At 60.8% G+C, this 54,809-nt stretch carries 57 protein-coding genes and 1 tRNA gene (2 of these 58 running past the window's edge); 33 read left to right on the forward strand and 25 right to left on the reverse strand.

Going from position 1 to position 54,809, the window contains the following annotated elements; all coding sequences use genetic code 11:
- Positions 1-1,766, forward strand: the 3' portion of a protein-coding gene (locus AB4Z25_RS07550; protein WP_112385259.1) for an NADP-dependent malic enzyme. It extends 520 nt beyond the left edge of the window; the window shows 1,766 of its 2,286 coding nt (coding positions 521-2,286); its start codon lies beyond the left edge, outside the window; its stop codon occupies positions 1,764-1,766.
- Between the two features lie 59 nt (positions 1,767-1,825).
- On the opposite strand, the gene AB4Z25_RS07555 is transcribed toward AB4Z25_RS07550, so the two are convergent.
- From AB4Z25_RS07555 to AB4Z25_RS07580, 6 genes are all read right to left on the reverse strand, one after another.
- A complete protein-coding gene (locus AB4Z25_RS07555; RefSeq protein ID WP_442207996.1) occupies positions 1,826-2,461 on the reverse strand; it encodes a bleomycin resistance protein in 636 nt (211 codons plus the stop codon).
- Between the two features lie 131 nt (positions 2,462-2,592).
- Positions 2,593-3,468 (reverse strand): GNAT family N-acetyltransferase, encoded by an 876-nt coding sequence (locus AB4Z25_RS07560; protein ID WP_112514095.1) that lies wholly within the window; start codon positions 3,466-3,468, stop codon positions 2,593-2,595.
- A 104-nt stretch (positions 3,469-3,572) separates the two neighbouring features.
- Complete coding sequence (locus AB4Z25_RS07565; RefSeq protein ID WP_112538430.1) at positions 3,573-5,834, reverse strand: ATP-binding protein; 2,262 nt, start codon at positions 5,832-5,834, stop codon at positions 3,573-3,575.
- Between the two features lie 55 nt (positions 5,835-5,889).
- Entirely contained in the window at positions 5,890-6,393 is a 504-nt protein-coding gene (gene lspA, locus AB4Z25_RS07570; RefSeq protein ID WP_112538431.1) for a signal peptidase II, read from the reverse strand.
- Positions 6,390-7,247: a TrmH family RNA methyltransferase gene (locus AB4Z25_RS07575; RefSeq protein WP_112538432.1), complete on the reverse strand. Its 858-nt coding sequence runs from the start codon at positions 7,245-7,247 to the stop codon at positions 6,390-6,392. The genes lspA and AB4Z25_RS07575 overlap by 4 nt, the downstream gene beginning before the upstream one ends.
- Positions 7,244-8,341 carry a class I SAM-dependent rRNA methyltransferase gene (locus tag AB4Z25_RS07580; RefSeq protein ID WP_112538433.1) on the reverse strand — a complete coding sequence of 366 codons (1,098 nt, stop codon included), beginning with the start codon at positions 8,339-8,341 and terminating at the stop codon, positions 7,244-7,246. The genes AB4Z25_RS07575 and AB4Z25_RS07580 overlap by 4 nt, the downstream gene beginning before the upstream one ends.
- Positions 8,342-8,457: 116 nt before the next feature.
- Here AB4Z25_RS07580 and AB4Z25_RS07585 point away from each other — a divergent pair, with 116 nt between their 5' ends.
- Together AB4Z25_RS07585 and AB4Z25_RS07590 are read left to right on the forward strand one after the other, a co-directional pair.
- Positions 8,458-8,910, forward strand: a complete 453-nt coding sequence (locus tag AB4Z25_RS07585; RefSeq protein ID WP_112385265.1) for an SRPBCC family protein — start codon at positions 8,458-8,460, stop codon at positions 8,908-8,910.
- Between the two features lie 46 nt (positions 8,911-8,956).
- Complete coding sequence (locus tag AB4Z25_RS07590) at positions 8,957-9,394, forward strand: GNAT family N-acetyltransferase (protein WP_112538434.1); 438 nt, start codon at positions 8,957-8,959, stop codon at positions 9,392-9,394.
- Here the strand turns inward: AB4Z25_RS07590 and AB4Z25_RS07595 are convergent, their stop codons facing one another.
- The 3 genes from AB4Z25_RS07595 to sppA all read right to left on the reverse strand — a co-directional run bounded on the left by AB4Z25_RS07595 (position 9,395) and on the right by sppA (position 11,117).
- A complete protein-coding gene (locus AB4Z25_RS07595) occupies positions 9,395-9,727 on the reverse strand; it encodes a LapA family protein (RefSeq protein WP_112538435.1) in 333 nt (110 codons plus the stop codon).
- Between the two features lie 110 nt (positions 9,728-9,837).
- Positions 9,838-10,137, reverse strand: coding sequence for an integration host factor subunit beta (locus tag AB4Z25_RS07600; RefSeq protein WP_018898213.1), 300 nt, complete (start codon positions 10,135-10,137; stop codon positions 9,838-9,840).
- Between the two features lie 29 nt (positions 10,138-10,166).
- A complete protein-coding gene (gene sppA, locus AB4Z25_RS07605) occupies positions 10,167-11,117 on the reverse strand; it encodes a signal peptide peptidase SppA (protein WP_112538436.1) in 951 nt (316 codons plus the stop codon).
- A gap of 214 nt (positions 11,118-11,331) precedes the next feature.
- Here sppA and lptC point away from each other — a divergent pair, with 214 nt between their 5' ends.
- The 6 genes from lptC to ptsN all read left to right on the forward strand — a co-directional run bounded on the left by lptC (position 11,332) and on the right by ptsN (position 16,471).
- Entirely contained in the window at positions 11,332-11,997 is a 666-nt protein-coding gene (gene lptC / locus AB4Z25_RS07610; RefSeq protein WP_112385269.1) for an LPS export ABC transporter periplasmic protein LptC, read from the forward strand.
- Between the two features lie 15 nt (positions 11,998-12,012).
- Positions 12,013-12,627: an LptA/OstA family protein gene (locus AB4Z25_RS07615; protein ID WP_112538437.1), complete on the forward strand. Its 615-nt coding sequence runs from the start codon at positions 12,013-12,015 to the stop codon at positions 12,625-12,627.
- A gap of 36 nt (positions 12,628-12,663) precedes the next feature.
- Positions 12,664-13,446, forward strand: a complete 783-nt coding sequence (gene lptB, locus AB4Z25_RS07620) for an LPS export ABC transporter ATP-binding protein (protein ID WP_112385271.1) — start codon at positions 12,664-12,666, stop codon at positions 13,444-13,446.
- A gap of 156 nt (positions 13,447-13,602) precedes the next feature.
- On the forward strand, positions 13,603-15,141 hold the full coding sequence (gene rpoN, locus AB4Z25_RS07625) for an RNA polymerase factor sigma-54 (protein ID WP_112538438.1): 1,539 nt from the start codon (positions 13,603-13,605) through the stop codon (positions 15,139-15,141).
- 219 nt (positions 15,142-15,360) lie between these two features.
- Positions 15,361-15,936: a ribosome hibernation-promoting factor, HPF/YfiA family gene (gene hpf, locus AB4Z25_RS07630; RefSeq protein ID WP_112385273.1), complete on the forward strand. Its 576-nt coding sequence runs from the start codon at positions 15,361-15,363 to the stop codon at positions 15,934-15,936.
- 70 nt (positions 15,937-16,006) lie between these two features.
- On the forward strand, positions 16,007-16,471 hold the full coding sequence (ptsN, locus tag AB4Z25_RS07635) for a PTS IIA-like nitrogen regulatory protein PtsN (RefSeq protein WP_112385274.1): 465 nt from the start codon (positions 16,007-16,009) through the stop codon (positions 16,469-16,471).
- A gap of 74 nt (positions 16,472-16,545) precedes the next feature.
- Here the strand turns inward: ptsN and AB4Z25_RS07640 are convergent, their stop codons facing one another.
- The 3 genes from AB4Z25_RS07640 to AB4Z25_RS07650 form a co-directional block, all read right to left on the reverse strand.
- The gene (locus tag AB4Z25_RS07640; protein WP_112538439.1) at positions 16,546-18,879 is read right to left on the reverse strand and encodes a methyl-accepting chemotaxis protein; all 2,334 of its coding nucleotides are present in this window, start codon (positions 18,877-18,879) and stop codon (positions 16,546-16,548) included.
- Between the two features lie 231 nt (positions 18,880-19,110).
- Entirely contained in the window at positions 19,111-20,010 is a 900-nt protein-coding gene (locus tag AB4Z25_RS07645) for a ribokinase (protein WP_112538440.1), read from the reverse strand.
- 45 nt (positions 20,011-20,055) lie between these two features.
- Positions 20,056-21,282: a DNA recombination protein RmuC gene (locus AB4Z25_RS07650; RefSeq protein WP_112385277.1), complete on the reverse strand. Its 1,227-nt coding sequence runs from the start codon at positions 21,280-21,282 to the stop codon at positions 20,056-20,058.
- Positions 21,283-21,487: 205 nt separating this feature from the next.
- Between AB4Z25_RS07650 and AB4Z25_RS07655 the strand changes: the two genes are divergently transcribed.
- The 7 genes from AB4Z25_RS07655 to arsC all read left to right on the forward strand — a co-directional run bounded on the left by AB4Z25_RS07655 (position 21,488) and on the right by arsC (position 26,519).
- Positions 21,488-22,984: a globin-coupled sensor protein gene (locus AB4Z25_RS07655; protein ID WP_112538441.1), complete on the forward strand. Its 1,497-nt coding sequence runs from the start codon at positions 21,488-21,490 to the stop codon at positions 22,982-22,984.
- Between the two features lie 97 nt (positions 22,985-23,081).
- Complete coding sequence (def, locus tag AB4Z25_RS07660) at positions 23,082-23,597, forward strand: peptide deformylase (RefSeq protein ID WP_112538442.1); 516 nt, start codon at positions 23,082-23,084, stop codon at positions 23,595-23,597.
- 66 nt (positions 23,598-23,663) lie between these two features.
- Positions 23,664-23,951, forward strand: coding sequence for a FitA-like ribbon-helix-helix domain-containing protein (locus AB4Z25_RS07665; protein ID WP_112538443.1), 288 nt, complete (start codon positions 23,664-23,666; stop codon positions 23,949-23,951).
- The gene (locus AB4Z25_RS07670; protein ID WP_112538444.1) at positions 23,948-24,367 is read left to right on the forward strand and encodes a type II toxin-antitoxin system VapC family toxin; all 420 of its coding nucleotides are present in this window, start codon (positions 23,948-23,950) and stop codon (positions 24,365-24,367) included. The genes AB4Z25_RS07665 and AB4Z25_RS07670 overlap by 4 nt, the downstream gene beginning before the upstream one ends.
- A gap of 19 nt (positions 24,368-24,386) precedes the next feature.
- Positions 24,387-25,322 (forward strand): methionyl-tRNA formyltransferase, encoded by a 936-nt coding sequence (gene fmt, locus AB4Z25_RS07675; RefSeq protein WP_112538445.1) that lies wholly within the window; start codon positions 24,387-24,389, stop codon positions 25,320-25,322.
- Positions 25,322-26,125: a tRNA pseudouridine(38-40) synthase TruA gene (truA, locus tag AB4Z25_RS07680; protein ID WP_112538446.1), complete on the forward strand. Its 804-nt coding sequence runs from the start codon at positions 25,322-25,324 to the stop codon at positions 26,123-26,125. The genes fmt and truA overlap by 1 nt, the downstream gene beginning before the upstream one ends.
- Entirely contained in the window at positions 26,103-26,519 is a 417-nt protein-coding gene (gene arsC, locus AB4Z25_RS07685) for an arsenate reductase (glutaredoxin) (RefSeq protein ID WP_112538447.1), read from the forward strand. The genes truA and arsC overlap by 23 nt, the downstream gene beginning before the upstream one ends.
- Here arsC and AB4Z25_RS07690 read toward each other — a convergent pair.
- The 3 genes from AB4Z25_RS07690 to dapD form a co-directional block, all read right to left on the reverse strand.
- Entirely contained in the window at positions 26,507-27,103 is a 597-nt protein-coding gene (locus tag AB4Z25_RS07690) for a hypothetical protein (protein WP_112385285.1), read from the reverse strand. The two genes, arsC and AB4Z25_RS07690, sit on opposite strands and share 13 nt — an antisense overlap.
- The gene (gene dapE / locus AB4Z25_RS07695; RefSeq protein WP_112538448.1) at positions 27,090-28,283 is read right to left on the reverse strand and encodes a succinyl-diaminopimelate desuccinylase; all 1,194 of its coding nucleotides are present in this window, start codon (positions 28,281-28,283) and stop codon (positions 27,090-27,092) included. Before dapE ends, AB4Z25_RS07690 begins: the two co-directional genes overlap by 14 nt.
- 112 nt (positions 28,284-28,395) lie before the next feature.
- A complete protein-coding gene (dapD, locus tag AB4Z25_RS07700; protein ID WP_112538449.1) occupies positions 28,396-29,256 on the reverse strand; it encodes a 2,3,4,5-tetrahydropyridine-2,6-dicarboxylate N-succinyltransferase in 861 nt (286 codons plus the stop codon).
- 181 nt (positions 29,257-29,437) lie between these two features.
- Here dapD and AB4Z25_RS07705 point away from each other — a divergent pair, with 181 nt between their 5' ends.
- A complete protein-coding gene (locus AB4Z25_RS07705) occupies positions 29,438-30,304 on the forward strand; it encodes an LOG family protein (protein WP_112385288.1) in 867 nt (288 codons plus the stop codon).
- A 42-nt stretch (positions 30,305-30,346) separates the two neighbouring features.
- Here the strand turns inward: AB4Z25_RS07705 and AB4Z25_RS07710 are convergent, their stop codons facing one another.
- Positions 30,347-30,958, reverse strand: coding sequence for a calcium-binding protein (locus AB4Z25_RS07710; protein ID WP_442207922.1), 612 nt, complete (start codon positions 30,956-30,958; stop codon positions 30,347-30,349).
- Between the two features lie 101 nt (positions 30,959-31,059).
- Entirely contained in the window at positions 31,060-31,767 is a 708-nt protein-coding gene (locus tag AB4Z25_RS07715) for a pyrimidine 5'-nucleotidase (RefSeq protein ID WP_112538633.1), read from the reverse strand.
- A 96-nt stretch (positions 31,768-31,863) separates the two neighbouring features.
- On the opposite strand from AB4Z25_RS07715, the gene AB4Z25_RS07720 reads away from it, so the two are divergent.
- Together AB4Z25_RS07720 and AB4Z25_RS07725 are read left to right on the forward strand one after the other, a co-directional pair.
- A complete protein-coding gene (locus AB4Z25_RS07720; RefSeq protein ID WP_112538451.1) occupies positions 31,864-32,943 on the forward strand; it encodes a trifunctional transcriptional activator/DNA repair protein Ada/methylated-DNA--[protein]-cysteine S-methyltransferase in 1,080 nt (359 codons plus the stop codon).
- Positions 32,940-33,713 carry an isocitrate lyase/PEP mutase family protein gene (locus AB4Z25_RS07725; protein ID WP_112538452.1) on the forward strand — a complete coding sequence of 258 codons (774 nt, stop codon included), beginning with the start codon at positions 32,940-32,942 and terminating at the stop codon, positions 33,711-33,713. The genes AB4Z25_RS07720 and AB4Z25_RS07725 overlap by 4 nt, the downstream gene beginning before the upstream one ends.
- 7 nt (positions 33,714-33,720) lie before the next feature.
- Here AB4Z25_RS07725 and argB read toward each other — a convergent pair whose 3' ends face one another.
- On the reverse strand, positions 33,721-34,608 hold the full coding sequence (gene argB, locus AB4Z25_RS07730) for an acetylglutamate kinase (protein WP_112514072.1): 888 nt from the start codon (positions 34,606-34,608) through the stop codon (positions 33,721-33,723).
- A 145-nt stretch (positions 34,609-34,753) separates the two neighbouring features.
- On the opposite strand from argB, the gene AB4Z25_RS07735 reads away from it, so the two are divergent.
- The 3 genes from AB4Z25_RS07735 to AB4Z25_RS07745 all read left to right on the forward strand — a co-directional run bounded on the left by AB4Z25_RS07735 (position 34,754) and on the right by AB4Z25_RS07745 (position 36,677).
- Positions 34,754-35,293: a sigma-70 family RNA polymerase sigma factor gene (locus AB4Z25_RS07735; RefSeq protein WP_112538453.1), complete on the forward strand. Its 540-nt coding sequence runs from the start codon at positions 34,754-34,756 to the stop codon at positions 35,291-35,293.
- The gene (locus AB4Z25_RS07740) at positions 35,290-36,009 is read left to right on the forward strand and encodes an anti-sigma factor domain-containing protein (RefSeq protein ID WP_112538454.1); all 720 of its coding nucleotides are present in this window, start codon (positions 35,290-35,292) and stop codon (positions 36,007-36,009) included. The genes AB4Z25_RS07735 and AB4Z25_RS07740 overlap by 4 nt, the downstream gene beginning before the upstream one ends.
- A 110-nt stretch (positions 36,010-36,119) precedes the next feature.
- Complete coding sequence (locus AB4Z25_RS07745) at positions 36,120-36,677, forward strand: fasciclin domain-containing protein (protein WP_112444477.1); 558 nt, start codon at positions 36,120-36,122, stop codon at positions 36,675-36,677.
- A 49-nt stretch (positions 36,678-36,726) separates the two neighbouring features.
- On the opposite strand, the gene yihA is transcribed toward AB4Z25_RS07745, so the two are convergent.
- The 4 genes from yihA to rpmH all read right to left on the reverse strand — a co-directional run bounded on the left by yihA (position 36,727) and on the right by rpmH (position 39,806).
- A complete protein-coding gene (gene yihA, locus AB4Z25_RS07750) occupies positions 36,727-37,383 on the reverse strand; it encodes a ribosome biogenesis GTP-binding protein YihA/YsxC (RefSeq protein WP_112538455.1) in 657 nt (218 codons plus the stop codon).
- A 65-nt stretch (positions 37,384-37,448) separates the two neighbouring features.
- The gene (gene yidC / locus AB4Z25_RS07755) at positions 37,449-39,242 is read right to left on the reverse strand and encodes a membrane protein insertase YidC (protein WP_112538634.1); all 1,794 of its coding nucleotides are present in this window, start codon (positions 39,240-39,242) and stop codon (positions 37,449-37,451) included.
- The gene (gene rnpA, locus AB4Z25_RS07760) at positions 39,242-39,649 is read right to left on the reverse strand and encodes a ribonuclease P protein component (RefSeq protein WP_112538456.1); all 408 of its coding nucleotides are present in this window, start codon (positions 39,647-39,649) and stop codon (positions 39,242-39,244) included. The genes yidC and rnpA overlap by 1 nt, the downstream gene beginning before the upstream one ends.
- 22 nt (positions 39,650-39,671) lie before the next feature.
- Positions 39,672-39,806 (reverse strand): 50S ribosomal protein L34, encoded by a 135-nt coding sequence (gene rpmH / locus AB4Z25_RS07765; RefSeq protein WP_112385299.1) that lies wholly within the window; start codon positions 39,804-39,806, stop codon positions 39,672-39,674.
- Positions 39,807-40,276: 470 nt separating this feature from the next.
- On the opposite strand from rpmH, the gene AB4Z25_RS07770 reads away from it, so the two are divergent.
- From AB4Z25_RS07770 to AB4Z25_RS07790, 5 genes are all read left to right on the forward strand, one after another.
- Positions 40,277-42,274, forward strand: coding sequence for a methyl-accepting chemotaxis protein (locus AB4Z25_RS07770; protein WP_442207923.1), 1,998 nt, complete (start codon positions 40,277-40,279; stop codon positions 42,272-42,274).
- Between the two features lie 156 nt (positions 42,275-42,430).
- Complete coding sequence (locus AB4Z25_RS07775; protein ID WP_112538458.1) at positions 42,431-43,933, forward strand: sensor histidine kinase; 1,503 nt, start codon at positions 42,431-42,433, stop codon at positions 43,931-43,933.
- A 120-nt stretch (positions 43,934-44,053) separates the two neighbouring features.
- Positions 44,054-44,130, forward strand: a tRNA-Arg gene (locus AB4Z25_RS07780).
- Positions 44,131-44,237: 107 nt separating this feature from the next.
- Positions 44,238-44,552 carry a hypothetical protein gene (locus AB4Z25_RS07785; protein WP_112538459.1) on the forward strand — a complete coding sequence of 105 codons (315 nt, stop codon included), beginning with the start codon at positions 44,238-44,240 and terminating at the stop codon, positions 44,550-44,552.
- A gap of 255 nt (positions 44,553-44,807) precedes the next feature.
- Positions 44,808-45,689, forward strand: a complete 882-nt coding sequence (locus AB4Z25_RS07790; protein ID WP_112538460.1) for an aldo/keto reductase — start codon at positions 44,808-44,810, stop codon at positions 45,687-45,689.
- A gap of 338 nt (positions 45,690-46,027) precedes the next feature.
- Here AB4Z25_RS07790 and AB4Z25_RS07795 read toward each other — a convergent pair whose 3' ends face one another.
- The gene (locus tag AB4Z25_RS07795) at positions 46,028-46,411 is read right to left on the reverse strand and encodes a hypothetical protein (RefSeq protein WP_112385395.1); all 384 of its coding nucleotides are present in this window, start codon (positions 46,409-46,411) and stop codon (positions 46,028-46,030) included.
- Positions 46,412-46,588: 177 nt separating this feature from the next.
- On the opposite strand from AB4Z25_RS07795, the gene AB4Z25_RS07800 reads away from it, so the two are divergent.
- The 3 genes from AB4Z25_RS07800 (at position 46,589) to AB4Z25_RS07810 (ending at position 50,261) form a co-directional block, all read left to right on the forward strand.
- Positions 46,589-47,842, forward strand: coding sequence for an alpha/beta hydrolase (locus tag AB4Z25_RS07800; RefSeq protein WP_405049581.1), 1,254 nt, complete (start codon positions 46,589-46,591; stop codon positions 47,840-47,842).
- A gap of 85 nt (positions 47,843-47,927) precedes the next feature.
- Entirely contained in the window at positions 47,928-49,178 is a 1,251-nt protein-coding gene (locus tag AB4Z25_RS07805; RefSeq protein ID WP_112538462.1) for an FAD-dependent oxidoreductase, read from the forward strand.
- Between the two features lie 45 nt (positions 49,179-49,223).
- Complete coding sequence (locus AB4Z25_RS07810; RefSeq protein ID WP_112538463.1) at positions 49,224-50,261, forward strand: proline racemase family protein; 1,038 nt, start codon at positions 49,224-49,226, stop codon at positions 50,259-50,261.
- Positions 50,262-50,263: 2 nt separating this feature from the next.
- Here the strand turns inward: AB4Z25_RS07810 and AB4Z25_RS07815 are convergent, their stop codons facing one another.
- A complete protein-coding gene (locus AB4Z25_RS07815) occupies positions 50,264-50,740 on the reverse strand; it encodes an RbsD/FucU domain-containing protein (protein WP_112538464.1) in 477 nt (158 codons plus the stop codon).
- On the reverse strand, positions 50,724-51,971 hold the full coding sequence (locus AB4Z25_RS07820; RefSeq protein ID WP_112538465.1) for an ROK family transcriptional regulator: 1,248 nt from the start codon (positions 51,969-51,971) through the stop codon (positions 50,724-50,726). The genes AB4Z25_RS07815 and AB4Z25_RS07820 overlap by 17 nt, the downstream gene beginning before the upstream one ends.
- Before the next feature lie 239 nt (positions 51,972-52,210).
- Between AB4Z25_RS07820 and AB4Z25_RS07825 the strand changes: the two genes are divergently transcribed.
- From AB4Z25_RS07825 to AB4Z25_RS07835, 3 genes are all read left to right on the forward strand, one after another.
- The gene (locus tag AB4Z25_RS07825; RefSeq protein WP_112385308.1) at positions 52,211-53,230 is read left to right on the forward strand and encodes a sugar ABC transporter substrate-binding protein; all 1,020 of its coding nucleotides are present in this window, start codon (positions 52,211-52,213) and stop codon (positions 53,228-53,230) included.
- 157 nt (positions 53,231-53,387) lie between these two features.
- Positions 53,388-54,467 carry an ABC transporter permease gene (locus AB4Z25_RS07830; protein ID WP_112385309.1) on the forward strand — a complete coding sequence of 360 codons (1,080 nt, stop codon included), beginning with the start codon at positions 53,388-53,390 and terminating at the stop codon, positions 54,465-54,467.
- Positions 54,467-54,809: the beginning of an ATP-binding cassette domain-containing protein gene (locus AB4Z25_RS07835; RefSeq protein WP_112385310.1), read on the forward strand. The gene runs 440 nt beyond the window's last position; 343 of the gene's 783 nt are visible here — the first part of the coding sequence; it begins with the start codon at positions 54,467-54,469; the stop codon falls past the right edge of the window. The genes AB4Z25_RS07830 and AB4Z25_RS07835 overlap by 1 nt, the downstream gene beginning before the upstream one ends.

A 54,809-nucleotide genomic window follows, 5' to 3' on the forward strand; every position in this document is an offset into this window, starting at 1 on the left:
ACGGCACCGCAATCATCGCCGCAGCCGGTCTGATCAATGCGCTGGAGCTCACGGGCCGTGACCTGAAGACGACGAAGCTCGTCTGCAACGGGGCCGGAGCCGCGGCGATCGCCTGCGTCGAGCTGATCAAGGCGATGGGTTTCGCGTCGGAAAACATCGTGCTCTGCGACACCAAGGGCGTGATCTACCAAGGCCGCACCGAGGGCATGAACCAGTGGAAGTCAGCCCACGCCGTCAAGACCAAGGCCCGCACGCTGAAAGAAGCGATGAAGGGTGCCGACGTCGTCTTCGGCCTGTCGCAGAAGGGCGCCTTCTCGGAAGACATGATCCGCTCGATGGCAGACCGGCCGATCATTTTCGCGATGGCGAACCCGGATCCTGAAATCACGCCTGAAGAAGTCGCCCGCATCCGCGACGACGCAATCATGGCGACCGGCCGCTCGGACTATCCGAACCAGGTCAACAACGTCCTCGGCTTCCCCTACATCTTCCGCGGCGCGCTCGATGTTCGCGCCACGACGATCAACGACGACATGAAGATTGCCGCCGTCAAGGCGCTCGCCAGTCTCGCCCGCGAAGATGTGCCCGACGATGTCGTTGCCGCCTATCAGGGCAATCGCCCGCGCTTCGGCGCGCAGTACATCATCCCGGTACCCTTCGATCCGCGGCTGATCTCGGCGATCCCGGCCGCAGTCGCGGAAGCTGCGATTGAGAGCGGCGTGGCCCGCAAGGTTATCACCGATATGGACGGCTATCGCCGCGAGCTCTCCGCCCGCCGCGATCCGATCGCCTCGACGCTGGCGAGCCTCTACGAGCGCGTCCGCCGACGTCCGAAGCGTGTCGTCTTTGCCGAGGCGGAAGAAGAGCAGGTGATGCGCGCCGCACTCTCCTACGCCAACCAGCAGCTCGGCACGGCAATCCTGCTTGGCCGCGAGGATCTGATCAAGGCGACGGCCGAGCGTGCCGGCATCGATCTCAACCGTCCCGGTCTGGAGATCGTCAATGCCCGCATCTCCACCCGCGTCGAGGCCTATATCGATTATCTCTATGCCCGCCTGCAGCGGAAGGGCTATCTGCATCGCGATGCCCAGCGCCTGATCCACAACGACCGCAACCATTTCGCGGCCACCATGGTAGCGCTCGGCGATGCCGACGGCATGGTGACCGGGATTACGCGCAACTACTCGACGGCGCTGGAAGACGTCCGCCGCTGTATCGACGAGAAGCCGGGCCACCGGGTTATCGGTGTATCTCTGGTGCTTGCCCGTGGCCGCACTGTCTTCGTTGCCGATACCGCCGTCCATGACATGCCGACAGCGGAAGAGCTGGCCGATATCGCCGAGGAAGCCGCCGGTCTCGCCCGCCGCATGGGCTACCAACCGCGCGTCGCCATGCTCGCCTACTCCACCTTCGGCCACCCCTCGGGTGAGCGCTCCGAGCGCGTCCGCGAAGCGGTGAAGATCCTCGACAAGCGCCGCGTCGATTTCGAGTATGACGGCGAAATGTCGGCGGATGTGGCGCTGAACCGCAAGGCGATGGAACAGTATCCGTTCTGCCGCCTCTCCGGCCCGGCCAATGTCCTCGTCATGCCAGCCTTCCACTCGGCCTCCATCAGCACCAAGATGCTGCAGGAACTCGGCGGCTCCACCGTCATCGGCCCGATCCTCGTCGGCCTCGACAAGGCCGTCCAGATCACCTCGATGGGCGCCAAGGACAGCGACATCGTCAACATGGCGGCAATCGCCGCCTATGCGGCCGGGTCGTAAAGCGAACAGTAATGACAAAGCGGAATGGGCGACACATCCGCTTTGTCATCAGTCTGTCCTCAACCCGCGAACATGATCAGGTTGCCATCGGGATCGCGCACGATGAATGTGCGCGCGCCCCAAGGTTCCGTTTTCAGGCTCTGATAGAATGGAACACCGGCCGCCGTATATTCCAGAAATAATGCCTTCACGTCGTCGACAGTGATCGTTGCCGAGAGCGCATCGATTTCCTGGCGCCGAAATTCAATGCTGAAGGCTGGGCTATCGACGTGCCTGATATTCAGCTTCGCAGCGTCACGGGCGACCTGGGCATAGAAGGGCGGATTACCGTAGGCGAAGGTCGTTTCGAATTTCAGCTTCTGGGCATAAAATGAGAGAGATGAATCGATGTCGCTCACGAACAGCTGAGGCTGTGAATCGATCATTCGAGGCGTTGATGGGGATTGCTGCTTGGCTGATGAACTCATGTCGCTAAGTCCCTCTTTCAGCGCGGCCCAGCTTGTAAAGCCCTCCATAGCGGCAACCAGCTCTTGAGCATCAACCAGCTTGAACTCGGCGTTGAGGATAGCCTTGTCGTCAAGGTTCCTGAAGCGCGGGAGCCAATATCCAATTTCCGCAGCGACAGGATAATAGCGATCCTGATGCCAGCGTTTGAAATGCTTGGCTTTTTTCTTGAGGTTTTCGAAATTGGGCATGGCGCAACGTTGAAGATCGTAGGCGGGCATAGCCCAGCCGGCACCATGCCGATGCGCCCTACTGAAACGCTGACTTCAGGATGAATGTCCAACCGGGCGCCGTCAAGAGTGACGGCGCCTGCCCACTGTTATCAGCTCGCAAAACGTCCGGCGTCGGCGCCGTAGTAATTCAGGTAGCGGTCCGAGATGCTGGAGATCGGCAGGACGATCAGCACGTCGGTGGTGTTGAAGGCGTGGTCGACGACGGCTGTGGAGCCGACCATGGCGCCGAGGCGCAGGTAACCCTTGATCAGCGGCGGAAGCGCCATCAGCGCCTTCTTCGGGTTCACCGCTTCCGGCGGCATCAGGTCCATGGCGCGTGCCATATGCGGCAGTGCATCGACAGCCCACTCGTCCTTGGCAACGACCGTGTGGTGCAGGAAGGAAAGCGCCAGCGCATGGCTTTCCGGATGAACGCCTGGAAACGATGCGCAACCGAACATCGCGCTGACGCCATGCTTCAGGGCGTAGGCCCAATTGCCCTGCCAGAGAAGCTCGACCGTACGCTTGGTGCGGTAGGCGGGCAGCACACAGGAGCGGCCGAGTTCCATGAACTTCTTGTCGGGGTGCCGGGCGAGCAGCTCGCCGATGGCGAATTCGGAAGCCGAGTAAAAGCCGCCATTCGCCATTGCGACGTCCTGCCGCAGCAGGCGGTAGGTGCCGACAATCTGGTCTTCGCTGTCGCCCTCGATCGAGCGGTCGAGAACGAGCAGGTGGTCGCAGAAGGCGTCATAGGCATCGACATCGCGCTCACGGCGCATCGTCTCCGCCGGAAGCTGCGCGCCCATTTCCTCGACGAAAACGCGGTAGCGCACATGCTGCGAAGCATCGATTTCGCTTGCAGTGCGGGCCAGCCGGGTTTCGAGGTTGCCGATGCGGCCGAGAACGTCGCTTTCCTTCGGCGGGGCCGAAGTTGCTGGCCGTGTCGCCTCCACCAATGTCTCACGATTCAAGGTGTCGATGTCCATTGACGATTCTCCCGTTGCCGGCTTATGAGCTGCCATAAAACACTAATGTGCGACAGGAAAGTGACATCAATGTTACGGAAAAATGCAGCTGGTGTCACTCATCATCAGAGCGCTTCGGCGCGTCTTGCGGAGAGCGCGGCGACGGCCTGAACCTCGGTCAGTAGCCGGATGGGGTCGATCGGCTTGATCATGACGCGGTTGGCCCCGGCGAGCAGAACTGCGCGGCGCGACTCGTCCCGCTTGTCGGCCGTCAGCACGATGACGGGCACCGGCAGCAGATCGAGCCGGCGCTCGTGACCGCGCAGGCGGCCGATCATGTCGACACCTTCGCCGCCCGGCATGGTCAGGTCGCTGATGATGATATCAGGCCTGCTGCCGTTCTCGGACAGGGCGCCATCGAGCAGCGCTTCGAAGTCCTCGACATGGCGGACGGTGTGGCCGCCCTTCTCCAGCATCGCACGCACAAGCATCGCGTTGATCGGATCGTCTTCGCCAAGCAAGATATTCAGTCCGTGCTGCTGGCTGGCTTCCGGGATCGAGGCGCTGAAGCCTGGCTGATTGTCGTTCAGAGCGTCGCGCTTTTCCATGCCGCGCATGCGGCCGCGCAGTACGTCGATCAACGACTGCTCGCGCAGCGGCCGGATCAGCCAGGCGTCAAAGAGATCGAGCGCATGGGAATTGCGTTCTTCCGGATTGACGAGCAGGATCTTGCGCAGGCCGAGCGCTGCAATGTCGGCGCGATCGGCAAGGTGGCTGGAGAACTCGGCCGATAGCCGATGATCGATGATGATGTCGGTCGGGCGTTGTCCGCGACCGGCCATGTAAAGCAGCGTCTCGCGGGCCGTCTCGCCGTCTTCGACGAGGTGGCAATCGCCGCCGAGTGCCGTCACCGTCTCAGCTATCGCGGCCCGCGCCGCACCGGCCGGTGCGAGCAAAAGGACCGTGTTTCCCGCCAGCAGCCCTTTGCGCCGTCCGCGGCTTTCGTCGGTCATGCCTGCCGGGAAGCGGATGGTGAATTCACTGCCTTTGCCCTTTTCGCTGGCAACCGTCAGCGAGCCGCCGAATTCGCGCATGATGCGGGCGGAGATCGTCAGCCCAAGCCCGGTGCCGCCGCTCTTTTCCATCATCGTTCCTCCCTGTTCGAATTCGGCAAAGATCCGCGACTGCTCCTCCGCCGTCATGCCGGGTCCGGTGTCGGTCACGGTGATGACGAGTTCGTCGTCCGTCAGGGCGGCGCGGATGAAGACGCCGCCGGCCTGGGTGAATTTCACGGCGTTGCCGATGACGTTGAACAGCACCTGGCGAAGCCGGGCCGGATCGAAGCTCATGAATTCCGGAACATCCGAAGACACTGTCGCGCCGATCTCGATATCCTTCTCATGGGCGCGATGCGCCAGCATCTCGACGACGCTTTCCAGCAACTGCCGGAGCGATTCCGATCGCGGCCGCAGCTGGAAACGGCCGACTTCGATGGTCGAGAAATCGAGCAGGTCTTCAACCAGTTGCGTCAGCGCATGGCCGGACTGGCGGATGCCGCCGATATAGTTCTGCTGCTCCTGCGTCATCTGAGCCTGGGTCAGCAGATGCGTCATGCCGAGAATGCCGGACAGCGGCGTGCGGATTTCATGGCTGACGGTGGCAAGCAGACGCGACTTTGCCGCGCTGTTGTATTCGGCCTTCTGCCGCGCCTCTTCACGCGCCTGTGCCGTCAGGCGCTCGGCGGTCACGTCGCGCGCGACGCTCTGGATCAGCAGATTGCCGTTCGTGGGATCGCGGGTGACGACGTCGTTCCAGACAAAGATGCGCTGTCCCTCCGGCGTCGAGATTTCGACGTCGAAGCGGTGCGGCTCGGCGCCGGGGCGGAAGGCGATGCCGATTTCCTCGCAGGTCTGGCCTTCCGGCTTCAACCGCCCGGTGAGACGCCGGAACGTCGCGTTGGCGCCAAGGATTCGCCGGTCGATGCTGCGGGTAACGGTGATATCGCCAAGTACGTCGTGGACATTGGCAAAAAGATCTGCTGCCTCGCTGGCCGGTACGCGCTCATGTCCGGTCTTCGCGGCCAGACGGGAATTCGTCTTGCGGCTCGACGCGGCGGCATAGGCGATCAGCACGACAGCAATGAAGGCAAGTCCGGCGGATAGAAACAGAATGCCGCCTGCCTGTCCGAGAAAAATGAGGAGGCAGGCCGCAATCAGACCGGCGCCACCGAGCCAATATGACACAATGCTGCGAAGCGGCCGCTTCCGGTGCTCGGGCAGCGCGTCAGCCTTGGATTGCAGGTTATCATCCGCCGTCCGCATTGCCTGCGGTTTGGCGGGACCGAATGCCGCGGTCAATCTTTCCTGCAGTTGAGCCAAGCTTTGCATGACTTCTGGCTAACATAGGCGCTCTTCCGAATGCCTTCAGGAAAAAGCTAAAATTTTAGCTTTCGGCCTTTTTCGGTTGCAGCAACTCGTCAAGAATCACGCATCCCGCGCCGACGGTGATAAAACTATCGGCAAGATTGAAAACCGCGAACGACCATGTTTCGGTATGAAACAGGATATAATCGATCACGTGCCCGTAGAGAAAGCGGTCGAAGAGGTTGCCGAGCGCGCCGGCAATGATCAGCGCGAAGCCGGTATGCGCGATCCAGCGGTCCTTCGCTGTGCGGTGCCACATCCAGATCACGAAGACGACAATGATCAGGCGCATTCCCACGATGAACCAGCCATCCATACCTGAGAGCATCGAGAAGGCGACGCCGAGATTGTAGGTTCTATAGAGCGCCAGCATCGGGATGACCGGAACCATCTCCTGCAGCGGCAGATAGTGATCGACGGCGATCTTCACGGCCTGATCGAGGATCACCGCCACCACGATGAACAGGAGGATCGGCAGCGGGCGCGAAAAGAGGGCCGGGCGCGGGAGCGTCTGTTCGGTCATTTTGCCTCGGACAATGAGAGAAGGTGGCGCCTGGCCTCGAAGAGCATGACGGCGCTGGCGACGGCAAGATTGAGCGAGTCGGCAAGGCCCTGCTGCGGAATGCGGGCGAGAGCATCGGCTTGGCTGGCAAGCTGATCGGGGAGGCCGGACTGCTCGTTGCCCATCAGGATAACGACGGGCTTCTTCTTGTAGTCGATCGTGCGGTAGTCCACCGATCCGGCAAGATGCGTTGCGACCACCGAAACACCGGCTGCCTTCTTCCAGGCAATGAAGTCCTCGGGAGAAGCGCGGGTGACCGGCACGGCAAAGACCGAGCCCATGGTGGCGCGCACGGTCTCCAGCGAGAAAGGATCCGTCGTTTCACCGACAAGGATGACGCCGGAGGCGCCTGCTGCATCGGCGGTACGAATGATCGTGCCGAGATTGCCGGGATCGCGGACGCGGTCGAGTGCGATCCAGGTTTCGCCCTGCTGGGGATGGATGTCACGCAGCGGTTTCCAGCGGGTCTCGAAGATGCCGACGACCATTTGCGGATTGTCGCGGCGCGTGACCGAGGAAAGCACTTTCTCGCTCACTTCGAGCACCAGCCCGCCCGAGGCGACGGTCTTCGCCGCCATCTGCTCGACCAGCGGCTTGCCCTTCGCGGCCTTGGCATAGACTAGGGTGCGGATCGTCCAGCCGAGCTCGATCGCGTCGATTACGAGCTTCAGGCCCTCGGCCATGAAGGTGCCACTTTGCTCGCGGGTCTTCTTGTCGCTGAGCGCCTTGATGTCCTTGATAATCGGATTGGCAAGCGAGGTGACTTCCTTCACCTGGCCGACCCGGCGGGGTCCGCGGTCGTGATATTCGTTCATTTCGGCACCCAGCGGGAGAAGAGAGACGTAGAAAGGGCGCGGCCCGGCGTCTTGCCGTCGAGACCGCCTTCGCGGATCACCAGCTCGCCGGATTCGACAACGCCACCGGCGCCGCGCATCGTTTCGCGCATCAGTTCGTGGATCGAATAGAAGCTGGCGCGGATCGAGTAGGCGGTCAGCACCAGGCCGACGGCCTTGGGCGACAGGATGCCGCGGCAGATGTCAAGCATCAGAGGCAGATGCTCGAAGAGGTGCCAGACCTCGCCATTCGGCCCGCGGCCGAATTTCGGCGGATCCGTCAGGATGATGTCATAGGTGTTGCCGCGGCGTTCCTCGCGCAGGATGAACTTCATCGCGTCTTCGCAGATCCAGCGGATCGGCAGCTTTTCCATCCGTCCGAGCGCCTGGTTCTCACGCGCCCAGCCGATTGCCTTCTTCGAGGCATCGACATGGGTCACTTCGGCACCGGCTGCAGCTGCGACCAGCGAGGCGACACCGGTATAGCCAAAGAGGTTCAGCACCTTGAGCGGCCTCCCTGCACGTTCGACCTGTTCCTTCATCCAGGCCCAATGGACGATCTGCTCCGGAAATACGCCGACATGCCGGAACGACGTGAAGCGGCCGAAGAAATCGACGCCGAGCAGATGGAGCGGCCAGGTTTCGCCGAGCGCATCCTTCGGGAAGCGCCAGCGGCCGGTGCCCTCTTCATCGACGTCACCGGTGAAGGCGGCATCGACCTTTTCCCAGACATGCGTCGGAAGTGACGGTTGCCACAGCGCCTGTCCCTCGGGGCGGATGATGCGATAGGGCCCGTATTGTTCGAGCTTCTGGCCGTTGCCGCTGTCGATCAGATGGAAATCGCCGGCACCCAGCGATTCCAGGATGACAGGCACGCGCTCAGCTGGCCGGTCGCCCGTCCGCGTCTGCAATGGCCGTTCGATAGCAAGGCTGGCGGCGGCTTCGCGCACCGCCTCGCGGGCAGCCGCAGGTTTCGCCGCGGGCTTTGCCGGGCGGTTGGGGCGCTCGTCGTTGCGGCGGTGGCCGGAGGAGCCGGAAGGCGTCTTTGCGCCCGGCCGGCGTTCTTTTTGTTTCAACGTGGTGTTCCGCGTCTTCAATTCGATAGAGCCCGTGCAAATAGCATTCCGTTTCACCTTGGCAAAGCGCTTTCCCGCTGTGATAAGTTTAGCGATCCGAAGTGGGAGGATTTCGAATGGATATGACCGGAGAGGAACGCATCAATGCTCCGCGCGATGCCGTATGGGCCGCGCTCAATGATCCAGACATCCTCAAGCGCTGCATTCCGGGCTGTCAGGTGCTGGAGATGACCTCGCCGACCGAGTTGGCGGCGACGGTCAAGATCAAGATCGGCCCGGTCTCGGCCACCTTCAACGGCGAGGTGACGCTGTCCAATATCAACGCGCCTGAAAGCTACACGATCTCCGGCGAAGGCAAGGGCGGCATCGCGGGCTTTGCCAAAGGCGGCGCCGATGTCGTGTTGAAGGAAGACGGCAGCGAAACCATCCTGCAATATGCGGCAAAAGCGCAGGTCGGCGGAAAGCTTGCGCAACTTGGCGCCCGGCTGGTGGACTCCACCTCGCAGAAATTGGCGCAGCAGTTCTTCGCCGATTTCAATGCGGCAGTCTCGGAAAAGGCAGCGATCTGAGCTTCGGGCCATTGGCGGCTTGCGATGTCTAAGCTAAGCCTGAAGCATGAACGTGACGATCAGGACCCCGCAGCATTCGGATCGCGAAGAGCTGGCCGACATTTATCTCCAGGTTCGCCGCCAGACCTTCACCTGGGTCGATCCCCACAAGTTCCGGCACGAGGATTTTGCGGCTCACACGCAAGGCGAACTCGTCTGGCTCGCAGAGGCGGACGATGGCACGATCGCCGGTTTCATGACGCTCTGGGCAGCCGACGATTTCGTTCACATGCTCTATATCCGCAAGGAATGGCGGGGCAGGGGCGTCGGCACAGCGCTGCTTGCCGCACTTCCGGACTGGCCACGGCATAAATACCGGCTGAAATGCCTGGTCAACAATGCCCGGGCAAAAGCCTTCTATCTATCCAGGGGCTTCGCCGTTACCAGCGGAGGGATGTCGTCGGAAGGCGAGTATGAGGAGCTGACCTTCGATCCGCCGCGCTGATTATCGCGATGGAAGCTGGCCTGCGATCTCTTCGGCGCGCGCCTTGTGGCGATCCGCCTCGCTCTGCCAGCGCACGGCCTCCTTCGCTTCGTTGCGCGCCCGCTTGCGGTGCTTGCCCTGGCTGAACCAGGTGGCGGCAGAGCCTGCGAACATGCCGATGATCAGCGCGATGAAGATGAAGACGAAGAATGGCGCTGATAGTGACAGGACCTGATCTTCGGGCCGGAAGGGATTGAAGGCCAGCGTCACGATCTGCCGGTTGGCGACGCAGAAGATGATCAGGATGATGCCTAGCGGCAGCAAAATCAAAAGGTTGGTGATCTTCTTCGCCATGGATGGCCTCCGCGCATTATCAGCGCCGCGTTCAAACGGCGCTTTCAGACTTTATGCAGAATAGGAATCGGCGGGCGAAGTTCAAGCGCGGTTTCGCCGCAGGGCAGGTCTCAGTCGTCCTGATCGGCCTGGCCGGGGTTCAGCCGTTCGCGCAGTTCCTTGCCGGTCTTGAAGAACGGAACCCACTTCTCTTCGACGAACACGGTGTCGCCGGTACGGGGGTTCCGGCCGGAGCGCGACGGGCGGTTCTTGACAGAAAAGGCGCCGAAGCCGCGCAGTTCGACGCGGTTGCCCGCTGCCAGTGCATCGGTGATCTCGTCGAGAACGGCATTGACGATATTCTCGACGTCGCGGTGATAGAGATGCGGGTTGCGCGCGGCAACTATCTGCACCAGTTCCGACTTGATCACGGTCGCCCCCTTAAATTATTGATTTCTTATCAATCGCGGCCAAACTGCCAAACTGAAACGAGCCCGTCAAGGAGCAACTTTTGTGGCAGAATGCCCTCAAGCGCTTGGCTTTTGACGAGGTCGCCGTAACCAAGAAGCGTCGCGACCTTGGAAAGCGCACCGGCAAGCAGGAAAGGCGTGTTGCTCTTCTTGTCCCAATCCACCACCGGCAGGTCCTTGCTTACATCCCGCTTGGCAAGATAGTCGCGAATTTCGGGGTCGCCACCGAGCTGATCGACAAGCTTGATCTTCAGCGCCTGGCGGCCTGTATAGATCGTCCCATCGGCAAGCTTAAGTACTTCATCGCGTGGCATTTTCCGGCGATCGGCAACGAGATCGACGAACCAGGCATAGCTGTCCTGGACCATGCTGTTGATCATTGCCTTGGCTTCCTCGCTGGTGTTGTGGAAGGGCGAGGGCTCGGCCTTCAAAGGCGAGGACTTGATCTCTTGCAGCGAGACGCCGAGCTTGTCGAGTAGCGGCTGGATCTGGGGGTACTGGAAGATGACGCCGATCGATCCGGTGATCGAACTCTCACCGGCGACGATCGTATCGCCTGCCGTGGCAATCATATAGCCGGCCGAAGCGGCCAGTGTTCTGACATCAGAAACGACAGGCTTCTTGGCTGAAATTGCCCTGATCGCCTTGAAGATCTTTTCGCCGCCATAGGTCGTGCCGCCTGGTGAGGAGATCGAGATGATCACGCCCTTGACCTGATCATTCTCCTCGATTTTCTTGAGCCGCTCCAGCAGCTCATCGTCGTCGGTAATCAGTCCTGAAATCGTCACATGGGCGATCTGCGGCCGGCTCTGCTCGATATCAGCACGGAAGAACTGGTATAGAGAGAAGCCGAGTGCGACGAGAAGCAGCGCTGCGGCGATGCGCCAGAAGCCGAGGCGCCGGCGAAGTTTGCGGCGGTCGGCGATCGTCGAGCTGTCCATAAGTCCTCCAGGGCCGGCGGCGGCCTCATTCACTGCGGCATGAGATAAGGCGGCATAGTGTTGTGAAAATGCCGGTTTACCTCGTTTTTATCCGTTTGTTGCTTGTTGCAGAAAAAAATCCATATTGGCAAGCTAATGTAATAATGCGAAACGATCTGTGATCGACGGTAGTAGTTCCTATATAGGAAGCCGATCAACAGACACGGACAGACCGATGCTCAACACCATCAACAGCGGCGGGGGGGCTGCAATTGCCAGACCCGAGCGCAACGCCTATGGCGCTGCGTTGCATCACTCCGCGCGCGTCCGCCGCCTGAAAGTGCTACTGCCGGTCACCGCCGTCATCATCTCGCTGATCTTCATCGCCGTCTCTATGATCCGGGCCTATCTGCCGGAGAATATCAAGATCGAAGGCGCCAAGATCGAGAACGGCAAGGTCGTCATGGCGAAGCCTGCGATCTCAGGCCGCAATTCCGACGGCATCAATTACTCCATGCTCGCCGAGCGCGCGCTGCAGGATATCAAGAACCCCAGCCTCATCACGCTTGAGACGATCAAGGCAGCCGTTCCCGTCAGTGACGGCCTGGTCGCCAGCGTCGAGGCCTCTTCCGCAGATTATGACCGCGCGACGGACAAGCTGGCGCTGACTTCGCCATTCACCGTTATCATGAGCAATGGACTGAAAGCCGATTTCAAGTCTGCAAAGCTCGATATCAAGGGCGGCAGCATGTCGACTGATGATCCCGTTACCATCACGAAAGAGGGAACTTCGGTTGTTGCGAACTCCCTCAAGATGGCGGATAAGGGTCGCGTGATCACGTTCGAGGGGAAAGTTCGTATGAACGTTGATCCATCCGCCATCCGCAAACAGGGCACCTAACAGCCGGGTTATTTAATGACAAAAGATTGTCACTCTTCAGTACGTAAGTTTGGCGCAGCAGCAACCGGCGGCGCTCTGGCACTTCTGATGATCACGGGAGCCGCGTTTGCGCAGGCTACCACCAGCCAGATGGATGGCCTCAAGCTCGACAAGAACGAGCCGATCCAGATCGAGAGCGACAAGCTCGAAATTCATGACCAGGAACACAAGGCCGATTTCACCGGCAACGTGAAGGTCGTGCAGGGCAAGACGACCCTGCAGGCCGGGCACATGACGGTGTTCTACAAGCCCAAGGCGGCAGCAGACGGACAGGCGACCGATGCAAAGGCGAAGCCCGATGCAGGTGCCGCGTCGATCTCCTCCGGCAATGCCGATATCGACCACATTCTGGTCAGCGACAAGGTGTTCGTCAGCTCCGGAACGCAGACGGCGACGGCCGATAACGGCGCGTTCGACATGGCGGCACAGACCTTCGTTCTGAAGGGCGACAAAGTCGTTCTCTCCGATGGCCCGAATGTCTTCACCGGCTGCCAGCTTACCGTTCACATGGAGACCGGGCAGGCGCAACTGGATAGCTGCGGGGGCCGCGTCCAGATCCAGCTTGATCCGAAGTCCCAGAAGAAGAACTGATCCGGCCCTCTCGTGAAACTTTTCTCGCTTCCCAAAATGTTCGGCCAGTCCGCGCCGCAGGCCGCGGACGGTTCCGCCGGAGACAAGAGCCGTTACCAGGGCACGCTGATTGCGCGCGGTCTGACCAAGACCTATAGCACGCGGCGCGTTGTCAACGGCGTGTCGCTGGTGGTTCGCCGCGGCGAGGCTGTGGGTCTTCTCGGGCCGAACGGCGCCGGCAAGACGACCTGCTTTTACATGATCACCGGCTTGGTGCCTGTCGACGAAGGTACGATCGAGATCGACGGCAACGACGTCACGACGATGCCGATGTATCGCCGTTCGCGCCTGGGTGTCGGCTACCTGCCGCAGGAAGCCTCGATTTTTCGCGGCCTGACGGTCGAGGAAAATATCCGCGCGGTTCTCGAAGTGCACGAGAAGAACAAGGCAGCGCGCGAAAAGAAGCTCGACGAGCTGCTGGAAGAATTCCATATCTCCAAGCTCCGCAAGGCTGCAGCTGTTTCGCTGTCCGGCGGTGAGCGCCGCCGCCTGGAAATCGCCCGCGCGCTGGCGACCGACCCGACCTTCATGCTGCTCGACGAGCCCTTCGCCGGCGTCGATCCGATCTCGGTTTCCGATATTCAGAACCTCGTGCATCATCTGACGGCTCGCGGCATCGGTGTGCTGATCACCGACCACAATGTTCGCGAAACGCTGGGCCTGATCGACCGCGCCTATATCATCCATGCCGGTGAAGTGCTGACGCATGGCCGCGCGAATGACATCGTCAACAATCCCGAGGTTCGCCGCCTCTATCTTGGCGACAATTTCAGCCTTTGATTGGATTGAAGCCGGCGGAAATTCACCTTCCGCCATACTTGCGCTTGACCAAATAGAATAAAAAAGCAATTTTTGGGCCAACTGGATATCCGCGGCCCGAAATTCTTGTTTCGACGCGGTTTCCCGGAGGAAATGAACGGGAGTTTCGCGTCCGCCATGGCCCTGTCAGCCAATCTTTTCCTGCGACAGAACCAATCCCTCGTCATGACGCCGCAGCTGATGCAGTCCATTCAGTTGCTGCAGATGACGCATTTCGAACTCGTCCAGTTCATCGCCCAGGAAGTCGAAAAGAACCCGCTGCTGGAATTTCCGTCAAATGACGCGGAAACGGGCAGCGACCGCGACAGCGAAGATGAGGGGCACGCGCAGCATCAGGCCGAAGACGGCGATAGCGGCGACGCGCTCTCCGGCGACTGGTACGACAATGGCAGCGAAGGCCGTGTTAGCCATCTCGGCGACGAACTCGACGCCAATTATTCCAATGTCTTTCAGGATGACGGCGCGCCGCAGCGCGCCGATGCGCCGGAGCTTCTCAGCCAATGGAAATCGATGCCGGGCGGCTCTGAGGGCGAGGGCTATGATCTCGACGACTTCGTCGCTGGTCAGGTCTCGCTACGGGATCACCTCATCCAGCAGATTCCCTTCATTCTGACTGACGCTGCAGACCGGCTGATCGGTCAGCATCTTCTCGATCAGCTGGATGAGGCCGGTTATTTTCAGGGTGATATTGCCGAAGCCGCCGAACGCCTCGGCGCTGCAATGGCCGACGCCGAACGGGTGCTGGCCGAACTGCAGACGCTCGATCCCCCCGGCGTTTTCGCCCGCAATCTTGCGGAATGCCTGGCAATTCAGCTTCGCCAGAAAGACCGCTTCGATCCGGCGATGGAAGCCTTCGTCTCCAATCTCGAGCTTCTCGCGCGCCGCGATTTTGCGACCCTGAAGCGTCTTTGTGGCGTCGATGAGGAAGATCTCCTCGACATGCTGACAGAGATCCGCCAGCTGAACCCAAAGCCGGGCAGCGGCTTTGAGGCGGGCGTTTCAGAAGCGATCATGCCGGACGTCGTCGTGCGGCCATCGTCCGATGGTAGCTGGCTAGTGGAGCTCAATCCGGACACGCTGCCCCGCGTGCTTGTCAGCCAGGCCTATTTTGCGAATGTCACCAAGAATGGTGACGATCACGCCTTCCTCTCGGAATGTCTGCAGAATGCCAATTGGCTGACACGCAGCCTCGACCAGCGCGCCAAGACCATCATGAAGGTCGCGACCGAGATCGTCCGTCAGCAGGACGCCTTCCTGCTCCACGGGGTCGATCATCTGCGCCCGCTCAACCTGAAGACCATCGCCGACGCCATCAAGATGCATGAATCGACCGTCAGCCGCGTGACGTCGAACAAGTACATGCTGACGCCGCGCGGTCTCTTCGAGCTCAAATATTTCTTCACGGTGTCGATCAGCGCAGTGGAGGGCGGCGATGGCCATTCGGCCGAGGCGGTACGTCACAAGATCCGCGCGCTGATCATGCAGGAAAGCCCGGAAGCAGTGCTTTCCGATGACGATATCGTCGATATGCTGAAAAAAGGCGGCGTCGATCTGGCCCGCCGCACGGTCGCCAAGTACCGCGAAGCGATGAATATCGCCTCTTCGGTTCAGCGCCGGCGCGAAAAGCGTGCGCTGGCAAAGGTTGCAGGCTTCTAGGCGGACTCCCGCGGTTGGCGTTGACTTTTTGGTAACCTGCCTTTATTAGCCCGCCGCAATTGGCGCTGTGAAACAGCGTTCAGACTTATCCCCATCATCCTCAGGGCGCTTGAAGCACGAGACTTAAGCCGATCTTGCTTGAGTTTGCGTGAAGTGCTTGGATGAGAGGTAGGCTTGGCGTAAACTGGTACCGCAAACCACTATAAGAAGGGAAACTCCATGAGTGTGCGTGTATCCGGTAAACATATGGAAATTGGTGACTCGTTCCGTCAAAAGATCGAGGAGCAAATGGCCATGGCCGTCACGAAATACTTCGACGGGGGATATTCTGGTCAGGTGATCGTTGAGAAGTCGAGCTCGCGCTTCTCTGCGGATTGCAAGCTTCATCTCGATAGCGGGGTGGTGCTGCATGCTGCAGGAGAAGCAATGGATCCGCAGGTCGCATTCGATGCCGCCTCGGAACGCATCGAGAAGCGCCTTCGCCGCTACAAGCGGAAGCTGAAAGATCATCATGCCGGAAATCATCTGAACGGTTTTGCGGAAGTCGCCTATACGGTCATGGACGGCGTTCCTGACCACGAAGAAGAGGTTCCCGACGATTTTGCCCCGGCTATCGTAGCCGAGAGCACGAAGCAGCTGAAGACCATGTCCGTTGCGACCGCCGTGATGGCGCTCGACATGACGGACGAGCCGCTGCTTCTGTTCCGCAGCCCGGGCAAGGAACAGTTAAACATCGTTTACCGCAGGCATGACGGTAATATTGGCTGGATCGACGCAGCCAATATCAAGAGCTGAGATCGGGCGATGAGCGGCGCGTTGCGCCGCTCTTCCAATCACCCGGCTTTGGCGACAGAAGGAAAAAGAAATGGCATTGGCAGACCTGCTGCACCAAGATGCGATTATTCCCGCCCTCAAGGTAAATTCCAAGAAACAGCTGCTTCAGGAATTGGCGGCAAAGGCCAGCAAGATTACCGGCCTTTCCGAACGGGAAATCTTCGACGTCGTATTGCAGCGTGAGCGCCTGGGCTCGACGGGCGTCGGCAACGGCATTGCAATCCCGCATGGGAAAATTGCCAGCGTCCGCTCGATCGTCGGTGTCTTCGCAAGGCTCGAAAGCCCGGTCGATTTCGAAGCGCTGGACGATCAGCCCGTCGATCTCGTCTTCCTGCTGCTCGCTCCCGAAGGCGCGGGCGCCGACCATCTGAAGGCGCTGTCGCGTATCGCCCGTGTGCTGCGGGACCAGGATCTGGTCGCCAAGCTTCGCGCGACGGACTCTGCCTCGGCGATCTATGCCTTCCTCAACGAAGAGCAGGCCTCGAACGCCGCCTGAGATTTTCAAGTGCAGAAATGAAAGAGGCGCCCGGGATGACCGGGCGCCTCTTCTCGTTTGAGATGGGATAGCTCTCAGAACTCTTCCCAATTGTCCTGTGCGACTGCAGCCGAGCCATGGGCGACTGCGGCACGGCGCGGCGCCGGAGCGCGATAGGCCGGGGCAGGGGCCGCGGGAGCACGCATATGCTGGGCCGTTGCCCTGAGTGCCGCACTGTTTGCCTGGCCGGAGACGCGGAAGCGCAGTACGAGCGCCTTCAGTGTCTGTGCCTCGTCGTTGAGCGTGACGCTGGCTGCGGTCGCTTCTTCCACCATCGCGGCGTTCTGCTGGGTCACCTGGTCCATCTGGTTCATGGCCTGGTTGACCTCCTTCAGTCCGATCGCCTGCTCGCTGGCGGAGGCGGAAATCTGGCGGATCAGTTCGTTGATGCTCATCACCTGATCGGCGATCTTGTGCAGCGTGCCACCGGCACGGCCGACGAGATCGACGCCTTCCTTGACCTGGACGGCCGAGGTATTGATGAGCGTCTTGATTTCCTTCGCAGCACTCGCTGAGCGCTGCGCCAGTTCGCGGACTTCCTGCGCGACGACTGCAAAACCCTTGCCGGCCTCACCTGCACGAGCAGCTTCGACGCCGGCGTTCAGAGCAAGCAGGTTGGTCTGGAAGGCGATCTCGTCGATGACGCCGATGATGCGCGACACTTCGGTCGAAGACTGCTCGATGCCCTGCATCGAAGCGATTGCCTTCTGCACGACTTCACCAGACCTCTCTGCGTCCTCGCAGGCCAGGTTCACGTTCTCGGCAGCAGTCCGGGCGTTCTCAGCGCTCGAATTGACCTGTGCGGTCAGCTCGTTCAGCGCAGCTGCGGTCTCTTCCAGGCTTGCTGCCTGCTGTTCTGTACGCTTGGCAAGATCGGAGGCACTGTTGCTGATCTCGCTGGTGCCCGAGCCGATGTTGCCGACACTGAGGTTCATCGTGTTGATCGTTTCTTCGAGGCTGGCGAGTGCAGCGTTGAAGTCCTGCTTCAGCTTTGCATATTCGCCAGGGAACTCGTCGTTGATCCGGTGGCCGAGATTGCCCTGCGACAATTCGGAGAGACCGGCACCGACGATGGCAACGATCTGGCGCTGGAGCGCGACCGACTGCTGGCGCTCGCTTTCGGAGCGGCTGCGTTCGGACTCAGCGGCACTGCGCTGGCTGTCGGCCTCGGATTCGAGGCGGCGCGTATCGGCAAGCGCAAATCGGAAGCCCTCGAGTGCCTTGGCGACCGAACCGATTTCATCGGCACGCTCCTGACCGGCTACGGGCTGCTCGTATTGGCCATCGCTGAGCTTCTTGACGCCGGCGACCAGCTGGCCGAGCGGCTTCTGCACGAGAGAGCGGACGGCGAAATAGAGGGCCAGCATCACGGCGCCGAGCACCACGATGCCGCCGATGATCATCATGAAGGTCTGATCCTGCACCGGAGCATTGATGGCGCTGTGGGGCACGTCCACGAGTACGACCCAGGTGGCGTTGAGATCGGGAACGGCGAAGGGATAGACGACGCGATCGAAGGGCTCATAGCCGTCGAGCGAAAGATTCTTGACAACGCCAGGCGTCATCGAGCTCAGGGCGGACTTGACCTGGGCCGAACCCTCAGCATCGCCGTAGGGCTTCGACATCAGCTCCTTCGTCGGCGCGACGATCCAGTTGCCGTTCTGGGCAACCAGCGTCACACGGCCGGAGCCGAAAGGATGCAGGGCCTGCAGCTTGTCGGTCAGCGACTTCAGCGAGATATCGACGCCTTCGACACCGATCATCTTGCCGCCGGAAACGACGGGATAAGCGATCGAGGTCAGCAGCGTCGGGACATCCGTGCCTTCAGCAAGGTAAGGCGTGGTGATGGCACCCTTGCCGCTTTCGGCAGCGAGCTTCCACCATTCGGCCGTATAGTCGTTGTCGAAGGTCGAGAACTGGATCGCGCCATCCTTGGTCTTCGACCAGTAAGGCGTGAAAGCGCCAGCCTTGTTCGTGCCCTCGTCGAGCTTGTCGGCAATCTCGGTGGTCTTGCCGTCGAAGGCGCCGAGCTGTTCGCAGAACCAGCTACCGAACGCGAAGGCGTTCTTTTCGAGATTGGCCTTCAGGATATTGATGATGCCCTTGCGGTCGAAGTTGCCACCCTCGTGGCCACGGCCGACAACGCCGGACATGGAGCGCGCAGCACTCGCCAGTTCGCCGACATTGGCGGCGATTTCGTTGGCGATAGCTTTTGCCTCAAGATTCGCCTGGTCCATCGTCAGCGTCTGCACGCGGCTGCGCGTCTGATCGATGAGGAAAAAGTTTGATACAAAAAGGACGAGCGCGATGGCGACGCCGGTGATGACAATGAGTTTTGCGGCAAGCGACTTCATGCGGAAGATGAACATGGTGCCTCGGCGGGGCGACTTGCCGGACGAACATTTCCGGCACAGGCGAGGGTGAGCCGCACCGTCATGGAGCAGCCGTGCAAAAGTCCAGGCGCCGTTAAAATTGAAGCCTGACGATCGCCGGAAAGATCGCCAGAAATCTCTTAAATTTGAATGAAACTGTACGAATTGAACCCCTGAATTGCCTTGGCGGCGGAGGGTTTTCGTAGAGCGTATCGGAAACAGAAAAGTCTATAGCTTGTTTGCGACTTCGGCGCTGAGCGGGATCGACGGCTGGGCTCCCGCCTTGAGGCAGGCAAGGGATCCGGCAACGGCGGCGCGGCGCAGTGACGTCTCGAAATCGAGACCGTCGTTGAGGCTTGCGGCGAAATAGCCGCAGAAGGTATCGCCGGCACCGACGGTATCGACAGGCTCGATCTTCAGTCCTTTCGCCCGGACGAGTTCGCCATCGCGAATGGCAATGACGCCATCGGCGCCAAGTGTGACGATCAGCGTCTGTCCGGTTTCGCCGTGAAGGCGCTTCAAGGCGGCCTCGCGATCGCCAGCGGTCATGCCTTCTTGTCCGGCCAGAAGCTCGAATTCCGTCTCGTTGGCGATGACGATATCTGCCAGCCGCCCAAGGCGTGGTGCGTCGGCAATCAGCGGCGCGAGATTGAGTACGCTGCGGATGCCCTTCTTGCGGGCCGCATCGAGAGCCTTCTCGACGGCGGCCGGGGGAACCTCGAGCTGCAGCATGAGAATATCGTTGGGTTCCATTGCCGCAACCACGGCCTCAGCATCTTCGGGGCTGACGGTGCCGTTAGCGCCGGGAACGACCGCGATCATGTTTTCGCCGTCGCCGCCCACGAGGATCAGGGCGGTGCCGGTTGGGCCGTCCACATGATTGACCTTGGAAAGTCCGGTACCGGCTTCACTGAGGAGCGCGATGGCGGGGGCGGCGAATTCATCCTTGCCGACTGCGCCGGCCATGCTCACGGTGCTGCCTGCACGGCGCGCAGCAAGCGCCTGGTTGGCACCCTTGCCGCCGGCGGCAGTCGCAAAGCCAGTCCCAGCCACGGTTTCACCCGGCTTCGGCAGGCGCGCGGTGGTGGCGATGAGGTCCATGTTGATGGAGCCGAACACAGTGATCATGGTAGATGTCCCGTCCTTAAATTGGCGCGACACTGCCCGAAGGGCTCACTCCTCGTCAACCACCCTGAGCTTGAGAAGGCCTGTCCGGCTCTCGACCGATTTCGCTGCTGGCTGGTCTTCGCGTTCCGGTTTGCCGGTATCGCCCGTCGCTTCGAATTCGAGAGCCTCGATCTTCGAGCCACGCTTGGTCAGCTTGTCGGCGGAGGTGACGATCATGTCGACATCCTTCTGCGCCATGGCGAAATGCCCTTGCAGCTTGCGCACACGCTCATCGAGGCGGCCGAGATCGTCCATGAGGTTCGCGACTTCACCCTGAATGACATGCGCCTGTGCGCGCATACGCTGATCCTTGAGAACCGCCTGGATCACCTGGATCGACAGCATCAGCAGGGAAGGAGACACGATGACAATCCGGGCGCGATGCGCCTTCTGGATGATCGGCTCGAAATTCTCGTGGACCTCGGCAAAGATTGATTCCGAGGGAACAAACATGAAGGCCGTATCCTGGGTCTCGCCCTGGATCAGATACTTTTCCGAGATATCGCGAATATGCACTTCCATATCGCGCCGGAACTGCTGGGAGGCGATCTTGGTGGCATCCGGGCCGCCGGCGTCGCGAATGGCGTTCCAGGCTTCGAGCGGAAACTTGGCGTCGATGACGAGCGGCGGTGCGCCATTCGGCATCTTCACGGTGCAGTCCGGCCGCGAACCGTTCGACAGCGTCTGCTGGAAGGCATAGGCGCCCATCGGCAGCCCATCGGCAACAATCGTCTCCATGCGCGATTGGCCGAAGGCACCGCGTGTCTGCTTGTTGGAAAGGATCGCCTGAAGGCCGACGACGTCCTTGGCAAGCATTTGGATGTTGTTCTGGGCAACGTCGATGACGGCAAGCCGCTCCTGCAGCTTCTGTAGGTTTTCATGGGTCGATTTCGTCTGTTCGGTGATCGTGTGGCTGACCCTCTGCGACATGCCATCAAGACGCTGGTTGATCGCCTGATTGAGCTCTGCCTGCCGCGTGCCGAACACTTCCGCCATGGTCGAAATGCGGCCCTGCATCTCCGCCTGGATTTTCAGAAGCTCCGACATGCGCATATCGGCTTCCGCCGATCGGATCGCGGCTTCCTCATTCTGCTCGCGCCGCAAGTTGCTGCTTCTGAACAGCAAGAAGACGAGGACGACGACCATCGCGGCGATGGCGCCGCCTGCGATGGCGAGAATGGCCGGATTGACGGCGGCAAGCGAGATGGTGAGCGAGTCGGCAGAATTGTTCATCCGGCCACCATAGCAAACTTCAAACCATTGACTAGATCAAAACGTGAACGAATCCACAGGTAGCTTTGGTATGATCAAAAGGCCGCAGTCCACTTTGGGAGAGGGACGACAAATCGTGGCCATGCTTAACGATTGCTCAACCATATTTTAGAAATGTCTCTGCCGAAACAGATCCTTACCGCGCATCGCGCAGACAGAGAACATCATGAGCAGCCAGCAATCGCAATCCGACCTCAAGCAGCGCCTCGACTTCATCGAGCTCGACGATGCTGCGCGCAAGACGATGAGCGAGATCCGGCCTGTCATCAGCTCGCTGGTCGGCGGTGCGCTTGACAAATTCTATCAGAAGATCGCCAAGACCCCGGCCGTTGCCAGCTTCTTCTCCGACAAATCCCATATGGGCCACGCCAAGAAGGCGCAGGAAAACCATTGGGCCAATCTGGCTGGTGGCAATTTCGACGAAACCTACGTGAAGGGCGTCACCGCAGTCGGCCGCACTCACGCCCGCATCGGCCTGGAGCCGCGGTGGTATATCGGTGGCTACGCGATCGTCATGTCCGAGCTCGTTAAGGGCATCATGGACAAGCAGTGGCCGTCGATGTTTGGTCGCCAGCAGGGCAAGGTACTGGCCGAGAAGCTTTCCGCCGTCATCAAGGCAGGGATGCTGGACATGGACTATTCGATCTCCGTCTATCTCGAGGCATTGGAAGAAAAGCGCCGCAAGCTGGAGGAGGACCGCGCCAAGGCGGAGGCCGACCAGACCATGGCGCTCGACCATCTGCGCCGCGGTTTGGAAGCGCTCTCCGCCGGAGACCTCGATGCCAAGCTGCCTACCGACCTTCCGGGCAATTTCAAGCATATGGCCGACGACTACAATCGCGCCGTCGCTGCGCTGCGCACGTCATTCGGCTCGGTTCGTAGCAGCTCGGCTGAAATCCTGCGGGGCACGGACACGATCTCCAAGGCTGCCGACGATCTGGCGCTTCGGACCGCACAGCAGGCTGCGGGCGTCGAAGAAAGCTCAGCGGCGCTCCAGCAGCTGTCCGTCAGCGTCGGGCTGACCGCCGCCAATGCCGAGAAGGCCTCGGATGCGGTGCGTGAAACACAGCAGCGTGCGAAGAATTCCGGCGAGCTTGTGAACAGCGCCGTTTCCGCCATGGCCGGTATCGAGAAGTCGTCGGATGAAATCGCCAAGATCATCGGCGTCATCGACGAGATCGCCTTCCAGACCAACCTTCTGGCGCTGAATGCCGGTGTCGAAGCGGCACGTGCAGGCGAAGCAGGCAAGGGCTTCGCGGTCGTCGCCCAGGAAGTCCGCCAGCTTGCCCAGCGCACTGCAGAAGCGGCAAAGGAGATCAAGAACCTGATCTCGCAGAGCTCTGCACAGGTGGACCAGGGCGTCGGCATCGTCAGCAGCACCGGCGAAGCACTGGGCGACATGATCAGCCGCATCGACATGATCAATCATGTGGTCGCTGAAATCGCCGCCGCCGCTCGCGACCAGGCGACTGGCGTAAACGAGGTCAGCGTTGCCATCCGCAACATGGATACGATCACCCAGCAGAATTCCGGCATGGTCGAGCACACCTCGGCCGAGACCCGCCGCCTGCGCGGCGAAGTCAGCAATCTGATGGAGCTGCTGCAGCGCTTCGGTACCCGGATGGAAATGCGCAGCAGCGCTCCCAGCCGCCGTGCAGCCTGAGACGAATACGGCAATTTTCCGGAGGCGCGCATAAAAAAGCGCCTCCGGCACTTCCGGGATAATTCCCTCGCTTAAAAAGATAGGTTATGGGAACGCCATGACCATCAAGCCACTTATCATTCTTCCCGATCCCGTTCTCCGCCAGGCTTCCAAGCCGATCGAGCGCGTCGATGGCGAGCTGAAGCGTCTCGCCGACGATATGCTGGAGACCATGTACGATGCCCCCGGCATCGGCCTTGCCGCGATCCAGATCGGCGTTCCGCGCCGCATGCTGGTTATCGATGTAGCGCGCGAAGGCGAAGATAAGCAGCCGCAGGTGTTCATCAATCCGGAGATCCTCAAGTCTTCGGAAGAGCGTTCCGTTTATGAGGAAGGCTGCTTGTCCATCCCGGATTATTACGCCGAGGTCGAGCGCCCTGCCGTCATCACGCTGAAATATCTCGACCGGGACGGCAAGGAACAGACCATCGACGCCGACGGCCTGCTGGCCACCTGCCTGCAGCACGAGATCGATCACCTCAACGGTGTGCTGTTCATCGACCATATCTCGCGGCTGAAGCGCGAAATGGTGATCAAGAAGTTCACCAAGGCTGCCAAGTCCAAGGTCCTCTGATCTGTGCATTGAACCTGTGGGGCTGGCGCGTTATGATATCAGCGATATCATGACGGAGGTGCGGGCATGGGTGATCTTCTGATCCGCGATATTTCCGACGCGATGAAGCGGGATATTGCTTTGCGCGCCGAGAAGAACGGCAACAGCCTTTCCGACGAGGCGAAAAACCTGCTGCAGAAGGCGATGGTTGATATCTCGGACAACGATGCGCCGGCGCGGTCCGCCCTTGATGGCTTTCGCGAAATATTCTCACCGCTGACCGAAGATGAGCAAGAAGAATTCGCAGGGATCATGGACGAGATCGAAGCGGAGCGGAAGAGGGACTTTGGCCGGCCTCTTGAGGGCTTCGATTGATCGTTCTCGACACCAATGTGATCTCGGAGATTGCCAAGCCGGCTTCGAATTCGCGTGTGCTCGCATGGGCTGCTGCCCAGTCCGAAGACCGTCTTTACCTCTGTGATGTGGTCCTTATGGAGCAAGCGTACGGAGCCGAGCGAATTTGGCTTCGTGACAAATCTCCTCGCTACCGTGAAGTACTCGATCGGCTACTGGCCGTTTACAGGGGGCGAATACTTGCTTTCGAACGACATACTGCGGTCGAAACAGGCAGGCTCCGTGCCCGCCGTGAATCGATCGGCAGGCCGATCTCGGTCCAGGACGCGATGATCGCCGCAATCTGCCTGTCTCATGGCGCGGCCCTGGCCACCCGCAACATAAAAGACTTCGAGGGGCTTGATCTCAAGCTGGTAAACCCGTCTGAAGACGGTTGATCGTTAACGGCGGAATAGAATGTCACTTCGCATCATCTTCATGGGGACGCCCGAATTTTCCGTTCCGACGCTGCGCACGCTCGTCGATGCTGGGCATCGGATCGTTGCCGTCTACAGCCAGCCGCCGCGGCCAGGCGGCCGCCGTGGGCTCGACCTGCAGAAATCGCCGGTCCATCAGGCTGCCGAACTGCTGGGCCTGCCGGTCTTCACGCCGGTGAATTTCAAGGACCCCGAAGAGCGGGAAAAATTTCGTGCTCTTGGCGCCGACGTTGCCGTTGTCGTTGCCTATGGGCTGCTGCTGCCGGAAGCTATCCTGACCGGCACGCGGGACGGCTGCTACAACGGCCATGCGTCTCTCCTGCCGCGCTGGCGCGGCGCAGCTCCGATCCAGCGGGCGATCATGGCAGGCGATACCAAGACCGGCATGATGGTGATGAAGATGGACAAGGGCCTGGATACCGGCCCTGTCGCGCTCACCCGCGAAGTCGAGATCGGCCCGAACATGACGGCTGGAGAGCTGCACGACAAGTTGATGCACACCGGCGCCAAGGCGATCGGCGAGGCGATGGTGGCGCTGGAATCCGGCAATCTGCCGCTGGTGCCGCAGGCCCAAGAAGGCGTGCTCTACGCCTCGAAGATCGACAAGGGCGAGACGCGCATCGATTTCAACAGGGACGCCGAAGCCGTTCACAATCATATTCGTGGACTGGCGCCGTTTCCCGGTGCCTGGTTCGAACTGGAGAGTGGTGGCAAGTCCGAGAGGATCAAGGTGCTGGGCTCTGAACTGGCAACCGGCGAGGGCGCTGCTGGAGAGCTTCTAACCGGCGATCTCGTCGTTGCCTGCGCAACCGGCGCCATCAGGCTTACTCGTTTGCAGAAAGCCGGCGGCAAGCCGCTCGCGGCGCCAGACTTTCTGCGCGGCACGCCGCTTTCGCCCGGCACAAGGCTCGCCTGATGCCGCGCTACCGGATGACCGTCGAATATGACGGCGCGCCTTATGTCGGTTGGCAGCGCCAGGACAACGGCCCATCGGTCCAGGGCGCGATCGAGGCGGCAATCCTGTCGCTGAGCGGCGAGACGGTTTCCGTCCGGGGCGCAGGACGCACCGATTCCGGTGTCCATGCGCTCGGTCAGGTAATTCACGCGGATCTCTCCAAGGAATGGGCTGACTTCAAGCTTCAGAACGCATTGAACGCGCATCTGAGATTGGCCGGCGAGCGGGTGTCGATCATCGATGTCCTGGCCGTGCCCGAATTCTTCGATGCCCGTTTTTCGGCGCTTCGCCGTCACTATCTCTACCGGATCATCACCCGCCGCGCGCAGCTTGCGATCGAAGCGGGCAAGGCTTGGTGGGTGCCGAAGACACTCGACCATAAAGCGATGCATGAGGCGGCCCAGAGGCTGGTCGGCAATCACGATTTCTCTACCTTCCGGTCGGCTCACTGCCAGGCCAAGAGCCCGGTGCGCACGCTGGACAGGCTGGATGTCACGCGTACAGGCGAGCTGATCGAGATACGGGCGACAGCGCAGAGCTTTCTCCACAACCAGATCCGCTCCTTCGCTGGAACGCTGAAGCTGGCGGGTGAGGGCAAGTGGACGCCGGATGACGTGCAGGCAGCCCTCGAAGCCCGCGACCGCAAGGCTTGCGGGCCGGTAGCGCCGCCGGATGGGCTTTATTTCATGCAGGTCGATTATCCGGAGGTGATTCCGGACAGACGCAAGGGAGCAGATAGCGATGACGGTGACGATCTATCATAACCCTGCCTGCGGAACCTCGCGCAATACTCTGGCGATGATCCGTCAATCAGGCGAGGAGCCCGTTGTCATCGAATATCTGAAGACGCCGCTTTCGCGGCACGAGCTTGCGGCGCTGATTGCGAAAATGGGTGTTCCGGTGCGCGATCTGCTGCGCGAGAAAGGTACGCCTTACAGCGAATTGGGCCTTGGCGATCAATCTCTCTCCGACGGTCAGTTGCTCGATGCGATCGTAGAGCATCCAATCCTGATGAACCGGCCGATCGTGGTGGGGGCAAAAGGCGCGGCGCTTTGCCGCCCTTCGGAACGGGTGCTGGATCTTCTTCCCAATCCGGATATCGGCCTATTCACCAAGGAAGATGGCGAAGTCGTGCCCGCGCGGGGTCAGGCGGGATAGATCCCGAGAAACTTCTGAAGATATTCGGCAAGCATCATCGTCGGCACCAGCAGCGCCAGCGTCAGCGCCCCGACCATTAGGCCGTGTCCATGGAAGATCATCCGCAGGATGCGCGCCAGAATGAAGACCTGCGCGATCATCAGGATCAGCAGCAGAATAGAGACGACGCTCACCGTTCCCGGAATGAAGAAGACCAGCGCCAGCAGCAGGCCGTTGATGTAGGAGAGCGGCACGCCCAGCCAGTTGACGCTGACGACGACTGCGGCAAAGCGGTTGCCCATCTTGAAGATCAGCAGCAAAAGCCCGGCCAGCACTAGCGGCGCGAACCAGTTCGCCACCTCCACCATTCCAAGACGGAGGTAAAAGGGCAGCCCGACATCGTAATGCGGCGGCATCGTCTGCAGGAAAGCCTGACGCCACCAGAGCCAGGAAATGCCCATCGGCGGCAGGCACCAGACCATGGCCCAAAACGAGCGGTTCACGCCCCGGTCAGAGACGTCAAGGAAGCGGAAGCCGCGCGGATCCATACGGATCAGCAGCCAGAGCCCCGCCAGATAATATTGGACTTCCCTAAGCCCCGGCATTCTCGAACCAGCGCTCGATGAAGGTTTCGTAGATGACTGTCAGCGTCTCCAGATCGGCGACTGCAACGCGCTCATCGACCATATGCATGGTCTGGCCGACGAGGCCGAATTCAACCACGGGGCAATAGTCCTTGATGAACCGCGCATCCGACGTGCCGCCCGTCGTAGACAGCTTCGGCGCCTTGCCGGTGACGCTCTCGACGGCGGAAGACAGAGACGCGATCAGCGCGTTGTTGCGGGTCAGGAAGACATGGCTGGGACGATCAGCCCAGACGATCTCGTAGCGAACAGCATCACGGCCCGGCCGCAATGCGCCCTCGGCAGCGGCGGCATCGAGACGCCGGATGATGTCGGCCCGCAGCGTGTCGGCGGTCCAGGTGTCGTTGAAGCGGATGTTGAAGCTCGCCGTCGCTTTCGCGGGAATGACGTTGGTTGCCGGATTGCCGACATCAACCGTCGTCACTTCGAGATTGGACGCCTGGAAACTTTCGGTGCCGTTGTCGAACGGTGGATCCATCAGTGCCGTCGTCAGCTGCAGCAGGCCGCGAACCGGATTGTCGGCGAGATGCGGATAGGCTGCGTGGCCCTGGACGCCGTGAACGGTGATCTTGCCCGACAGCGATCCGCGCCGGCCGATCTTGATCATGTCGCCAAGCGCATCCGGATTGGTCGGTTCGCCGACGACGCAGGCATCCCAGCGCTCGCCGCGCTCTGCCGCCCATTGCAGCAGCTTGGTCGTCCCGTTGATCGAAGGTCCCTCTTCGTCGCCGGTGATCAGGAAGGAGATCGAGCCCTTGGGCGCGCCGTGCTTTTCGATATGTCGCGCGACTGCCGCCACGAAGCAGGCGATGCCACCCTTCATATCCACCGCGCCGCGGCCGAACATCTCGCCACCGGCAATCTCGGCGGAGAAGGGCGGGTGTGTCCAGGCCGCCTCATCACCAACCGGAACAACATCGGTATGGCCGGCAAACATCAGGTGCGGGCCGTCGTTTCCGATGCGCGCATAAAGGTTTTCGACATCGGGTGTCCCGGCCTCGGTCGCCATCACCCTATCGACCTTGAAGCCGAGCGGCGACAGCATCGCATCGAGCGCCGAAAGCGCACCGCCTTCAGCCGGCGTGACGGATGGGCAGCGGATAAATGTCTGGAGATTGACGACGGGATTGGTAGCGGTCATGACGGTCGAATTATCCGGCGGGGATGGCAAAGAAATGGCGAGGCGAATGCCGCCTCGCGTTAAAAAGAGCGCCGTCTGTTTACCGGATCGATGTCCGGCTGTCACTTCAAGCTTAGTCGCGCAGCAGCTCGTTGATGCCGGTCTTCGAGCGGGTCTGCTCGTCGACGCGCTTGACGATCACCGCGCAGTAGAGATGCGGTGCCGGAAGGCCGTTGGCCATGGTCTTGTTGCCCGAGGGCATCGAGCCTGCGACGACGACGGAGTAGGGCGGCACTTCGCCATAGGTGACTTCGCCGGTGGCGCGATCGACGATCTTGGTGGACTTGCCGATATAGACGCCCATGCCGAGCACCGAGCCTTCGCGGATGATGCAGCCTTCGACGACTTCCGAGCGGGCGCCGATGAAGCAATTGTCCTCGATGATCGTCGGGCCGGCCTGCATCGGCTCCAGCACGCCGCCGATGCCGACGCCTCCCGAAAGATGCACATGCTTGCCGATCTGCGCGCAGGAGCCGACCGTCGCCCAGGTATCGACCATCGTGCCTTCGCCGACATAGGCGCCGAGGTTGACGAAGGACGGCATCAGCACGACGTTCTTGGCGATATAGGCGGAGCGGCGGACGATGCAGTTCGGAACGGCGCGGAAGCCGGCGTCACGATACTGGTTTTCGCCCCAGCCTTCGAACTTCGAGGGGACCTTGTCCCACCAGGTCGAGTTGCCCGAGCCACCCTTGACGACTTCCATGTCGTTCAGGCGGAAGGAGAGCAGCACGGCCTTCTTGAGCCACTGATTGACCGTCCAGGCGCCGTCAGCGCCGCGTTCGGCGACGCGTGCCTTGCCGCCATCGAGCAGTTCGAGCGCAGCTTCGACCGCATCGCGGATTTCGCCCTTGGTCGAGAGGCTGACGCTGTCGCGGTTGTCGAAGGCCGCTTCGATGGTCTTTTCGAGGGATGCAAGATCGGTGGCGCTCATGAGAATTCCTTAAACTTCGAACTTTATCCTGAAGCCTACAGGGCCTCCGGGAATTGTGATCGGCGGGATGCGATCTGCTCTATCGCATGGGCGCCCAAAATGGAATGATTTTTCGAACCAGATCGTTTCTGGATTCAAGGCGTTAAAGACGCGTTTGGTAAGGACTGAAAGGCATTTTTGAATGGCGAAGGGTAAGAATGGCAGGCTCCGGCGTAAGGATGGGGTCTGGGATCCGCTGAAGACCAGCGAAACGGACAAGGATCGCGCCCGCGCCGTACCGAAAACACCGCAAACGCTCTCCCCGTCCTATCGTCTTGCCTATGTCGACGAGGATTTCCTCTGCCGCGAGGAACTGCGGCCGATCCGCCTGCAGCTCGAGTTGCTGAAACCGGAAATGCTGCTGGCCGAGCGTGGCATCAAATCGACGGTCGTGATGTTCGGTGGTGCCCGCATCCCAGCGCCCGGCCAGAGCGCCTGGGCAGCACGCAACGATGTGCAGCGGGTCAATCTGGAAGCGGCGTCGGTCTATTACGACGAGGCCCGCAAGTTCGCCCGCCTCTGCTCACGTTATTCGGCGGCCCACGATTTCCATGAATATGTGATCGTCACGGGCGGTGGACCGGGCGTGATGGAGGCCGGCAACCGCGGCGCTGCCGACGAAGGCGCACCGTCGATCGGTCTCAACATCGTCCTGCCGCACGAACAGGCGCCGAACGTCTATGTGACGCCGGAGCTCAGCTTCAACTTTCACTATTTTGCGATCCGCAAGATGCACTTCATGGTGCGCGCCAAGGCGATCGCGGTGTTCCCCGGCGGCTTCGGCACGCTCGATGAATTCTTCGAGTGCCTGACGCTGATCCAGACCGGCCGCATGGAAAAGATGCCGCTGATCCTGTTCGGTGAAAAGTTCTGGCGGACGATCGTCAATTTCGAGGCGCTTGCAGAGTTTGGGACGATCGCGCCTGACGACGTCAAGCTCATCAGTTTCGTGGAAACGGCCGATCAGGCCTGGAAGATCATCCAGGATTTCTACGAACCACATGAATAAGAAAAACCCGCCGCGCAAGCGGCGGGCTTCCTGTTTCCTCCCTTAGAGGAAAGGGCGATCAGGCATGTCGTCGATCGAAATGAAGCCGTCCTTGTTGGTATCCAGGCGGGTAAAGAGCCGGGTCATCGCATCTTCGGCTTCCTGCTTGGAAATCTGGCCGTTCTCGTCCTTGTCGACGCGCCGCATCATCGAGGCGAACATCATGTCGCCGCCGTGGCGCTTGCCCCAGCGGTGGCCGTCCGGTCCGCCATGCGGGCCCTTGCCGTCGTTCTGTGCCATCTGCTGATCGTCGCCGCCATCCTTCTTGGCGTCCTTGTGTGCATCGCGCCAGGCCTTGATCTGCGTCTGATGATATTCGCGAATTTCGCCCGGCGTCAGGCTGCCGTCATTGTTCTTGTCGGCGGCTGCGAAGATCTTGTCGACGCCGTCGATCGCTTCCTGCTTCGAGATCTTGCCGTCCTTGTTCTCGTCGAACTGCTTCAGCATGCGCACGAAGGCGATCTCGCGGAAAGCGGCGCCGCGCGGCCCGCCCATCATCTCGCGATGGTGCTGCGGCCCATCGGGGCGATGGCCGGGAGCAGCAAAGCTCGCGCCTGCGGCACCGGCGATCAAAACGGCGGAGAGGCCTGCCAGGATAAGCTTGTTGCGGTACATGAGACTTCCTTTCGGTTCGTATCCCTTCACGACCAAAAGGTAAGGCTGCGGTTCCGGAAAACCCAATTAAACCTAGGTAAGCTGGATGAAACTTTCGTAAGTCAGCCGGTAATCTTGGCCAGGAATGTGGTCAGATCGTCGGTGACGAAATCGATGTGATCCTCCTCGCCGCTGGTCTTTTCCCACCATTCGACAACCGTGTCTTCAAGGTTGTTCGGCACCAGGAGAACGGTGCTCATCCCAAGCGCCTTCGGCACAACGAGATTGCGCGGCAGGTCCTCGAACATCGCCGCCTTCTTGGTCTCCACCCGCTTCAAGGCCGTAAACTTGTCATAGGTCGCCTGCGCCGGCTTCGGCACGAAATCGGCGGCGACGATGTCGAAGATGTCGTCGAAATGCTCGAGGATACCGAGCGCACCCGCCGCCATCTCCGCATGCTTGACGCTGCCATTGGTGAAGATGAACTTGCGCCCCGGCAGCGCCTTGATCGCGTCTCCAAGCTCCGGATGCGGCGACAGCGTCGTATAGTCGATCGCGTGCGCCTTCTCCAGAAAGTCGTTCGGATCGATGCCGTGATGGATCATCAGACCCTGCAACGTGGTGCCATGGTCGTAATAATACTGCTTCTGCAGCTTGCGCGCCTCATCCCGCTCCATCTGCAGCAGTGCCGACACATAGGCCGTCATGTTCTTGTCGATCTGCGCGAAGAGATTGATGTGATGCGGATAGAGCGTGTTGTCGAGGTCGAAGACCCACTCGCTCACATGCTCGAAGTCGGATTTTTCAGGGGTGCGATCGATCTTTGTCATGCGCGTCTTATGGCATGAGCCCGGGATCATCGACAATCGAAAATAGACGCCCGATTTCGGGCGGACGGCGGTTCGGCGGGGTGGTAGAAAGGCTTCATGCTGTTCGATCTGCCCGATGATGACGCGCTCTACGATGCGCTGATTGCCCGAAGCTCCGATTACGAGGGGCTCGCCTATGCCTGCGTCAAGACGACCGGCGTCTTTTGCCGGATGACCTGCCCGGCGCGCAAGCCGAAGCGGGAGAACACGCTCTTTTGCGGCTCGATTTCAGCCTGCATGCAATCGGGCTTCCGGCCGTGCCAGCGGTGCAGGCCGCTGGAGCAGGCGGGGCGGGAGCCTGTTGTCGACGATCTCCTGAAGGCGCTCGACCGTGATCCTTCCGCGCGCTGGACGGAGGATCGCCTCGCCGATCTCGGCTACGATCTCTCGACTGTGCGCCGCGCCTTCAAGCGCGCGCTCGGGATGACTTTTCTTGACATCGCCCGCTACCGCAGGCTCGGGCAGGCCGCCAAGCAGATCGCCGATGGCGGCCGCATCATCGATGCGCAGCTCGATGCAGGCTATGAATCGGCCAGCAGCTTTCGCGCCGCCTTTCACCGGATGATCGGCATGGCGCCTGTTATCGTCCAGAACCGCGCGCTGCTCTTTGCGGATATCTTCGATGCGCCTCTCGGGCCGATGATTGCGGTGGCCGACCAGACGCATGTGCATCTCCTCGAATTTCATGACCGCAAGGCGTTGCCAAAAGAGCTGGAGAGCCTGCAGCGGAAGACGCGCTCCACCGTTGCCGCCGGGCGTACGCCCGCGATTGAACGAATCGAGGCGGAGATGAAAGCCTATTTCGCGGGGCGGCTGAGGGAGTTCGAAACGCCGCTCGCGCTTGCGTTCGGAACAGCTTTCGAGCGGGAGATATGGTCGAGGCTGATGCGCATCCCCGTGGGCGAGACACGCGCTTATGGCGACATCGCCCGCGACATGGACAATCCGCACATCTTTAGAGCCGTTGGGCGCGCGAATGGCGCCAACCAGATTGCCGTCGTCATCCCCTGCCATCGGCTGATCGGCGCGGATGGATCGCTGACCGGCTATGGCGGCGGCCTCTGGCGCAAGCAGTGGCTGTTGAAACACGAAGCAGAAATGCGGGCAGCGAGACCCGAAATGGAGGAAGCATCATGAACCAGGCGGATAAGGCAAAGGCATTCGAAGCGCTGCACCGGAAGGGAACGCCCGTCGTTCTCTACAATATCTGGGATGCCGGAACGGCAAAGGCGGTTGCCGAAGGTGGCGCCAAGGCGCTGGCGACCGGCAGCTGGTCGGTGGCTGCGGCGCAGGGCTATGCGGACGGGCAGAAGCTGCCGATGGATGTGCTCATCGCCACCGCCCGGTTGATCGCTGCGTCAACCGATCTGCCGCTCTCCGTCGATTTTGAAGGCGCCTATTCGGAAGAGCCGGATGGCGTCGCGGCCAATGTTGCCAAGGTCATCGATACCGGGGCTATCGGCATCAATTTCGAGGATCAGGTCGTCGGCGGCAAGGGGCTGCATTCCCCGGAAACGCAGGCGGCCAAGATCAGCGCGATCCGCGCCATGGCCGATTCCCGCGGCATTCCGTTTTTCATCAATGCCCGCACGGATCTTTTCCTGGCAGAGAGCGATCCGTCGAAACATGCCGCTCTTGCCGATGAAGCAATCGAGCGCAGCAAGGCCTATGCGGCGGCCGGTGCCCGCGGGTTCTTCGTGCCGGGCCTTGCTGATGCCAGGCTGATCGAGAAGATCTGCGCGGCATCGCCGCTGCCTGTGAACATCATGATGCGGGCCGGCGTGCCTGACGTGAAGACACTCGCAAGCCTCGGCGTAGGCCGGGTCAGCTATGGCCCCGGACCTTACCGGGCAATGATGGAAAAGCTGAAGGAAGCCGCGGCAGCGGTTTACGCCGCCGCGCCTTGATCGGTGATCAGGGGACGATCAGCGTGCCCGCACCATGTTCGGTGAAGATTTCGAGCAGGACGGAATGCGCCGTCTTGCCGTTCAGGATGACGACGCCCTGGACGCCGGCCTTGATGGCGTCGATGCAGGTCTCGACCTTCGGGATCATGCCGCCGGAAATCGTGCCGTCGGCAATCAGGGCATGCGCCTGTGCGACGGAGAGTTCCTTGATCAGGTTGCCCTGCTTGTCGAGGACGCCCGGGACGTCTGTCAGGAACAGCAGGCGGGTGGCGTTCAGCGCACCGGCGATCGCACCTGCAAACGTATCGGCGTTGATATTGTAGGTCGCGCCGTCACGGCCGGGAGCCACCGGCGCGATGACCGGGATCATCTCGGAGCGGGCGAGCAGATCGAGCAGCGTACGGTCCACTTCGACGACTTCGCCGACGAAGCCGAGATCGAGAACGCGCTCGATATTGGAATCCGGGTCCTTGATCTTCTTCTGCGCCTTTTCGGCGAAGACCATGTTGCCGTCCTTGCCGCAAAGGCCGATCGCCCATTCGCCCGTCTGGTTGATGAGCGCGACGATCTCCTTATTGATCGAGCCCGCGAGAACCATTTCCACGATCTCGACGGTCTTCGCGTCAGTGACGCGCAGCCCGCCTTCGAACTTGGATTCGATGCCCATCTTGGTGAGCATGGCGCCGATCTGCGGGCCGCCGCCATGGACGACGATCGGGTTGACGCCGGATTGCTTGAGCAGCGCGATGTCGCTGGCGAAAGCCTTGCCGAGCTCGGGATTGCCCATGGCGTGACCGCCATATTTCACGACGATCGTCTTGTTCTCGTAGCGCTGCATGAAAGGCAGCGCCTGCGCCAGAAGATGCGCCTGCATTTCGCTTTCGGACTGGTTCATGGCTTACCCCGCAGAATGGATCGCGGGCCTTTTATCTCAAGTTTTTGACAGATGGAATAATGCGTTGCGCATTAGTTTGACGGCCTCTTGTCAATTTTGCGCCCGTCCCTCTATGTAAGGATATATTAGGGAGAGCGGCAGCGGCATGACCGGCGATGAACTCGCAAGACTGATTGGCCGCGTGGCGATGTCCGACCGGCAGGCCTTCGTCGCCCTTTACAGGGAAACGAGCCCGAAACTTTTCTCCATATGCCTGCGTATCTTGAAAGACAGGGCGGAAGCCGAAGAGGCGCTGCAGGAGATCTATGTGAAGATCTGGCAGCGTGCCAAGGTTTTCGCGTCGTCGCAGGGCGCACCCACTGCCTGGCTTGCGGCAATAGCGCGCAACCAAGCGATCGATACCTTGCGCGCGCGAAAGCCCGTCAGTGACGAGCTCGATAGTGCCTATGATCTTGCCGACTCCGCACTTGATCCGGAAAAGCAAGCTGTGATGAGTGATGAAGGAAGGCGGATTGACACCTGCATGGAAGAGTTGGAAGCTGACAGGGCGACGTCGGTTAGGCGGGCCTATGTCGAAGGACTGAGCTACCAGGAACTTGCCGACCAATTCGGCGTTCCGCTCAACACCATGCGTACATGGCTGCGGCGCAGCCTTTTGAAGCTGAGAGAGTGCATGGAACGATGACATCGCCCGATCAAAGCAAGGGAGGCCGCTCTCGCGACGAAGTGCTCGCAGGCGAGTATGTGCTTGGCGTTCTCTCTTACCAGGATCGGCGGGTTGTCGAAGAGCGCATGCGCCGTGACCGCCAGTTTGCGGCGATCGTCAGCCGCTGGGAAACCAATCTTTCCGCTTTCAACGACGAGTATGAGACAGTTGCGCCGAGCCGCGAAACCTTCAAGCAGGTCGAAGCCCGTCTCTTTGGCGATCCCGCGCACGCGCCGTCTTTCTCGCGCGGTCTGTGGAATTCGGCGGTCTTCTGGCGTTCGCTGACTTTCGCCTCGTTGGTCGTTGCCGCCGGAGCGATCATCTTCGCCTCCGGCATTGTACCGCCGTCACAGGGGGCGGCACCACTGGTGGCGGAACTGTCGGCAGTCGGCAGCCAGGTCAATCTGCTGGCGTCGTATCAGGCCGATACCGGCCACCTGCGCATTATCCCGGTCGCCGCGGGCAAGCCGGAAGAAAAGTCGCTGCAGCTCTGGCTCGTTCCGGGCAGCGGCGGGCCGCAGTCGCTAGGCGTGTTCCAGCCGGGCGAGGGCGGTGAGCTGGTCATCCCGGCAAACCTGCGCAGCCAGATCGGCGAGGGCGCGACCTTCGCCGTAAGCCTCGAGCCGTTCGGCGGCTCATCGACGGGCGCTCCGACGGGACCCGTCGTCGCCAGCGGCGCGGCACACCGCCCGTAAAATTCTTTCCTGTCTCCGAAACTCTTTTCCGCTGCCGCCCGTAGCTTCAATGACCGGGCAGCACGAGGCATCAGGCCAGTGTCCTGCAGCCGGCGTCGAGGAGAACAATCATGATCACGTCCGCTTTGCGCACCATCGCGCTTGCCACTGCCGTGTCCGCAATCGCCTTTGCAGCGCAGGCCAAGAATCCGATGGTCGGTGGTGCCGCGATGTACCCCACCAAGAACATCGTCGAAAACGCAGTGCATTCCAAGGATCACACCACGCTGGTTGCCGCGGTCAAGGCGGCGGGCCTGGTCTCGACGCTTGAGGGCAAGGGGCCGTTCACGGTGTTTGCGCCCACCAATGAAGCCTTCGCAGCTCTTCCGGCCGGGACCGTCGATACGCTGCTGAAGCCCGAGAACAAGGCGCAGCTCACCAAGGTTCTGACCTGCCACGTCGTCGCGGCCGACGCGATGTCGAAGACAGTCGCCAAGATGATCAAGGATGATGGCGGCGAGCACGACATCAAGACGGTCGGTGGCTGCATCATCAAGGCCAAGGAAAGCATGGGCAAGATCACGCTGACCGATGAAAACGGCGGCGTCGCTCATGTGACCATCGCCGACGTCAAGCAGTCGAACGGCGTGATCCACGTCATCGACAAGGTGCTTCTGCCGAAGATGTAAATGATTGCAGGCAGGAGAATGTGGGGAGGCGTCTTTCGGGGCGCCTCTTTCACTTCCAGTTGCTGATTTCCACCGTTTCGGCAATCGCCTGCCTGAGGTCATCGAGCCCCTCTGCCTTTTCGGACGAGGTCGCGACCACGAACGGGTAGGCTGCGGGCCGCTTCTTGATCTTCTCGAGCGTCTCCGCGAGCAGCTTCACGACCGCCGGCGGTTTGATCTTGTCGGTCTTGGTCAGGACGATCTGGTAGGAGACGGCTGCCTTGTCGAGCAGCGTTAGCACGTCCTCGTCGTTCTTCTTGATACCGTGACGGCTGTCGATCAGCACATAGACGCGCTTCAGCGTGGCGCGGCCACGCAGATAGTCGAAGACCAGCTTCGTCCAGGCGTCGACATGATCCTTCGGTGCCTGGGCATAGCCGTAGCCCGGCATGTCGACGAGCGCCATCGGCGGCATGTCGCCTTCGGCGCCGGAATAGCCGTCCGGAACGAAATAATTGAGTTCCTGGGTCCGTCCCGGCGTGTTCGAGGTGCGCGCCAGCCCCTTGTGCCCGACCAGCGCATTGATCAGCGACGACTTGCCGACATTCGAGCGTCCGGCAAAGGCGATTTCGAATGGGCCTTCCGGCGGCAGGAATTTCATGGAGGGCACGCCACGGATGAAGATCCAGGGCCGCCCGAAGAGGGGCTTATTGTTCTTTTCTGTCATGGGCTGCCTTATAGATCATTTCTGCCGCCAAGAAAAAGCCCCGCCGGAGCGGGGCTTTTCTAAGTCTACTTGGATGGCGCCGGTTTTCGTTTGAAGACGCCCTTCAGATTGTCGAAGAGCTCGATCTTCACGCCGTGGCGCTTCATGATCACCGACTGCTGGATGACCGAGAGCGTGTTGTTCCAGGCCCAGTAGATGACCAGACCGGCCGGGAAGCTTGCCAGCATGAACATGAATACCAGCGGCATCCACGTGAAGATCATGGCCTGGGTCGGATCCGGCGGCGTCGGGTTCATGCGCATCTGCAGGAACATCGTGATGCCCATGATCAGCGGCCATACGCCGAGATGCAGCAGGGTCGGCGCCTCGAAGGGAAGCAGGCCGAAAAGGTTGACGATCGAGGTCGGATCGGGAGCCGAAAGGTCCTTGATCCAGCCGAAGAACGGCGCGTGTCGCATTTCGATGGTGATGTAGATCACCTTGTAGAGCGAGAAGAAGATCGGGATCTGCAGCGCGATCGGCCAGCAACCAGCGACAGGATTGATCTTCTCGTCCTTGTAGAGCTGCATCATCGCCTGTTGCAGACCCATGCGGTCGTCGCCGAATTTGGCCTTCAGCTCTTCCATCTTTGGCTGCATGCGCTTCATGTTCGCCATCGAAGCGTACTGCTTGCTGGCGAGCGGGAAGAACAGTGCCTTGACGACGATGGTGGTCAGCAGGATCGCCACGCCGAAATTGCCGAAGTAACGGAAGAAGAAGTCCATCAGTTTGAACATCGGCTTCGTCAGGAAGTAGAACCAGCCCCAGTCGATCAGGCGATCGAAGCGCGGGATCTCGTAGGAGGCCTCATAGCCGTCGATGACGGGAACTTCCTTGGCGCCGGCGAAGACGAGGCTCTTCAGCTCGACGGACTGGCCGGGAGCGATACTGACGGCGTCTTCCTTGTAGTCAGCCTGATAGCTCGGCTGCGTGCCCGGATAGTAGGCGAAGCGCGCCTCATAGGCGGACTTCTGCGGCGGAACGATCGTTGCCGCCCAGTATTTGTCGGTGATGCCGAGCCAGCCGCCGGTGGACTTGGCAGGCGTAACGGCTTCCTTCTCGACAGCCGTGTACTTGCTTTCGACCAGACCGTCTTCGCCGATGACGCCGATGAAGCCTTCATGCAGAACATAGACCGAAGGCGTGGTCGGCTTGTTGTAGCGCGTGACGCGGCCGTAGGAAGAGATCGCCGCTGCAGCCGCACCGCTGTTCGTCACCTTGTCGGCGATGGTGAACATGTAGCGCTCATCGACCGAGATCGTGCGCGCGAAGGTCAGGCCTTTGTCGTTCGTATAGGTGAGCGTAACGGGCGTCTTTTCCGTCAGCTTCGCGCCTTCCGGTGCCGTCCACACGGTCGATGCGCCCGGAACGGTACCGGTCTGATCGTTGCCGACGTAACCCAGTTCGGCAAAGTAGCCGTCCTTGGTTTCAGCTGGCGAGAACAGCGTGATGATCGGGCTGCTCTTGTCGACGGTCTCGTGATAGCCCTTGAGCTTCAGGTCGTCGAGGCGCGCACCGGTCAGGTTGATCGTGCCCGAAAGAGCCGCGGTATCGATCGCGACACGCGGCGACTTGGCGAGCGCTTCTTCGCGCGTCGCGACCGTTGCCACCTGGCCGCTCGGAGCAGCGCCGTTCGTCTGAGCCGGCTGTGCGCCACCGGCGGCAGGCGTCTGCGTCTGCTCGGTGGTCTGCTGCGCCTTCTGAGCTTCCTGCGCCTTGCGCTGCGCTTCGATGCGCGGATTCATATAGAGGAACTGCCAGCCAAGAACGATCAGCACCGAAAGAGCGATCGCAATGAAATAATTGCGGTTGTTTTGCATCATACGTTCCTGGAGCGGTCTTCACTCGACCGCTTTTGTTTCGGCTTGTTTTCAACGCGGGCTTTGAGCTCCGCAGTCAATTGTTTGAAAGATGCCTTCAAGACATCCCTTCTCGCGACAACCACATAGTCGTGTCCGGCTTGCATTGCAAACCCTGCATGAAGCCGCACCGCCTCTTTAAGACGCCGCCGCATGCGGTTTCTTTCGACTGCGTTGCCGTGTTTCTTGGTGACTGTGAAGCCGACGCGGGCTTCGGTGTCGGGTTCCTTGCGGTCGAGTACCTCGAGCAGGAAGAAGCCGCCCCTGCGCTTTTCGCCCACGCGAACAGCAAGAAACTGCGGGCGGCTTTTCAGCCGCCCGACAGTCATTTCTTCTTGTTCTTTTTTGGTCGTCAATTCGCCCGCCATCTCTTATCGGGCAATTCCGGCCTTAAGCCGAAAGACGATTGCGGCCACGTCCGCGGCGAGCGGCGATAACCTTGCGGCCACCGGCAGTAGCCATACGTGCACGGAAACCGTGGCGGCGCTTGCGGACAAGCTTGGATGGTTGGTAAGTACGCTTCATTTATTTTAATACCGCGGAGTGCGGCCCTTCTTACGTTTTGCAAAGTGCAAGGAGCGTTATTTTTGCGAACGGGCGAGGCCAAAAGACCTATAGTGACCGGACGTGCGGCGGCTTATAGGGACGGTCGCCAAAAAAGTCAATTATAGCCGTAAAAATCGTCCACGCGGCCTGCCCGCTAAAGCGCCAATGTGCAAAAAGTCGCATCAGGGTGTTAACGACTACGACAATACCCCCATGAGGTTGAATTTTGCCGAAGTTCTTCTGAGGCAGCCACGATTTCCCATTGGTTCGGTCTTGCTGATTGCAATTTTTGCGAAAAATCTGCTGTGAGCCCGAATAATAGGGATAATTTCTTGTAGTCGTAATAGCTAAAATCCGAAACATAACTTTAAGAAATTTCGCCGATATTTTGGTCATTCGGCTGGGAATTTGCTTTCCAGTCTCTCTTCACCCCCTAGGGAGACTATACTTTGAAAATTCGTGGAAAGATCAATTTGCTTGTCAGCGTTATGGCTGGCGTTGCGCTGGTCATCGGCGCGACGGCATTGTTCGCTATGAACGAGTATAACAATAAGCTGACCGCCTATGAAAGCGCTTCCAGCCGCGCTTATGCCGGCGAGCGTCTCAATCGTTTCGTCACGGCAACCGTGATGGAAGCCCGTGGCATTTATGCCTCCAAGGAGATCAAGGACGTCGCTCCTTTTGCCAAAGGCATCAACACCGATCTCGACGAGATCGACAAGGTGATCGCTGGCTGGGCGCCGCTGGTTCCTGAGAGCCAGAAGGATAGCTTCGGCAAGCTCGTCGATCGGTCCAAGGAATTCCGCGCCTTCCGCACCGAGACTGCACGTCTCGGCACCGAAGTCGGCCCTGCAGCCGCAAACGATCAGGGCAATAACGACGCCAACCGCGCCAACCGCAAGGCCTTCCAGGCCGAGATCGACGCAATCGTCAAGACCGACAAGGCCGAACTCGATGCCGTCGATGACGAGATCGAGGCTTTCCGCAACTCTGTCTTCTGGCTTGTGCTTGCGATCACCACGATCGGTATCGCTGCGGGCGTCGGCCTTGGCTTCTATATCGGCACCAGCCACCTCAGCCGCCCGATCAAGAAAGTGACGACCGCGATCAAGGAAGTCGCCGACGGCAATTTCGAAGCCGAAGTGCCCTATGCAGGCCGCCAGGATGAAATCGGCGACATGGCCGCGGCCGTTGCCGTCTTCAAGGAAAACGGCCTCGCCATCAAGCGCCTCAACGCCCAGGAAACGGCGATGCGCGCCAAGAGCGATGACCTGCAGTCGAGCATGTCCGTCGTCGTTGCCTCCGCTGCCGCCGGTGATTTCAGCCGCCGCATTGAGAAGGACTACGAGGACGAGAGCCTCAACCATTTCGCAGGCAACATCAACTCGCTGCTCTCCAGCGTCGACACCGGTGTCAACGAAACCCGCCGCGTCATTGCAAGCCTTGCCGATGGTGACCTGACGCAGACGATGCGCGGTGAGTTCCAGGGCGCCTTTGCCGAACTGCAGCAGAACGTCAACAGCACCTTCGTCACCCTGCAGACGACGATGCGCGAAGTTCGCGAAACGACCGAAGCCATCAACGGCAACACCAACGAACTGCGCGTTGCGACCGACGATCTGTCGAAGCGTACCGAGCAGCAGGCTGCCGCACTGGAAGAAACCTCTGCCGCTCTCGACGAAATCACGGCGGTTGTCCAGAACTCGACCGAGCGTGCCCAGGAAGCCAGCGTCATGGTTTCCGAAGCCAAGGACAAGTCGGGTGCATCCGGTGTCGTCGTCCGCAATGCGGTCGATGCCATGGGCCGCATCGAGCAGGCATCCCGCGAGATCAGCCAGATCATCAACGTCATCGACGAGATCGCCTTCCAGACCAACCTGCTGGCGCTCAATGCAGGCGTTGAGGCAGCGCGTGCCGGCGAGGCAGGCAAGGGCTTTGCGGTTGTCGCTCAGGAAGTCCGCGAACTGGCTCAGCGTTCGGCAACCGCTGCCAAAGACATCAAGGCGCTCATCACCAAGTCGGGCGATGAAGTCAATGTCGGCGTGAAGCTGGTGCAGGCAACCGGCGAGGCGCTGTCGGAAATCGAGACCCGCGTCATCGCCATCAACGACCACATCCATTCGATCGCAACCGCGGCGAAGGAACAGTCGACCGGCCTCAAGGAGGTCAACACGGCGGTCAACCAGATGGATCAGGTGACGCAGCAGAATGCGGCAATGGTCGAGGAAACCTCTGCCGCGACCCACAAGCTCTCTGCCGAAGCCGATGGCCTCGTCCGCCTCATCTCGCGCTTCAAGGTCTCCAACGCCCCTGCACCGCAGGTGGCCGTCGCCCGCCGCGAAGAACATCGCCCGGTCGCGTCTCCCGCGCGCCGCGCTATGAACACCGTCGCCCGCGCCTTCAACGGCAATGCGGCGGTCGCCGAGCAGAGCTGGGAAGAGTTTTGATCTCCGGATCCAGAGCTTTCTAATCGGAAACGCCGCCTTCGGGCGGCGTTTTCTTTTGTGACGACTTGCCGCGCCTCGCGAAGATTTGAAAGCAGATCGCAAACCGTCTATTATAAGTCTCTGCCTCGCAGGCGCTTGCGCCGAACGGAAACAGCGATGCCGGTGCAAGACCAAAGCGAAATGCCAGTGAATATGACGGCTGCGGGCGGCGAACGCCCTGCAGGGTGGTTTGGCGGGCTCTCCGGCAAGCTGCTCTGGATGACCGTGCTTTTCATCATGCTGGCCGAAGTTCTGATCTTTTTCCCGTCGGTTGCCAGCATGCGCATCCGCTGGCTTGACGACAAGCTCAACACCGCTGCCGCTGCCGCCATCGTCATCGATGGCCTTCAGCCCGTCGAGCTGCCGCGCATGCTCCAGAAGGAAACCCTGGAGGCAACCGGCACCAAGGCGATCGTACTTCGCAAGGACGGCACCTCGCGGCTTCTGGCCATGACCGAGATGCCGACCTCCGTCGATGAGCAGTACGATCTGACGAAAGTCACTCCCGTAAACGCCATCTGCGATGCGCTCGATACGCTGATCTTCGGCGGCAACCGGATGATTCGCGTCTATGGCCCGGTCGGCGATACCGCGACGGGCGTCGAAGTGGTGATGAAGGACAGGGCGTTGCGCAATGCGATGTTCGTCTATGCACGAAACGTTCTGCTTCTGTCGGTCCTGATCTCGCTGTTCACCGCAACGCTGGTTTTCTTCGTTATCAACCGCATCCTGATCCGCCCGATCCGCAATCTGAGCGGCAGCATGCAGCAGTTTTCGACGGATCCGGAGAACCCGCAGAACGTCTTTGTCGGCGATGGCGGACGGGACGAGCTGGCAGTCGCCGGCCGTCATCTGACGGCGATGCAGATCGAATTGCAGAAGACCTTGAAGCAGCAGAAGAACCTTGCAGCGCTCGGCCTTGCCGTCTCCAAGATCAATCATGACATGCGCAACATTCTGGCTTCGGCGCAGCTGATGTCCGACCGTCTCGTCGATGTCGACGATCCGATGGTGAAGAGTTTTGCGCCGAAGCTGCTCAGAACGATCGACCGCGCCGTCGGCTACACGACCGAAGTCCTGTCTTATGGCCAGACAACCGAATCGGCGCCGCGCCGCCGCCGAATCCGGCTGCTGGAATTGACCCAGGACGTTCGTGACATGCTGGCCATCGATCCGGCCAGCGGCATCGAATTTCTGGAGCAGATGCCCAGCGACATCGAGATCGACGGCGACAACGAGCAGCTCTTCCGGGTGATTCACAATCTCTGCCGCAATGCGCTGCAGGCGTTGATGATGCCGGGCGAACTCGGTGCCGATGGCGTCAAGCGCATCACCGTCTCCGCGCAACGCGTCGGCAGCGTGGTCAGCATCATCATCGACGATACCGGTCCTGGCATGCCGCTGAAAGCCCGCCAGAATCTTTTCACCGCCTTCCGCGGCTCGGCCCGCTCCGGCGGCACCGGCCTCGGTCTGGCGATTGCCCGCGAGCTTGTGCTTGCCCATGGCGGCACGATTGCACTTGTGGAAAAGCCCTCAGCGGGCACGCAGTTTCGCATCGAAGTGCCGGATCGCCCGGTTTCGCTGGAAGATTATCGCGCGCGCAGCCACGCTGAAAAGTAAAGCAAAATTCACAGATCAGCTCTGCAGATCGAAAGTCGCGATTTTTTCACAAAGCCTATTGCATTCCCCCGGAGGAGGCTTTAGAGGATCGCCACGCAAGCGGTTCAGCCGCTTCGAGACGCACCCGTAGCTCAGCTGGATAGAGCACCAGACTACGAATCTGGGGGTCAGGAGTTCGAATCTCTTCGGGTGCGCCACTCATTTTCTTTCCTTGAAAATCATCGACTAGCCTAGCTTCGCGCAACCTTGAGCGGCTATCTGCGTCTGGCGCCGGATTGTCCGGAGGCAGGCAGGAGTGAATGCGATGAAGGCAAGAATGTTGGTTGCGGTGTCGGTTGCTGGAGCGGCAGCCTTGCTTTCCGGTTGCGTCGATCGGGCCAACTCTCCGGTTCTTTATCCCGTCGGTACGCCGGTCAATCCATCCTTCGTCGCGCATACGATGTGCATGGGCGAAGGTAATGCCGCCTATGACGAATCCATGCGGCTCTACAAGGGGCGCTCGCAGATCAGCGGCCAATACGACCAGAGCGAGGGCGAGGCCGTGTCGCGTAGCGCTGCCCGGCGGGCCTATACCGCCTGTGCTTCGTCCGAAGGCTATCGCGCCGTTTATGATCAGTAAGGCGCTACACGCTTCCTCTCGACACTAGGAGCGGACTTCACCGGCGCCCGATCGCACTGTGGCTGAAAAGGCAGCTGCCGCGGCAGCAGACATATTGCCTTCGGCGAGCTGCCTGCCCATGTAAAGCTGGCACGGAACGGGATCGTTCCGCCTGCAGGAGGCTGACGCCGCCGGCGCTGTCATCAGGCGCCAGGGAGCACGTCGCCAGCTCAGCGACTTCGCTTGTTTTTACGCATCCATACGAGAGGAAAGACCATGTCCGTTTTGAATGCTGCGCAATCCGGGACCTTCAAGATCGGCGGCGATCTCGAGGTCAACCGTCTGGGCTTCGGCGCCATGCGCGTCACCGGCCGGGGTATCTGGGGTGAACCTGCCGATCACGCCGAATCCATCCGCACGCTGAAGCGTCTTCCAGAGCTTGGCGTCAATTTCATCGATACGGCCGATTCCTATGGGCCCGACGTTTCCGAATGGCTGATCAAGGAAGCCTTGCATCCCTATAGCCACGGCTCGGTCATCGCCACGAAGGGTGGCTTGACCCGCCATGGTCCGGACATCTGGCTGCCGCTCGGCCGCCCAGAATATCTGATCCAGCAGGTGCACAAGAGCCTGCGCAATCTCGGGGTCGAACAGATCGATCTCTGGCAGCTGCACCGCATCGACCCGAAGGTGCCGGCCGGCGAGCAGTTCGATACGATCAAGTCGCTGCAGGCCGCCGGGCTGATCCGGCATGCGGGATTGAGCGAGGTTTCGGTGGCCGATATCCAGGCCGCATCGAAATACTTCAAGGTCGCAACGGTCCAGAACCGCTACAACCTCGTCGATCGCACCAGCGAGGACGTGCTCGATTATGCCGAAAAGCACAATATCGGCTTCATCCCGTGGTATCCGCTTGCTGCAGGCGATCTGGCAAAGCCAGGCTCGCTGCTGGATACGATCGCCAGGAAGCACAATGCCGCGCCAAGCCAGATCGCGCTCGATTGGGTGCTGAAGCGCAGCCCGGTGATGCTCCCGATCCCTGGCACCTCCAAGGTCAAGCATCTGGAAGAAAATGTCGCAGCTGTCGGCATAACGCTGTCCGAGGAGGAATTCGCTGCCCTCGACGCGGAAGGCAGGAAGCTCTTCAAGGCCGCTTGACGTCATCATCGGGACGCGGCGGCAATTAGGCTGCCGTGTCCTTCTTCACGATCAAACTCTGCGCAGATATTTGACCACCTGATTAAAATTGCTGCAAAATGAGGCGTCTTCTCAAGATTGATACAGTTAGTCATGCGTATTGTGCATTGCTGCGTTGCGGTATTATCCCTATTCCTGACCAAATGAATGGGCTATCTATATCCCCGTAAGCAGCGCACTCCTCCTCCCAGCGCTCTTACGCCGACTGGTAACACTCCTCCTCCCAGTTGCCAGTCAAGATCAAGAGCTCGGTGCACCTCCTCCCGCACCGAGCTCTTTTCTATTTCAGCTCTCGAAAATTATTCGCCGATCCGAGCCACGCCGGTCTCGCCGTTGTCGCGCGTCCACTTTACCTTGCCAGCGCCCGCCCGCTCCAGCAGGAAGCACATCGGTGCGCCCTTGTACCAGGTCTGGAACTTCTGGCAGAGCTGGTCCGATTGGATCCACCATTTTCCGGTATCGCTGGGCTTGAAATAGCGCCCCAGGCCGATCGCCTTGCCGCTGCCGTCCACTGCGCCTGACGTGTGATAGTTGAGCGGCAGTTCGCCGCCGAGCGGTGTTGCGAGATAGATCGTCCTGCCAATGATGTCGCGGCGGATATCGTCTTCGGCGAGACGTTCCGCGCGGGCGAGGGATGGAAGCAGCAGGGTCGTCGAAGCAAGGGCGATAAGAACGGCTTTCATGGCGTCCATCCGATTTGTCCCGGGGTCAGAGGCAGTAACGGCAAAGCCGGGCGCAAAGTTTCATCATGGCCGCGATCGCTGCCTTATTTGACTCCGCTCCTGCCGGCGTCTTATTTGAGCCGGAGCCGCATCGCCGGTATTCGAAGAGGAGAATGCATGCTGGGCGGCTCGGAAGCCATGCGCAGGACGCTTGCGGCGGTGATGCTGTCGGCCTTTGTCCTGTCGGGATGTGGTGGCCGCGCGACCGGCGTCATGACGCCAGTCGGATCCGTTCAGCCCGGCACATCGCAGGTCAATCTGCTGGTCGCCACGACGCGCGCGCCGGATACCGATCCCGGCGTGCTGTTCTCCGGCGAGCGCGGCACCGGTCTCATGGTCAATGCCGTTGATGTCTCGATCCCTCCGGAGGCCAACCGCAAGGTCGGCCAGGTTCAGTGGCCGACGCGCCTGCCCGCCGATCCCCTCCGCAATTTCGTGACTGTTTCCGTTGATCCACTGCAGGGCGAGAAGGCAGGCGAGGGATGGCTGAAGGGCCACATGCCGAAGAGCCGCCGCGTGCTGATCTTCGTGCACGGCTTCAACAACCTCTACGAAGATGCCGTCTACCGCTTTGCGCAGATCGTCCACGATTCGCATGCGGATGTGGCGCCGGTGGTCTTTACCTGGCCCTCCCGCGGTTCGATCTTCGATTACAATTACGACAAGGAAAGCACCAACTATTCGCGCGATGCGCTGGAGGAGCTTCTGCGGCGCACGGCCGATAACCCCGCCGTCAGCGACGTCACCATCATGGCCCACTCGATGGGAACCTGGCTGACCGTCGAGGCGCTCCGGCAGATGGCGATCCGCGACGGGAAAGTCGCGTCGAAGATCAACAACGTCATCCTGGCCTCTCCCGATCTCGACGTGGACGTCTTCGGCCGCCAGTTCGCCAGCCTCGGCAAGGAGAAGCCGCATTTCACGATCTTCGTGTCGCGCGACGACCGGGCACTGGCGCTCTCGCGCCGCATCTCCGGCAATGTCGATCGCCTCGGCCAGATCGACCCTTCGGTGGAGCCCTATCGCAGCAAGCTGGAAGCCGCCGGCATCACCGTGCTCGACCTGACCAAGCTGAAGGGCGGCGACCGGCTGAACCACGGAAAGTTTGCAGAAAGCCCTGAAGTCGTGAAGCTGATCGGCGATCGCCTGATTGCAGGTCAGGCCATCACCGACTCGAATGTCGGTCTCGGCGAGGCCGTCGGAGCTGTTGCGATCGGTGCCGCGCAGACCGTCGGCAGCGCCGCCAGTGTTGCCGTCAGCACGCCGATTGCGATCTTCGATCCGCGCACCCGGCGCAACTATGATGCGCAGCTGAAGCGTCTCGGCCAGTCGGTGGAAAACACTGCAGGCTCCGTCGGCGACAGCGTCGGGGCAGGGCTGCCGAGCCAGTGAAAATTTCCATAGGCAAGGTCCGCGATCTGATATATCACGTCGATTGACGGTGGCTGCAGGCGGCCCCGCTATAATGGATGACGCGATGACTGAAGACGTGAAGCGAACAGTTGCAGTGATTGGCGCGGGCGTGATCGGCGCCTCGATTGCCTTCGAGCTTCAGAGACGCGGGTTCCAAGTCACGCTGATCGACAAGGGTGAACCGGGCCGCGGCACGTCCTACGGCAATATGGCGAGCATCGCCCTCGATTTCGCTGCCGGATCCGGCCCCGCCACCTGGAAGAAGATCCCCCGCTGGCTTCTCGATCCTGAAGGTCCAGTCTGGCTCCGTCCATCCTACGCGCCGAAGATGCTACCATGGTTCCTGCGCTTCATCGCCGCCGGACGGCCGTCGCGTCTGCGCGAGATCGAGGATGCCGGAATGCTGCTGACCGGACGCGCGCTCGCCGATACCCGCGCCATGCTTTCGGCAATCGGCGCCCCCGAACTGATGACCGACGAAGGCTGCCTCGCGATCTACGAGACCGAGTCGGAGTTTGCCGGTGATCGCGGCCATATCGAGATGATGCAGCGCTACGGCTTCGAGTTCGAAGTGCTGAACGGCGGCGCAATTCAGCATTATGAACCGGCGCTGTCGTCCAAGGTCGCCAAGGCGGTACTGCTGCCGGACAATAAATCGATCCGCGAACCCTACCAGCTTGTCGTCAAGCTGGCGGCTGCCGCAGAGGCAGCCGGTGCGCGGTTCCTGTCGGGTAGCGTGCGCAGCATCGAGCGAAAGCCCGAGGGAACCTCGGCCGTTATCCTGGAAAGCGGCGGCCGCATCGAGGTTGATGCCGTTATCGTTGCCGCCGGTGTTCATACCCGTGATCTCGCTGCGAAGCTCGGAGAACCGATCCCGCTGGAAACCGAGCGTGGTTATCACACTCAGATCATGAAACCCGGCATTGCCATGCGCTATTCGGTGATCTGGCCGCATCGCGCCTTCATGGTCACGCCGACGGCAGGCGGCATTCGCGTCGGCGGCAATGTCGAGCTCGCAGGCCTCGATGCCGCGCCTGATTTCCGCCGTCCACGGGTTCTCGTGCGCCATGCGCAGCGCGTGCTGCCCGGCTTGAAGGTCGAGGATACCAGCGAGTGGATGGGGCATCGCCCCGCGTTGCCGGACACGATTCCGATCATATCGGCTTCGTCGAAGGTGCCGGGTGTTTTCTATGCCACCGGACATGGCCATCTCGGCCTGACGCTGGCCGCCACGACGGCGCAGCTGATTGGCGATATGGTCTCGGGCACGAAGCCGGCGGTCGACATGACGCCGTTCCGCATCGATAGATACTGATTTGCACGACGAGCCGGTCTGGCTCGCTTTGGAAGGACGAGACGGATGAGATGGAAGCGCACGATCCAGCTTCTGGATGTTCATTGCGAAGGTGAAATCGGCAAGGTCGCGATCGGCGGCGTGCCGAAAATCCCCGGCGAAACCGTGGCGGCCCAGCTGCACTGGCTGAACACCGATCCGAAGGGCACCGAGCTTCGCCGCTTTCTCTGCCTTGAGCCGCGCGGCGCGCCGATCGGCTCGGTCAACCTTCTGCTCCCCGCCAAGCATCCGGATGCCGATGCGGCCTTCATCATCCTGCAGCCCGATCAGGCGCATGCAAGCTCGGGCTCGAACTCGATCTGCGTGACGACGGCTCTGCTGGAATCCGGCATCGTCGAGATGAAGGAGCCGGAAACGGTGGTGACGCTCGAGACCGCCGCCGGTCTGGTCGAGGCAGTCGCAACCTGCCGCGACGGTCGCTGCGAGAAGGTCCGCCTGACCATGGTCCCGGCCTTCGTTCACGAGCTCGATGTCGACGTCGAGACGCCGGAATGGGGCACGATCAAGGTCGATCTTTGCTATGGCGGCATTTTCTATGCGCTTGTCGATGTCGGCCAGATCGGCTCGAAGATCGAGAAGTCGAATGCCGCCGAGCTGGTACGCGCCGGTATGGTTCTCAAGGATATCATCAACCGCGACATCAAGGTCGTTCACCCCGAAATCCCCGCGATCTCGGGCGTGGCCTATGTCATGTTCCGCGATATCGAGCCGGATGGCGCGGTGCGCACCTGCACGACCATGTGGCCCGGCCGCGCCGACCGCTCGCCCTGCGGCACTGGCAGCTCGGCCAACCTGACGACACTGCATGCCCGCGGCAAAGCAAAGCCCGGCGACATCTTCACGTCGCGTTCGATCATCGGTTCGGAATTCGAAGTCGGCCTGCAGTCGGTCACCGAAGTCGCCGGACGCACGGCAATCATCCCGACCATCACCGGCCGCGGCTTCACCTTCGGCCTCTCCCAGGTCGCCCTCGACCCCTTCGATCCGCATCCCGGTGGTTTCGCGCTGACGGACGTCTGGGGTCCGCAGGCGGGTGAGATCTAGGCTTAGTAGTCGAAGGGCTCGACCTTCGACTTGCCGCCCTCACCGGCGGCATGCGGATAGATCACGCCCTTGCGCAGGATGATGTTGGCATACAGCCGGGGTTCGCTGGTCTGGATCAGCGCATGGGCGGCGCGGACGCGGCCGTAGAAGTCCTGGCCGATCAGCGGTACGACCTGCTGATGCGGTTCGTGTCTGGCGCAGCAGTCGATCATCTCCTCATGCACCGGATCGAGCTTGTCGCGCTCGGCCTTCACCGTAGAGCGGAAAATCGCTTCGGGTACGAAATCGTCGATCGGCAGCACGCTGAGCACCGCATCGAGAACCGGGATGAGGCCATGGCCATCAAGGCGGATCAGCCGGCGCGCGTGTTCGACGCCTGGATAATTGCCGTCGACGATGGCGATTTCGTCGCCGTGGCCCATGGCGCGCAGCGTCGAAAGCAGTTCCGGACTCAAGAGCGGATCAAGCCCCTTCAGCATTTTCAATCTCCTTGAACAGCACGTTCTGGTCGGTGAGATAGCGCGCAAAGATCGGAAGGCTCGCCCCGCCGATCGCCCGCGCCTGCGACCCAACAGCGCCCTCGATGATCTCCGGCATGACGACGCCCTGAAGGTCGAGTTTTTCCGCCTCGCGGATGGTCGCGCGCACGATCCGTTCGCGCACCCAGCCGGGGAAGCCGCCATCGATCACTGCGGCGCTGAAATCGATGATCGATGCGGCAGCGACGATCCCTTGTGCCAGTGCCTTGGCGGAGTCCTGGATCCAGAGCTCCATCGCCTCGCCGAAATCGACCCAATCATCGGCGGAATACCAGAGCGGCTCGGGATCGATGCCGCGCTCGCGCAACATGTTTTCCAGCACGAAGATCGAAGCGATTTCAAGCAGCTGGAGCGTCTCGCCATTCTTGCCGCGGACGGGCAGGGGGCCGATCGCGCCGGCGGTGCCGGTACGGCCGGAAAAGATCGCCGAGTTGAGCACGATGCCGCCGCCGATGAACGAGCCGATGAAGAAATAGACGAAATCGGGATAGGACGGCCCGACCCCGAAAACCAGTTCGGCGCCGCAGGCGCTGGTGGCGTCGTTCTGCAGGAAGACGGGATAGGAGACCCGTTTCGTCACTTCGGCCTGCAGGTCGAGGCCGCGCCAGACATCCATGGCGCCAGGCGGCGAGCCGACCTCCTCCGCCCAGTTCCACAGCTCGAAGGGGGCGGCGATGCCGATGCCGGCGATGCGGCTGCGCTCTTTCGCATCCAGCCGGCTTTCGAGTTCGGCGATCCCCGAAACGATGAAATCGAGGAAGTCGCCAGGCAGCGGATAGGCATAGGTCTTGTGCAGCTGCATGCGGATATTGCCGACGAAATCCATCAGTACCAGATCGGCACTTCGCCGGCCCATCTTCACGCCGAACGAATAGACGGCATCCGGATTGAGATGCATGGGAATGGATGGCTGGCCGACGCGCCCGCGCACGGGAGCGCCGCGTGAGAGCAGCCCGTCCTTTTCCAGCTCCCGCATGATGACCGAGACGGTCTGGGCCGAAAGGCCGCTGCGGCGCGCGATATCGGCCTTCGACAGGGCGCCGTAGAGGCGCACCAGCGACAGCACGAGCCGCTCGTTATAGGCGCGCACCCGGATCTGGTTTGCGCCCCCGGCGGGGTTCAGAATTGGTGGTGCGGCCGGCGCATGCGCCGGGCCTTCCAGGGACGACATTGGGCACTCCTCCCGATCATCGGCCTATGCCCTATTTTCAACCACCATGCCACATCGAATTAATAATTCAATTGGATTTATTTATTGACAAGCGATTTTCTTTTCGCTTTTAATCGCCATCGTGAACGGCATCGAACGGTCTTGGAGGAGGCTTCCGGCGAAATCCGAGGCGGCGTTCGTGCTTGAAAATACGGGTCTGGCCATGACGGCGATCCGCTTACTCTCTGGGAGGAGTTCTCGTGAAGAAATCAGTTCTCGCTTTCGGCGCGCTCGCACTCGGCGTCGCCTTCTCGGCTCCGGCAATGGCCGCCGACGTTTCGGCCTGCCTCATCACCAAGACCGATACCAACCCATTCTTCGTCAAGATGAAGGAAGGCGCGACCGCCAAGGCCAAGGAACTCGGCGTCACGCTGAAGTCCTACGCCGGCAAGATCGACGGTGACAGCGAAAGCCAGGTTGCCGCTATCGAAACCTGCATCGCCGATGGCGCCAAGGGTATCCTGATTGCTGCTTCCGACACCAAGGGCATCGTTCCCAACATCAAGAAGGCCCGCGATGCCGGCCTGCTCGTTATCGCGCTCGACACCCCGCTTGAGCCGATCGATTCTGCCGACATGACGTTTGCGACCGACAACCTGCTCGCCGGCAAGCTGATCGGCCAGTGGGCCAAGGAAACACTCGGCGACAAGGCTGCAGACGCCAAGGTTGCCTTCCTCGATCTGACGCCGTCCCAGCCTTCCGTCGACGTTCTGCGCGACCAGGGCTTCATGATGGGCTTCGGTATCGACCCGAAGGATCCGAACAAGATCGGTGACGAAGACGACAAGCGCATCGTCGGCCACGACATCACCAACGGCAACGAAGAGGGCGGCCGCACCGCGATGGAAAACCTTCTCCAGAAGGATCCGACCATCAACGTCGTCCACACCATCAACGAACCGGCTGCTGCCGGCGCCTATGAAGCGCTGAAAGCTGTCGGCCGCGAGAAGGACGTGCTGATCGTGTCCGTCGACGGCGGTTGCCCGGGCGTCAAGAATGTTGCCGATGGCGTCATCGGCGCCACCTCGCAGCAGTACCCGCTGCAGATGGCCGCTCTCGGCATCGAAGCGATCAAGAAGTTCGCAGACTCCGGCGAAAAGCCGAAGCCGACCGAAGGCAAGAACTTCTTCGACACAGGCGTGACCCTCGTCACCGACAAGCCGGTCTCCGGCGTCAAGTCGATCGACACCAAGGAAGGCCTCGGCAAGTGCTGGGGTTGATCCCAGCCTAGCCTGAACCAAAACGCGGAGATGCCCAGCGGCATCTCCGCTCCCTGCTCATCTTTGACAGCGCGCCGAATTGGGTGCAGCTTAACCCACGTCTTGCCCGAAAGCGGCCGGACACCCCTTTGGGAGTGGGGTCACGCGGAGGATTTCCATGAGCGAGCCAACAACAGCCGCACCGCATCACGACTACGAAAAAGTTCTCAAGGACAGCTCGAAGGACGTCGCGTCTTTCGACACGGATGACAATTCGGTCCTCCAGAAATTCAGGCATTTCCTGCACTCGTCGCCTTCGGCCGTATCGCTGATCGTTCTTGTGCTTTCGCTGATCATCTTCGGCGCCCTTCTGGGTACGAAATTCTTCTCGGCCTTCTCGCTGACGCTGATCCTGCAGCAGGTGGCGATCACCGGCATCGTCGGCGCCGCGCAGACGCTTGTGATCATGACCGCCGGTATCGATCTGTCGGTCGGCGCCATCATGGTCCTGTCGTCGGTGGTCATGGGACAGTTCGTGTTCCGCTACGGCCTTCCGGTCGAGATCGCGGTGCTCTCAGGCTTTGCCGTCGGCGCTCTCTGTGGCTATATCAACGGCCTGCTGATTGCCCGAATGAAGCTGCCGCCGTTCATCGTCACCCTCGGCATGTGGCAGATCGTGCTTGCCACGAACTTCCTCTATTCGGCCAATGAGACGATCCGCGCGCAGGACATCGAAACCCAGGCGCCGCTGCTGCAGCTCTTCGGTAATACGTTCCGCATCGGCGGCGCAGTCTTCACCTACGGCGTCATCGCCATGGTCCTGCTCGTCGCCGTCCTCTGGTATGTCTTGAACCATACCGCCTGGGGCCGGCATCTCTATGCCGTCGGCGACGACCCTGAAGCCGCCGGCCTTTCCGGTGTCAACGTCAAGCGCATGCTGGTTTCGACCTACGTACTCTCGGGTCTGATCTGTGCGCTTGCCGGCTGGGCTCTGATCGGCCGTATCGGCTCCGTCTCTCCGACAGCGGGCCAGTTCGCCAACATCGAGTCCATCACTGCGGTGGTGATCGGCGGCATCTCGCTCTTCGGCGGCCGCGGCTCCATTCTCGGCATGATGTTCGGGGCGCTCATCGTCGGCGTCTTCTCGCTCGGCCTGCGTCTTCTCGGCACCGATGTTCAGTGGACCTATCTCTTGATCGGCGTGCTCATCATCGCCGCCGTTGGTATCGATCAGTGGATCAGAAAGGCAGCAGGCTGATGGCAACCGAACCCCTTCTCACGGCGCGCGGTCTGGTCAAACGCTATGGCCGCGTCACAGCCCTCGATCATGCCGACTTCGACCTCTATCCCGGCGAAATTCTCGCCGTGATCGGCGACAATGGTGCGGGCAAGTCTTCGCTCATCAAGGCGATCTCGGGCGCGATCCGTCCCGACGAAGGCGAGATCAGGCTGGAAGGTCAGCCGATCCACTTCTCGTCACCGATCGAAGCCCGCAAGGCAGGCATCGAGACGGTGTACCAGAACCTTGCTCTGTCGCCGGCGCTGTCGATCGCCGACAACATGTTCCTTGGACGCGAGCTTCGCAAGCCGGGCTTTATGG

The organism is Rhizobium sp. RAF36 (assembly GCF_052114105.1).
GTDB lineage: Bacteria > Pseudomonadota > Alphaproteobacteria > Rhizobiales > Rhizobiaceae > Rhizobium.

What these genes read in the sequence shown, in the direction of transcription:
- AB4Z25_RS07690 (WP_112385285.1), bottom strand. Translation starts at nt 27,103, where the DNA reads ATGCCGGGGCTTAGGGAAGTCCAATATTATCTGGCGGGGCTCTGGCTG.
- AB4Z25_RS07810 (WP_112538463.1), top strand. Translation starts at nt 49,224, where the DNA reads ATGAGATGGAAGCGCACGATCCAGCTTCTGGATGTTCATTGCGAAGGT.
- AB4Z25_RS07705 (WP_112385288.1), top strand. Translation starts at nt 29,438, where the DNA reads ATGGCGAAGGGTAAGAATGGCAGGCTCCGGCGTAAGGATGGGGTCTGG.
- AB4Z25_RS07720 (WP_112538451.1), top strand. Translation starts at nt 31,864, where the DNA reads ATGCTGTTCGATCTGCCCGATGATGACGCGCTCTACGATGCGCTGATT.
- AB4Z25_RS07725 (WP_112538452.1), top strand. Translation starts at nt 32,940, where the DNA reads ATGAACCAGGCGGATAAGGCAAAGGCATTCGAAGCGCTGCACCGGAAG.
- AB4Z25_RS07800 (WP_405049581.1), top strand. Translation starts at nt 46,589, where the DNA reads ATGCGCAGGACGCTTGCGGCGGTGATGCTGTCGGCCTTTGTCCTGTCG.
- yihA (WP_112538455.1), bottom strand. Translation starts at nt 37,383, where the DNA reads ATGACAGAAAAGAACAATAAGCCCCTCTTCGGGCGGCCCTGGATCTTC.
- AB4Z25_RS07710 (WP_442207922.1), bottom strand. Translation starts at nt 30,958, where the DNA reads ATGTACCGCAACAAGCTTATCCTGGCAGGCCTCTCCGCCGTTTTGATC.
- AB4Z25_RS07735 (WP_112538453.1), top strand. Translation starts at nt 34,754, where the DNA reads ATGACCGGCGATGAACTCGCAAGACTGATTGGCCGCGTGGCGATGTCC.
- AB4Z25_RS07805 (WP_112538462.1), top strand. Translation starts at nt 47,928, where the DNA reads ATGACTGAAGACGTGAAGCGAACAGTTGCAGTGATTGGCGCGGGCGTG.
- AB4Z25_RS07590 (WP_112538434.1), top strand. Translation starts at nt 8,957, where the DNA reads ATGAACGTGACGATCAGGACCCCGCAGCATTCGGATCGCGAAGAGCTG.
- AB4Z25_RS07820 (WP_112538465.1), bottom strand. Translation starts at nt 51,971, where the DNA reads ATGTCGTCCCTGGAAGGCCCGGCGCATGCGCCGGCCGCACCACCAATT.
- lspA (WP_112538431.1), bottom strand. Translation starts at nt 6,393, where the DNA reads ATGACCGAACAGACGCTCCCGCGCCCGGCCCTCTTTTCGCGCCCGCTG.
- truA (WP_112538446.1), top strand. Translation starts at nt 25,322, where the DNA reads ATGCCGCGCTACCGGATGACCGTCGAATATGACGGCGCGCCTTATGTC.
- AB4Z25_RS07815 (WP_112538464.1), bottom strand. Translation starts at nt 50,740, where the DNA reads ATGCTGAAGGGGCTTGATCCGCTCTTGAGTCCGGAACTGCTTTCGACG.
- dapE (WP_112538448.1), bottom strand. Translation starts at nt 28,283, where the DNA reads ATGACCGCTACCAATCCCGTCGTCAATCTCCAGACATTTATCCGCTGC.
- AB4Z25_RS07650 (WP_112385277.1), bottom strand. Translation starts at nt 21,282, where the DNA reads ATGAACAATTCTGCCGACTCGCTCACCATCTCGCTTGCCGCCGTCAAT.
- AB4Z25_RS07795 (WP_112385395.1), bottom strand. Translation starts at nt 46,411, where the DNA reads ATGAAAGCCGTTCTTATCGCCCTTGCTTCGACGACCCTGCTGCTTCCA.
- AB4Z25_RS07565 (WP_112538430.1), bottom strand. Translation starts at nt 5,834, where the DNA reads ATGCAAAGCTTGGCTCAACTGCAGGAAAGATTGACCGCGGCATTCGGT.
- AB4Z25_RS07775 (WP_112538458.1), top strand. Translation starts at nt 42,431, where the DNA reads ATGCCGGTGCAAGACCAAAGCGAAATGCCAGTGAATATGACGGCTGCG.
- AB4Z25_RS07615 (WP_112538437.1), top strand. Translation starts at nt 12,013, where the DNA reads ATGACAAAAGATTGTCACTCTTCAGTACGTAAGTTTGGCGCAGCAGCA.
- argB (WP_112514072.1), bottom strand. Translation starts at nt 34,608, where the DNA reads ATGAACCAGTCCGAAAGCGAAATGCAGGCGCATCTTCTGGCGCAGGCG.
- fmt (WP_112538445.1), top strand. Translation starts at nt 24,387, where the DNA reads ATGTCACTTCGCATCATCTTCATGGGGACGCCCGAATTTTCCGTTCCG.
- rnpA (WP_112538456.1), bottom strand. Translation starts at nt 39,649, where the DNA reads ATGGCGGGCGAATTGACGACCAAAAAAGAACAAGAAGAAATGACTGTC.
- AB4Z25_RS07585 (WP_112385265.1), top strand. Translation starts at nt 8,458, where the DNA reads ATGGATATGACCGGAGAGGAACGCATCAATGCTCCGCGCGATGCCGTA.
- AB4Z25_RS07555 (WP_442207996.1), bottom strand. Translation starts at nt 2,461, where the DNA reads ATGCCCAATTTCGAAAACCTCAAGAAAAAAGCCAAGCATTTCAAACGC.
- dapD (WP_112538449.1), bottom strand. Translation starts at nt 29,256, where the DNA reads ATGAGCGCCACCGATCTTGCATCCCTCGAAAAGACCATCGAAGCGGCC.
- AB4Z25_RS07655 (WP_112538441.1), top strand. Translation starts at nt 21,488, where the DNA reads ATGAGCAGCCAGCAATCGCAATCCGACCTCAAGCAGCGCCTCGACTTC.
- AB4Z25_RS07715 (WP_112538633.1), bottom strand. Translation starts at nt 31,767, where the DNA reads ATGACAAAGATCGATCGCACCCCTGAAAAATCCGACTTCGAGCATGTG.
- AB4Z25_RS07745 (WP_112444477.1), top strand. Translation starts at nt 36,120, where the DNA reads ATGATCACGTCCGCTTTGCGCACCATCGCGCTTGCCACTGCCGTGTCC.
- AB4Z25_RS07790 (WP_112538460.1), top strand. Translation starts at nt 44,808, where the DNA reads ATGTCCGTTTTGAATGCTGCGCAATCCGGGACCTTCAAGATCGGCGGC.
- hpf (WP_112385273.1), top strand. Translation starts at nt 15,361, where the DNA reads ATGAGTGTGCGTGTATCCGGTAAACATATGGAAATTGGTGACTCGTTC.
- rpoN (WP_112538438.1), top strand. Translation starts at nt 13,603, where the DNA reads ATGGCCCTGTCAGCCAATCTTTTCCTGCGACAGAACCAATCCCTCGTC.
- AB4Z25_RS07740 (WP_112538454.1), top strand. Translation starts at nt 35,290, where the DNA reads ATGACATCGCCCGATCAAAGCAAGGGAGGCCGCTCTCGCGACGAAGTG.
- lptB (WP_112385271.1), top strand. Translation starts at nt 12,664, where the DNA reads ATGTTCGGCCAGTCCGCGCCGCAGGCCGCGGACGGTTCCGCCGGAGAC.
- AB4Z25_RS07665 (WP_112538443.1), top strand. Translation starts at nt 23,664, where the DNA reads ATGGGTGATCTTCTGATCCGCGATATTTCCGACGCGATGAAGCGGGAT.
- rpmH (WP_112385299.1), bottom strand. Translation starts at nt 39,806, where the DNA reads ATGAAGCGTACTTACCAACCATCCAAGCTTGTCCGCAAGCGCCGCCAC.
- AB4Z25_RS07785 (WP_112538459.1), top strand. Translation starts at nt 44,238, where the DNA reads ATGAAGGCAAGAATGTTGGTTGCGGTGTCGGTTGCTGGAGCGGCAGCC.
- sppA (WP_112538436.1), bottom strand. Translation starts at nt 11,117, where the DNA reads ATGGACAGCTCGACGATCGCCGACCGCCGCAAACTTCGCCGGCGCCTC.
- AB4Z25_RS07575 (WP_112538432.1), bottom strand. Translation starts at nt 7,247, where the DNA reads ATGAACGAATATCACGACCGCGGACCCCGCCGGGTCGGCCAGGTGAAG.
- AB4Z25_RS07595 (WP_112538435.1), bottom strand. Translation starts at nt 9,727, where the DNA reads ATGGCGAAGAAGATCACCAACCTTTTGATTTTGCTGCCGCTAGGCATC.
- yidC (WP_112538634.1), bottom strand. Translation starts at nt 39,242, where the DNA reads ATGCAAAACAACCGCAATTATTTCATTGCGATCGCTCTTTCGGTGCTG.
- AB4Z25_RS07645 (WP_112538440.1), bottom strand. Translation starts at nt 20,010, where the DNA reads ATGATCACTGTGTTCGGCTCCATCAACATGGACCTCATCGCCACCACC.
- def (WP_112538442.1), top strand. Translation starts at nt 23,082, where the DNA reads ATGACCATCAAGCCACTTATCATTCTTCCCGATCCCGTTCTCCGCCAG.
- lptC (WP_112385269.1), top strand. Translation starts at nt 11,332, where the DNA reads ATGCTCAACACCATCAACAGCGGCGGGGGGGCTGCAATTGCCAGACCC.
- AB4Z25_RS07640 (WP_112538439.1), bottom strand. Translation starts at nt 18,879, where the DNA reads ATGTTCATCTTCCGCATGAAGTCGCTTGCCGCAAAACTCATTGTCATC.
- AB4Z25_RS07830 (WP_112385309.1), top strand. Translation starts at nt 53,388, where the DNA reads ATGAGCGAGCCAACAACAGCCGCACCGCATCACGACTACGAAAAAGTT.
- ptsN (WP_112385274.1), top strand. Translation starts at nt 16,007, where the DNA reads ATGGCATTGGCAGACCTGCTGCACCAAGATGCGATTATTCCCGCCCTC.
- AB4Z25_RS07560 (WP_112514095.1), bottom strand. Translation starts at nt 3,468, where the DNA reads ATGGACATCGACACCTTGAATCGTGAGACATTGGTGGAGGCGACACGG.
- arsC (WP_112538447.1), top strand. Translation starts at nt 26,103, where the DNA reads ATGACGGTGACGATCTATCATAACCCTGCCTGCGGAACCTCGCGCAAT.